This is a genomic window from Lysobacter yananisis, from assembly GCF_031199375.1.
GTDB classification, from domain to species: domain Bacteria; phylum Pseudomonadota; class Gammaproteobacteria; order Xanthomonadales; family Xanthomonadaceae; genus Lysobacter; species Lysobacter yananisis.
The window spans coordinates 5,034,020-5,091,690 of sequence record NZ_CP133568.1 but is presented as its reverse complement, the minus strand read 5'-3'; the positions used below and the strand labels follow the sequence as shown (position 1 = coordinate 5,091,690).

Annotated in this window: 34 protein-coding genes (1 of these 34 cut by a window edge); 26 read left to right on the top strand and 8 right to left on the bottom strand. The window is 70.2% G+C overall.

Annotated elements, in window-relative coordinates:
- From wecC to RDV84_RS20910, 5 genes are all read right to left on the bottom strand, one after another.
- Window positions 1–380: the beginning of a UDP-N-acetyl-D-mannosamine dehydrogenase gene (wecC, locus tag RDV84_RS20935; protein ID WP_309151467.1), read on the bottom strand. 877 nt of this gene lie to the left of the window's left edge; only the first 380 of its 1,257 coding nucleotides appear in the window; it begins with the start codon at window positions 378–380; its stop codon lies beyond the left edge, outside the window.
- A gap of 114 nt (window positions 381–494) precedes the next feature.
- The gene (gene wecB / locus RDV84_RS25535; RefSeq protein ID WP_345784454.1) at window positions 495–2,879 is read right to left on the bottom strand and encodes a non-hydrolyzing UDP-N-acetylglucosamine 2-epimerase; all 2,385 of its coding nucleotides are present in this window, start codon (window positions 2,877–2,879) and stop codon (window positions 495–497) included.
- Between the two features lie 133 nt (window positions 2,880–3,012).
- Window positions 3,013–3,420 carry a hypothetical protein gene (locus RDV84_RS20920; RefSeq protein ID WP_309151466.1) on the bottom strand — a complete coding sequence of 136 codons (408 nt, stop codon included), beginning with the start codon at window positions 3,418–3,420 and terminating at the stop codon, window positions 3,013–3,015.
- A 106-nt stretch (window positions 3,421–3,526) separates the two neighbouring features.
- A complete protein-coding gene (locus tag RDV84_RS20915; RefSeq protein WP_057947405.1) occupies window positions 3,527–5,749 on the bottom strand; it encodes a polysaccharide biosynthesis tyrosine autokinase in 2,223 nt (740 codons plus the stop codon).
- Window positions 5,750–6,009: 260 nt separating this feature from the next.
- A complete protein-coding gene (locus RDV84_RS20910) occupies window positions 6,010–6,441 on the bottom strand; it encodes a low molecular weight protein-tyrosine-phosphatase (protein WP_057950078.1) in 432 nt (143 codons plus the stop codon).
- A 168-nt stretch (window positions 6,442–6,609) separates the two neighbouring features.
- On the opposite strand from RDV84_RS20910, the gene RDV84_RS20905 reads away from it, so the two are divergent.
- The 20 genes from RDV84_RS20905 (at window position 6,610) to RDV84_RS20820 (ending at window position 42,416) form a co-directional block, all read left to right on the top strand.
- A complete protein-coding gene (locus RDV84_RS20905; RefSeq protein ID WP_309151465.1) occupies window positions 6,610–6,756 on the top strand; it encodes a hypothetical protein in 147 nt (48 codons plus the stop codon).
- A 307-nt stretch (window positions 6,757–7,063) separates the two neighbouring features.
- Window positions 7,064–8,161, top strand: a complete 1,098-nt coding sequence (locus RDV84_RS20900) for a polysaccharide biosynthesis/export family protein (protein WP_057947406.1) — start codon at window positions 7,064–7,066, stop codon at window positions 8,159–8,161.
- 144 nt (window positions 8,162–8,305) lie between these two features.
- Complete coding sequence (locus RDV84_RS20895) at window positions 8,306–10,177, top strand: ATP-binding protein (RefSeq protein ID WP_309151464.1); 1,872 nt, start codon at window positions 8,306–8,308, stop codon at window positions 10,175–10,177.
- A gap of 101 nt (window positions 10,178–10,278) precedes the next feature.
- Complete coding sequence (locus RDV84_RS20890; RefSeq protein ID WP_250442731.1) at window positions 10,279–12,573, top strand: tetratricopeptide repeat protein; 2,295 nt, start codon at window positions 10,279–10,281, stop codon at window positions 12,571–12,573.
- Between the two features lie 37 nt (window positions 12,574–12,610).
- Window positions 12,611–12,823 (top strand): DUF6053 domain-containing protein, encoded by a 213-nt coding sequence (locus RDV84_RS26940; RefSeq protein WP_425606212.1) that lies wholly within the window; start codon window positions 12,611–12,613, stop codon window positions 12,821–12,823.
- A gap of 44 nt (window positions 12,824–12,867) precedes the next feature.
- On the top strand, window positions 12,868–13,890 hold the full coding sequence (locus RDV84_RS20885) for a glycosylasparaginase (protein ID WP_250442729.1): 1,023 nt from the start codon (window positions 12,868–12,870) through the stop codon (window positions 13,888–13,890).
- Between the two features lie 81 nt (window positions 13,891–13,971).
- Complete coding sequence (locus tag RDV84_RS20880) at window positions 13,972–14,709, top strand: copper homeostasis protein CutC (protein ID WP_309151463.1); 738 nt, start codon at window positions 13,972–13,974, stop codon at window positions 14,707–14,709.
- 4 nt (window positions 14,710–14,713) lie between these two features.
- A complete protein-coding gene (locus RDV84_RS20875) occupies window positions 14,714–15,025 on the top strand; it encodes a hypothetical protein (RefSeq protein ID WP_250442727.1) in 312 nt (103 codons plus the stop codon).
- Window positions 15,026–15,594: 569 nt separating this feature from the next.
- On the top strand, window positions 15,595–17,442 hold the full coding sequence (locus RDV84_RS20870) for a cholesterol oxidase substrate-binding domain-containing protein (RefSeq protein ID WP_309151462.1): 1,848 nt from the start codon (window positions 15,595–15,597) through the stop codon (window positions 17,440–17,442).
- Between the two features lie 531 nt (window positions 17,443–17,973).
- Complete coding sequence (locus RDV84_RS20865; RefSeq protein WP_309151461.1) at window positions 17,974–20,907, top strand: TonB-dependent receptor plug domain-containing protein; 2,934 nt, start codon at window positions 17,974–17,976, stop codon at window positions 20,905–20,907.
- 162 nt (window positions 20,908–21,069) lie between these two features.
- Window positions 21,070–23,454 carry a GH92 family glycosyl hydrolase gene (locus RDV84_RS20860; RefSeq protein ID WP_425606213.1) on the top strand — a complete coding sequence of 795 codons (2,385 nt, stop codon included), beginning with the start codon at window positions 21,070–21,072 and terminating at the stop codon, window positions 23,452–23,454.
- Between the two features lie 101 nt (window positions 23,455–23,555).
- A complete protein-coding gene (locus tag RDV84_RS26935) occupies window positions 23,556–23,669 on the top strand; it encodes a DUF6053 domain-containing protein (RefSeq protein WP_425606214.1) in 114 nt (37 codons plus the stop codon).
- Window positions 23,666–26,089 (top strand): family 20 glycosylhydrolase, encoded by a 2,424-nt coding sequence (locus tag RDV84_RS20855; protein ID WP_309151459.1) that lies wholly within the window; start codon window positions 23,666–23,668, stop codon window positions 26,087–26,089. Before RDV84_RS26935 ends, RDV84_RS20855 begins: the two co-directional genes overlap by 4 nt.
- 218 nt (window positions 26,090–26,307) lie before the next feature.
- The gene (locus RDV84_RS20850) at window positions 26,308–29,190 is read left to right on the top strand and encodes a TonB-dependent receptor plug domain-containing protein (RefSeq protein WP_309151458.1); all 2,883 of its coding nucleotides are present in this window, start codon (window positions 26,308–26,310) and stop codon (window positions 29,188–29,190) included.
- A 318-nt stretch (window positions 29,191–29,508) separates the two neighbouring features.
- On the top strand, window positions 29,509–32,154 hold the full coding sequence (locus tag RDV84_RS20845) for a beta-mannosidase (RefSeq protein ID WP_309151457.1): 2,646 nt from the start codon (window positions 29,509–29,511) through the stop codon (window positions 32,152–32,154).
- 246 nt (window positions 32,155–32,400) lie between these two features.
- Window positions 32,401–35,463 carry a VIT domain-containing protein gene (locus RDV84_RS20840; protein ID WP_425606364.1) on the top strand — a complete coding sequence of 1,021 codons (3,063 nt, stop codon included), beginning with the start codon at window positions 32,401–32,403 and terminating at the stop codon, window positions 35,461–35,463.
- A 264-nt stretch (window positions 35,464–35,727) separates the two neighbouring features.
- Window positions 35,728–36,856, top strand: a protein-coding gene (prfB, locus tag RDV84_RS20835) for a peptide chain release factor 2 (RefSeq protein ID WP_101943990.1) whose coding sequence is annotated in 2 segments (ribosomal slippage) — window positions 35,728–35,802 and window positions 35,804–36,856 — 1,128 coding nt in all. Because the reading frame shifts where the segments join, the coding sequence is not laid out codon by codon here.
- 321 nt (window positions 36,857–37,177) lie between these two features.
- A complete protein-coding gene (gene lysS, locus RDV84_RS20830; RefSeq protein WP_078998623.1) occupies window positions 37,178–38,695 on the top strand; it encodes a lysine--tRNA ligase in 1,518 nt (505 codons plus the stop codon).
- A 454-nt stretch (window positions 38,696–39,149) separates the two neighbouring features.
- Window positions 39,150–40,208, top strand: coding sequence for a cyclic di-GMP phosphodiesterase response regulator RpfG (rpfG, locus tag RDV84_RS20825; RefSeq protein ID WP_057947418.1), 1,059 nt, complete (start codon window positions 39,150–39,152; stop codon window positions 40,206–40,208).
- Between the two features lie 15 nt (window positions 40,209–40,223).
- Window positions 40,224–42,416: an ATP-binding protein gene (locus RDV84_RS20820; RefSeq protein WP_309151455.1), complete on the top strand. Its 2,193-nt coding sequence runs from the start codon at window positions 40,224–40,226 to the stop codon at window positions 42,414–42,416.
- Window positions 42,417–42,441: 25 nt separating this feature from the next.
- On the opposite strand, the gene RDV84_RS20815 is transcribed toward RDV84_RS20820, so the two are convergent.
- On the bottom strand, window positions 42,442–43,302 hold the full coding sequence (locus RDV84_RS20815) for a crotonase/enoyl-CoA hydratase family protein (protein ID WP_057947420.1): 861 nt from the start codon (window positions 43,300–43,302) through the stop codon (window positions 42,442–42,444).
- A gap of 221 nt (window positions 43,303–43,523) precedes the next feature.
- Complete coding sequence (locus RDV84_RS20810; RefSeq protein WP_057947421.1) at window positions 43,524–45,200, bottom strand: long-chain fatty acid--CoA ligase; 1,677 nt, start codon at window positions 45,198–45,200, stop codon at window positions 43,524–43,526.
- 268 nt (window positions 45,201–45,468) lie between these two features.
- Here RDV84_RS20810 and RDV84_RS20805 point away from each other — a divergent pair, with 268 nt between their 5' ends.
- The 6 genes from RDV84_RS20805 (at window position 45,469) to RDV84_RS20780 (ending at window position 53,772) form a co-directional block, all read left to right on the top strand.
- A complete protein-coding gene (locus tag RDV84_RS20805) occupies window positions 45,469–45,951 on the top strand; it encodes a DUF4440 domain-containing protein (protein ID WP_309151454.1) in 483 nt (160 codons plus the stop codon).
- A 155-nt stretch (window positions 45,952–46,106) separates the two neighbouring features.
- The gene (locus RDV84_RS20800; protein WP_250442709.1) at window positions 46,107–47,447 is read left to right on the top strand and encodes an SWIM zinc finger family protein; all 1,341 of its coding nucleotides are present in this window, start codon (window positions 46,107–46,109) and stop codon (window positions 47,445–47,447) included.
- Window positions 47,444–48,997, top strand: a complete 1,554-nt coding sequence (locus RDV84_RS20795) for a DUF5691 domain-containing protein (RefSeq protein WP_309151453.1) — start codon at window positions 47,444–47,446, stop codon at window positions 48,995–48,997. Before RDV84_RS20800 ends, RDV84_RS20795 begins: the two co-directional genes overlap by 4 nt.
- Window positions 48,998–49,056: 59 nt before the next feature.
- On the top strand, window positions 49,057–50,136 hold the full coding sequence (locus RDV84_RS20790) for an ATP-binding protein (RefSeq protein WP_078998638.1): 1,080 nt from the start codon (window positions 49,057–49,059) through the stop codon (window positions 50,134–50,136).
- A gap of 7 nt (window positions 50,137–50,143) precedes the next feature.
- A complete protein-coding gene (locus RDV84_RS20785) occupies window positions 50,144–52,561 on the top strand; it encodes a DUF5682 family protein (protein WP_309151452.1) in 2,418 nt (805 codons plus the stop codon).
- The gene (locus RDV84_RS20780; RefSeq protein WP_309151451.1) at window positions 52,558–53,772 is read left to right on the top strand and encodes a VWA domain-containing protein; all 1,215 of its coding nucleotides are present in this window, start codon (window positions 52,558–52,560) and stop codon (window positions 53,770–53,772) included. The genes RDV84_RS20785 and RDV84_RS20780 overlap by 4 nt, the downstream gene beginning before the upstream one ends.
- Before the next feature lie 476 nt (window positions 53,773–54,248).
- Here the strand turns inward: RDV84_RS20780 and acnA are convergent, their stop codons facing one another.
- Window positions 54,249–57,017 (bottom strand): aconitate hydratase AcnA, encoded by a 2,769-nt coding sequence (acnA, locus tag RDV84_RS20775; protein ID WP_309151450.1) that lies wholly within the window; start codon window positions 57,015–57,017, stop codon window positions 54,249–54,251.
- Window positions 57,018–57,671 lie beyond the last annotated feature (654 nt).

Below are 57,671 nucleotides of genomic sequence, written 5' to 3'. Positions count from 1 at the left end.
TCGGTGGCGCCGACCGGCGAGGTGGATTCCAGCACCACCAGATCGCCTTTCTGCAGTACCGGCGCGAGCGCCTTGGCCGCGGCTTCGATGTAGGCCAGGTCGGGCTGGTGATCGCCCTTGAACGGCGTCGGCACCGCGATCAGATACGCGTCGGCGTGCTCGGGCTTCAGGCTGGCGCGCAGGAAGCCGCCGGCGACCGCGTCGCGCACGGCCACGTCGAGGTCGGGCTCGACGATGTGGATCTCGCCGCGGTTGATCGTGTCCACGATCGAGGCGGTCACGTCCACGCCGATCACGCGCTTGCGCGCCGCGGCGAACGCGGCGGCGGTGGGGAGGCCGATGTAACCCAGGCCGATGACCGAGACGGTGTCGAAACTCATAAAGGCTCCAGTGATCCTCCGTGGGGGAGGCGTTGCTCAGGGATGCGCGGATGGGCGAAGGCGGAAACCCGCGCCGCCGCGCCCGTTCGGGCGCGGGCGGCGCGGGCGGGGGAGTCAGGCGGCCAGCAGCGAGTCTTCGCGGCGGAACTGCGCCAACGCGGCGACGATGCGCTGGCAGGCCAGGCCGTCGCCGTAAGGGTTGTGGGCGAAGCTCATCGCCTCGTAGGCGGCGCGGTCGCTCAGCAGTTCGCTGATGCCGGCGCAGATCAGCTCGCGATCTGTGCCGACCAGCCGGACCGTGCCGGCGGCGACCGCTTCCGGCCGCTCGGTGGTGTCGCGCATCACCAGCACCGGCTTGCCGAGCGACGGCGCTTCTTCCTGGATGCCGCCGGAGTCGGTCAGGATGATGTGGGCGCGGTTCATCAGGTAGACGAACGGCAGGTAGTCCAGCGGCTCGATCAGGTGCACGTTGGCGATCCCGCGCAGCACCCGGTTGACCGGCTCGCGCACCTGCGGATTGAGGTGCACCGGATAGACGATGTCGATCTCCGGATGGCGCAGCGCGGTGTCGCGCAGCGCCTCGCAGATGCGCTCGAAGCCGCCGCCGAAGCTCTCGCGGCGATGGCCGGTGACCAGCACCACCTTGCGCTCGTCGCGCAGGAACTCGAGCTTGGCCGCGATCTCGCGGCGCAGCTGCGGCGTGCGCTCGATCCGCACCAGCACGTCCTTGAGCGCGTCGATCACGGTGTTGCCGGTGATGGCGATGCGCTCGTCGGGGATGCCTTCCTCGCGCAGGTTGCCGCGCGAGAGCTCGGTCGGGGCGAAGTGGATCGCCGCCAGCGCGCCGGTGAGCTTGCGGTTGGCCTCTTCCGGCCACGGCGAGTACAGGTTGCCGGTGCGCAGGCCGGCTTCGACGTGGGCGACCGGAATCTGCTGGTAGTACGCGGCCAGGGTCGCGGCCATCGTGGTCGAGGTGTCGCCGTGGACCAGCACCACGTCGGGCTTGAGCTCGGCCAGCACCGCCTTCATCCCGGTCAGGATCGCGGTGGTGACGTCGGTGAGGTCCTGCTTGGGCTTCATGATGTTGAGGTCGAAGTCGGGTTCGATCTCGAACAACTGCAGCACCTGGTCGAGCATCTGCCGGTGCTGGCCGGTCACGCACACGCGCGCGTCGAAGCGCGGGTCCTGCGCCAGCATCTTGGCCAGCGGCGCCATCTTGATCGCTTCGGGACGGGTGCCGAACACGCACAGGGTCTTGATCGCCGGACCGAGCTGGGCGGAGGCGGCCGCGGCCGGCGCCAGCGGGGCGAACGCGCCCGCGCCCGCGGGTTCGCTCAGGGCGCCGCGCGCATAGGCGGTGGCGCCCGCGGCGGCGGTCGATGCGGGCGCGGACTGGCGCGCGGGCTCGCGGCCCGGCGGACCCTGTTGCGCGAACGCGAGCTGGCGCGGCGGACGCGGCAGCCAGTCCGGCAGCTTGTTGCGGTCGCCGCTGCTCAGGGTCAGCGAGTACAGGCCGAGCATGGCGAAGAACGCGAGCAGGCCGACCATCACCGGCAGGTTGCGCAGCGCGTAGCCGAAGGCGACCAGCGCGCAGGCCAGGCCGACGATGGTCAGCAGCGCGGTCTTGGGCGAGCGCTCGCGGTCGATCAGCAGGTAGTGCAGGTGCTGGCGGTCGGGCTTGAACGGCGACAGGCCGCGGCGCGCGCGCCGGTACATCAGGTTCAAGGTCTCCAGCAGCGGCAGCGCGATGCACCACAGCGCCTCGGCCGCGTCGATGCGGGCCGGGCCGCGCTGGCTCAGGTAGATCAGGCTCCAGGCCATGACATAGCCGATCAGCATGCTGCCGGCGTCGCCCATGAACACCTTGCGTCCGCTGATGCCGCCGAGATTGACGAACAGGAACGGCAGCAGCGCGACGAACAGCAGCGCCAGGGTCGGCAGCGCGCCCTCGTCGAGCACGTTGCCGCGGTCGAACAGGAAGATCGCGCCGATGCAGACCAGGGCGAGGCTGGCGGCGAGCCCGTCGATGCCGTCGAGCATGTTGAAGGCGTTGATGGTGCCGACCACGGCGATGACCGTCACCGGCACGCCGAGCCAGCCCAGATGGATCGGCCCGGTGCCGAACAGATCGCCCAGGTCGTCGAGCCACACGCCGCTGCCGGTGATCATCAATCCCACCGCGATCGACTGGATCAGCAGGCGCGTGCGTACGCTCAGGTCGCGCGCGTCGTCGAGCGCGCCGAGCATCACCACCAATCCGGCGGTGGCCAGCAGGCTCATGCTGTAGCGGTCGCCGAGCTGCAGGTACAGCGCACCGGCGAGCAAGCCGAGGAAGAAGCTGATGCCGCCGATTACGGGGATCTCGCCCTTATGTTGCTTGCGCGCATCGGGGCGGTCGACCAGCCCGAGCCGGGCGGCGCCGGAATGCAGCGCGAACATCGACAACGCAGTGATCGCGACGCTGAGCGCGCCCGCAATGACGAATTGTTCTTTCATCATGACCATCGATTCCAAGGTAAGTCTTCGGTAGACCCATCCGACGACCGCCCCCTTCGGTCAACGCTGTGTATTGCCGTGCCGCCGTGCCGCCGAGCTGCGCGTCCGCCGCGACGGCCGGACAGTTGTCGCGGCGTCAGCCGGCGCTTCGCGCCTGCCTTCGCCTGTCGCTTGCGGACGCGGAAAGAAACTTTCGCGTTTGCTGGCCCGGAATGTGCGTCTTGCGCGTGCATTCTCGGCGGACGGCATCGTGCCACTCTTGGATTGCGAAATACTGTGCGCCCGTAAGTCGTTTGCCGATGGGATTCAGGAAACGTGAGTGGTTTCGCGTCTGCAACGAATCGGAAATTTTTGTTCGCCAAGTCGAGTGCTTGACATCGCATTGCGCATTCGACGCATAAGGCAAAAAACCCGAGAAAAGCGGTGATTTTGCGTGGTCTGTCGATTCGGCGCGGCGGCGCGGGCGCGACGATGCGCGACGCGCGGGCGATCCGCGCGCCGGGCGTGCGGCGCGCGCGGAAACGGTTGCGATGGAAATCATCATCGGCTTTCCTCTCGCGAAAGCGAAACCCGCTTTCGCTATTGGTTGGCGCGATCCTTGCGTGGCTGTTGCGTCGCGTGTCGTGGCGTCGTCGTTGCGCAACGCGCGCTCACGCGCCGGAGCGGTACTCGTAGCCGTAGGCGTAGTGGGTGTCGTGGCGGCGCTCGACCGCGTTGAACACCGCGCCTTTGAGGTCGATGCCGTTCTGCTCGAAGCGCTGCACGGCCAGCGCGAGCTCCTTGGCGGGGTTGAGGCCGAAGCGCACCACCATCAGGCAGGTGCCGGCGTGGCGGCCGATCAGGGCCGCGTCGGTCACCGCCAGGATCGGCGGCGTGTCGACGATGACCAGGTCGTACTGCAGCGCCGCGGTCTTGAGCACGGCGCCGAGTTCCGGCCGCATCAACAGTTCGGACGGATTGGGCGGCGCTTCGCCGCGCGGGATGAAGGACAGATTGTCGATCGGCGTGCGCCGGGTCGCCGCGGGGATGTCGATGCGCCCGGCGAGCAGGTCCGACAGGCCGTTGCGCGGGTCCTGGCCGAGCACCTTGTGCAGGCTGCTGCGGCGCAGGTCGCCGTCGATCAGCAGCACGCGCTGGCCGCCCTGGGCGATGGTCGCGGCCAGGTTGGTGGAGACGAAGGTCTTGCCGGCGCCGGGGCTGGAGCCGCAGATCATCAGGATGTTGTTGCCGGCGTCGAGGCGGGCGAAGTGCAGGGCGGTGCGCAGACTGCGCATGGCCTCGATCGCCAGATCGTTGGGCGCGTCGATGGCCAGCAGATGCGGCTTGCCGTTGTGCCCGCCGGCGGCGCGCAGCTTGCGCCCGGCCTTCTCGTGGTCGCGCTGGAACGCGCTCATCGGGATCGAGGCCAGCACCGGCAGGCCGATCTGCTCGATCTCGGCCACCTGCTCGACGCCGCGGTTGAGCATCTGCCGCAGGAACACGTAGGCCACCGCCAGGAAACCGGCGAGGAAGGTGCCGATGGCGACCACCAGCGCGCGCTTGGGCTTGACCGGCTGGCTGGTGTCGACCACCGCGCGGTCGACGATGCGGGCGTTGCCGACGGTGCCGGCGCGGGCGATGTCGAGCTGCTGGGCCTGATTGAGCAGGTTGGTGTAGGTCAGGGTGCTGACCTGCACTTCGCGGGTCAGGCCGATCAGTTCCTGCTGGGTCTGCGGCAGGGTGCCGATGCGGTCGTTGATCTTCTGCTTGCTCGCTTCGAGCTCGCCGATCTGCGCCATCAGCGCCTTGTAGGCCGGATGCGCGGGCGTGTAGCGGCGGGTCACCTCGGCCTGCTGCAGGCGCAGCTGCGAGATGCTGGTGTCGAGCGAGACGATCTGGTCGAGCAGCGACTTGGCGTCGAGGGTGATGTCGACGGTGTGCGCCTGCGACTGGTACTGGGCCAGGGCGTGCTCGGCCTTCTCCAGGTCGCGGCGCACGTTGGGCAGTTGCTTGTTGACGAACTGCAGGCTGTTGGCGGCCTCGGCCGAGTTGCGCTCGATGTTCTGGCGGATGTACTGGCGGGTGATCGCCTCCAGCGTGGCCTGGGCCAGGACCGGATCGCCGAGCTCGTAGCTGAGCTGGATGATGCCCGAGTCCTTGGCCTTCTCGCTCGCGGTCAGGTTGTTCTGCAGCGAGGCGATGATGCCCAGGCGCGCGAGTTGGGTCACTTCGAAGCGCATGCCGGGGTTCGCCAGCAGGCGTTCGACCTTGAGCTTGGCGCCGCCGCCGACCGCGAGCTGGCCGGCGTCGCCGCCGAGCAGGCGCTGGTCCTGGTCGTCGAACAGTTCGAAGCTGCCGTTGGCGCCGGCGATCAGGGTCAGCGGCTTGCCGACCAGGTCCAGCGGCACGTCGAGTTCGGCGATGTCGAGCGTTTCGCCGCCCCAGCCGTAGCGGTTCAGGCCGAACCACGGCGCGGCGACTTCGTTGCCGGTGGACGGCTGGAAGCGGCGCGCGATCGCCGCGCCGATCAGCGGGAAGCGCGCGGGCTCGACCTGCAGGTCGAGCTTGAGATCGTCCACCGCCTTGCCCAGCGTGGTGCGCGAAGTCAGCAGCGACACTTCGGTCATCGCCTGCGGCGCCGAATCGGTCAGCGCCTGCGAGACCGCGGTCAGGCCGGGCAGGGTGGGGGTCTTGGACTCCACCTGCACCATCGCATTGGCCTGGTACACCGGCGCGGCGAGCAGCGCATAGGCCACGCTCAGCGCGAAGCCGAGCGCGACGGCCGCGCCGATCAGCCACTTGTGATCGAACAGGGTGCCCAGCAGCGCGGCCAGGTCGATTTCGTCGTTGCCGGCGTCCTGACGCGGGCCGGACGTGGTGGAAACTGCCGCCATTGGGGGGAAGGCCTTGAATGGTAGGTGGAGCGACGCGCCCGCGGGCGCGCTTGCGGATCGGGCTCAGCGGCAGTGCGTCCGTGCATCGCCTAGCGGATGCGGCGCCGCGCGCGAAAACGTCGCGACCGCGCGCACCGCGCTGCGCAACTTCGGCACTTCAGGGCATCGCGTTCGCGGCATCGCGGCGCAGCGTTGCGGCGCGTGCGGCGACGAGGCCCGCGCGCTTCGCGCTCAGCGCCGCGATGCGCGCCGCGCCGCGCTCAGAAATGCGCGGCCCAGCGCTGCACGCCCGCGTCGATCAATTGATACGCGCGTTCGAACGCCTGCTGCGATTGCCGGTAGGGGTCCGGGATGCTGGTGCTGTCCAGCCATTTGCCTAGCAAGTAGGTTTTTCCTCTCGCGTGTGGGGAGATGCGGAGCACGGCCTCGCTGTGCCATGGCTCCATGGTCAAGACCAGATCGGCCGCGTCGATCATCGAGCGGTCTATCTGGCGTGCGACATGGGATTGCCCACTCAATCCATGCCCGGACAGCACGGCCTGTGCTGTGGCGTCGATCGGATGGCCGGCCAGGGCCTTGAGGCCCGCGGACGCGACCTGTACGTCGTTCTTCAACGCGTGGCGCAGCAACGTTTCCGCGGTTGGACTGCGGCAGATGTTGCCGACGCATACGACCAGAACATTTCGGAACACACGCAAAACCTATCGTTTGAGCCGTCATGCGCAAAGTCGCGCGGCAGTGTTCGCCCGCATCGCGCGCCGTGTTGCGAGCCCGCCCCCCGACCGGCCCGTAACGAGGCGGGAATGTATAGACGAGGTCATGACGCGGTCAACACGAACTCCACACGCATCGAGCAAGTCGTGACGCAGTTCACCCCGATGCTTTTCTTTTCGTTCAAGCGCACCGCGCGAATCCGCGCATTCCGCTTAGCCGGCGTTAAACATTCGTTTTTATCGGCGATCGCGCGATCCGCGTTGCGCGGGCTCTGCGCGCGCCGGTTTTTCTAACCCCACCTGTACGCGGCGCGCGCCATCGGCGAAACGTGATGCGATTCCAACGCGGGTGAGTGACAGCGATGCGCGCGCGGTGGCTATACTGCGCGCCACGGGGGCCTCACCAACTTTGTGCGCGACGCTTACAGCCCCATGTCCCAACCCAGCATCCATTCCCCGCACCGCGCCGCCTCGCCGGCGCAACTGCGCCGGCGCCGCGCCGGGCAAGCGGTTTCGCACGAAACTTCCCCTGCGCCGACGGCCCGCCCTTGCGCGCCGCGGCGCGCCCCCTTCGTGTTTCCGCTCTAGAGACTCTTTCCGCATGATCAAGATTTCGGGCGTCGCGGCCGTGGCCGCCATCGTCGGACTCGGCGGCTGCGCGTTCGCGCCGGGCCAGTACATCTCGCCCGCGCAGTTCGCGCGCAGCGACCTGGCGAAGGACGGCCACATCCAGATGGTGGCGATCACGCCCGATTACCTGTCGGCGCAACAGCGGGTCGAGACCTCGATTCCGATCGAGCTGATGGCGTACCAGCCCGAGGCCTACCGCATCGGCCGCGGCGACACCTTGTACATCACCATCTGGGACCATCCCGAACTCACCTCGCCGGCCGGCACCCAGCAGCAGACCGCGGCCAACGGCCGCCTGGTGCGCCCGGACGGGACCTTGTTCTATCCCTATGTCGGCATGATCCGCGCCGAGGGCCTGACCATCGAGGAACTGCGCTCGCAGATCACCTCGCGCATCTCGCATTACGTGCAAAGCCCGCAGGTCGACGTCAGCATCATCGACTACGGCAGCCAGCGGGTGACTCTGCAGGGCGCGTTCGTCAAGACCGAGCGCCAGCCGATCACCGCCACGCCGCTGACCCTGGCCCAGGCGATCGGCGCGGCCACGGTCGATCCGATCCGCGCCGACCTCGCCGGCTTCGTGCTGACTCGCGAGGGCCGCCAGTACCACCTCGACCTGGACGAACTCAACCGCGGCGGCTCGGTCGCCAAGGACATCTACCTCAAGGCCGGCGACCACCTGTACATGCCCTACAACGACCGCAAGGAGGTCTATGTGGTCGGCGAGGTGGTGCGGCCGCAGGCGATGACCTTCAAGACCACCGACCTGACCCTGACCCAGGCACTGGGCCGCGCCGGCGGGCTCAATCCGCTGACCGCCAAGGGCGATTCGGTATACGTCATACGCGGCGTGGAGACCCAGGACAAGCAGCCGGCGACGATCTTCCACCTCAGCGCCAAGTCGCCGGCCGCGTTCGCGCTCGGCAGCCGCTTCCACGTGCGCGCCGGCGACGTGGTCTTCGTCGGCCCGGCCGGGGTGACCCGCTGGAACCGCTTCGTCAACCAGTTGCTGCCGCTGTCGAACATCGTCAACAACGCCGCCAACACCCAGGACCTGCTCGAACGCTGAGCGGCGCTTTGCGGTTCCTGTCGGTACGCGCGCGCGCCGCCGGCGCGCCGCCGGGCGGCGCCGCGCGCGCTGCCGCGGCCGGCGCTTGTCTGCTAACTTTGCGGTCTTGCGCACGAACTGCGCGCACGTAGGGAGCGGCGGGACTTGGAAGGCGATCACGCACAGCTGCGCACGGCGGGGGTCGACCTGGGCGGCCTGATGACCGTGCTGGGCCAACACCTGTATTCGACCCCGTTGGTGGCGCTGCGCGAGCTGGTGCAGAACGCCCATGACTCGATCGTCCGCCGCCGCCTGGAAGACCCGCAACCGCCGGTTGCGCCGCGCATCGTCGTCAGCGGCGACATCGGCGCGCGCACGGTGCGGGTGACCGACACCGGCACCGGCCTGACCGACGCGGAAATCCATCAATACCTGGCCACGGTCGGGGTCGGCTACACCCGCGGCCTGCGCCAGGCCGGCGCCGGCAGCGACGAATTGATCGGCATGTTCGGCCTGGGGTTCCTGTCGGCGTTCGTGATCGCCGAGCGGGTGACCGTGCACACCACGTCCTACCAGCAGCCCGGGCGCGGCTGGCGTTACCAGTCCAGCAACGGCGAGCAGTACTCGCTGAGTCCGGCGCCGGCGCGCGAGGTCGGCACCGTGGTCGAGCTGCTGCTGCGCCCGGAACACGCGCGGCTGGCCGGCGAGGACTACCTGGCGCGCGTGCTCGGCCGCTATTGCACGCTGCTGCGGGTGCCGATCTTCATCGGCGCGGCCGCCGAGCCGGTCAATCCCGAGCCGCCGCCGTGGCGCGATCCCGACGCCGGCAACGAACACCCGGTGCAGGCGCGCAAGCGCCAGCTGCGTTTCGCCAGCCGCTTCGAATCCCAGTTCGAACCGATCTGCGCGCTGCCGGTGTCCGCGCCCGAGCACGACCTCAAGGGCCTGCTGTGGGTGCAGGACGGCGGCACCTACGGCAACAGCGACAACCGCAACCTGTCGGTGTTCGTGCGCGGCATGCTGCTCGACGACGACGCGCGCGAACTGCTGCCCAGCTGGGCCGGCTTCGCCGGCGGGGTGATCGAATCCAGCCGGCTGATGCCGACCGCGAGCCGCGAGGACCTGCAGCGCAACGACGCCTACCGCAGCGCCCAGCACGCGATTTCCGAAGCGCTGATCGTCGGCCTGGCCGCGCTCGCGCGCGAGCAGCCCGAGGCCTGGCGGCGGATCCTGGCGCGCCACAACGAGGCGCTGCTGGGCGCGGCGCTGGGCGATGCGCGGCTGTTCGAACTGCTGGCCGGCGAGGTGCGCATTCCCAGTTCGCACGGCGAACTGCGCGCCGGCGCGCTGCGCCGCGACGGCGCGATCCACGTCGGCCTCGGCGGCGGCGGCTTCGAGGACATGCTGTTCCGCATGCTCGGCGTGCCGGTCGCGCGCGGCGACCGCTACGCGGTGCTGCCGTTCCTGCGTCAGTGGGTGCAGCGCCACGGCGGCCGGCTGATCGAGATCGGCACCGAGCAGGGCAACCGCCAGCTGTTCACCGAACAATCGTTGCCGCAGGCGGAGCTGGACTGGCTGCGCGAGGTCCTGGCCGACGGCGAGAAGCTGGTGCCGGCGCGCTTCGCCCCGGCCGAGTTGCCGCTGATGGCGGTGCCCGACCGCGAGGCCGAGCTCAAGCGCCGGCTGGAAAGCGACGAGGCCGACAAGCGCATCTCGATGACCGCGTTGCGCTTGGTGCGCGGCTTCACCGCCGGCATCGACGGCTCGGCGCAGGCGCGGCTGTACGTCAATCTCGACAATCCCGCGATCCAGGCGCTGCTGGACACCGCCCGCCGCGACCCGGCCGCGGCCGCGCCGGCGGCGCGCCTGCTCAAGGCGATCAAGCAATTGATGGACAGCCACAGCGAGGCCGACGGCCAGGGCCCGCGCCTCAACGGCGCGCTCGCCGCGATCGGCGACAGCGCGTTGCGGCTGCTGCCGTCCGGGCCCGCGCCGGTAGCCGAAACTCAGGCGCAGGACGAGCGGCCCACCGCCTGATCCGCGCGACCGCGCCGCGTTCGCCGCCGCTTCGCGCAGCGGCGGCGCGGCGCCCTCCACCCATTCGCCAAAGCGCCATAGCCAAACGGGGAGCAACCGATATGGACATCTTCCAATGGATCGAAGACCTCAGCGATGAACTGCGCGAGGCCGGCCAGTACCGCCTGGTCGAGCTGATCAACCGCATCCCGCACGAACTGCACGAGAACCATCCCGAGCGGGTCGAGGCGATGCTGCCCGAGGCGCTGGCCGCCGCGCGCGCGATGCAGCATCCGTGGCTGGAAGTGTTCTTCCGCCACTGGGGCCTGCAGAACCGCATGCGCAACCTCGCCGAGGGCGACAAGGCGCTGCCCGAGGCGGTGTCGCTGCTGGAGTTCGCCCACCGCGACCAGACCCAGCAGTGCCCGCAGTCGGTGTGCGTGACCCAGGACATCGCGATCTGCTACGGCAACGTCGACGGCCCGGGCTGGGTGCCCGAGCGGCTGGCGGTGAGCGAGGAGACGCTGGCGCGGATCGAGCCCAGCCGCGCCTGTTACGACTGCATCAGCCGCGAATACGCGCTGGCGCTGATGGACGACGGCCGCGCCGCCGACGCGGTCGAGTACCTGCAGCGGCAGGCGCAGAACATGCTGCGCGACGGCGCCGAGCCGGGCGTGGCCTACCGCGAGACCCAGGCCGGCGCGCTGTTCCGCGCCGGCCGCTTCGACGAGGCGCTGTCCGAGCTGGCGGCGATCGACGAAGACGACATGGTCGACGACGACGACGGCGACCGGCTCAGCCGACAGACCTTCCGTGCGCTGGTGCTGGCCCACCAGGGCCGCATCGACGAGGCCTGGGACGCGCTGCCCGAATACGGCCCGCTGATCGTGCCGCTGCTGTATCCGCGCTGGTCCGAGGCGATGGCGCTGATCGCGCAGGCCAAGCCCGAGTACAACCACTGGCGCCTGGGCCGGCTGCTGATGTCGATGGCCACGCACATGGATCAGGTCGGTGCGCACCGCCGCTGCATCGAGCAAGCGCTGCGCCACGGCGAACTGGCGCTGCTGCGCAACGCGCCGTGGAGCGCGCGCCGCGCGCTGGAACTGGCGCGCCGGCATCAGCCGCTGCTGCGCGCCGACCTCGGCGCGGCGCAGCAGATCGACGCCTTCGCCGCGCGCCTGGACGCCGCCGGCGGCGGCGAATTCGCGCTGCCGATGCCGGCCGAGCAGGTCTACGAGCACGTGCGCGGCAGCGAGGGCTCCGATCCCGAGCAAGACATGGAGCTGCTGCTCGCCGCCTACGCCCAACGCCGCGACGACGGCCCGCTGGCCGGCCTGCTGGCCTCGGCGATGCTGGCCTGCGGCGCGCGCGAGGAAGCGCTGGCGCACTTGTGGGACTTCGTCGGCCGCCATCCCGGTTCGGAGGAATCGCCGGCGGGGCAATTGCTGGACCAACTGCTCGACGATGCCGACGCCGGCGCGCAGATCGAGCGCCTGGCCGCGCTGCTGCAGCCCGTGCGCGAACCGTTCGCGCATTGGTGCCGCGCGCAGCTGGCGTTCCGCCAGTCGCGCTGGCGCGAAGTCGGCGGACATGTGCAGCGCCTGCTCGCGGCCGATCCCGACGCGCGCGGCGCCAACCGCCTGTGGGCGCGCGCGGCCATGGAAGAACAGGACTTCGCCCAGGCCGTGCAGTTGTACGCGGCGCTGGCCGAGCAGGCCGAACAGCCCGGCGGCGACGACTGGGACCTGATGTCGGCCGCCAGCGCCGCCGGCGACTGGGACGCGGTGCGTCGCAGCGCCGCGCGCCTGGGCATGGAACTGAGCGATAGCGAAGGCCCGGTGCGCGAGTCCTGGGGCTGGGTGCGGGTGCGTTACGAGCGCGACGGCGAGAGCTACGACTGCCTGGCCCGGCGCACCGGCCCGGTCACCGCGCAAGTGACCACGGTGGCGCCGCCGGGCCGTCCCCAGCACGTGCGCGACGAAGTCGTGTTCGACGCCGCGCCGCTGGAACCGGCGCCGGAAGACGAGACCGAGCGCGAGCGCTGGCTGGCGCCGTTCCGGGTGGTCCACACCGCCCATCGCGCCGATTACCGCAGCTGGTTCGTCGACGGCGCGCATCCCGGCGACGCCGCGTTCGAAGCGCTGTGCGAAGCGGTCGAAGCGCAGGAATGGTCGTTGTGGGTGCGCAGCAGCGACGACTATCGCGTGCGCGATCCCAACACCGAGGAAGACGAGGCGCTGCCCGGCGTGTACTTCTTCCTGGCCACGCCGCCGCACTCGTCGCCGGCGGACGTGGACCGGCGCCTGCACGAACTCACCGCCGGCTGGGAGCACCCGTTGAGTTGGCCGCAACTGGCCGAACAGGCCGGCGCGGACGTGTCGCGGCACGAGGCGGTGATCGAGGCGTACGGGCTTTGAAGCCGCGCGCGATCGGCGAGTAACGACAAGCCAGTGGATGCCGGGGCCCGAGCGGGCCCGGTTCCACCAGCGCCTCGCTGTTGCTGTGGTGGGAGGGACTTCAGTCCCGATGCCTTTCGCTCAGATCGCGGCGATCCGGCCGAAAAGCATCGGGACTGAAGTCCCTCCCACACCAGCCGCGCGCCGTCGAAAACCGGCGAAACATTTCCAAAACCGCCGCGCGGTTGCGCCCGCGCGGCGCGGCCGCTAGCGTGTGGGCGGTCCGTTTCGCCTCCCATCCGCCGGGCCTTCGCCATGACCACTCGCCGTTCGTTCCTGCACAGCTCGCTGCTCGCCGCGGGCGCCGCCGCGCTGCCCGCGTTCGCCGCCGACAAGCCGCCGGCGCCCAAGGCCATCGACGGCGCGCGCGTGGTCTCGACCTGGGACTTCGGCGTCGGCGCCAATCAGGCCGCGTGGAAGGTGCTGGGCGAGGGCGGCGCGGCGCTGGACGCGGTCGAGGCCGGCGCGCGCTGGGCCGAAGCGGATCTTTGCAACAGCACCGTCGGACGCTGCGGCAACCCCGACCGCGACGGCGTGCTGACGCTCGACGCCAGCATCATGGACGGCGACGGCCGCTGCGGCGCGGTCGCCGCGCTGGAGGACATCGCCCACCCGGTCAGCGTCGCGCGCCGGGTCATGGAGCGCACGCCGCACGTATTGCTGGCCGGCGCGGGCGCGCAGCAGTTCGCGATCGAGCAGGGCTTCCCGAAGCAAGCGCTGCTGACCGACAAGGCGCGCGCGGCCTGGAACGAGTGGCGCAAGACCGCGAAGTACCAGCCGGCGATCAACGCCGAGCGCCTGGACAACGCCAAGCCCGGCGACAAGCACAATCACGACACCCTCGGCATCCTCGCCATCGACCGCAGCGGCAAGCTGGCCGGCGCCTGCACCACCAGCGGCATGGCCTGGAAACTGCACGGACGCGTCGGCGACAGCCCCATCGTCGGCGCCGGTTTGTACGTCGACAACGACGTCGGCGCGGCCACCGCCTCGGGCGTGGGCGAGGAAATGCTGCGCAACGCCGCGAGCTTCCTGGTGGTCGAGCTGATGCGCCAGGGCCGCAGCCCCGACGAAGCCTGCCGCGAGGCGATCGAACGCGTCGTGCGCAAGCGCCCGCAGGCGAGCAAGACCTTGCAGGTGTGTTTCCTGGCGATCGACAAGCACGGCGAAGTCGGCGCGCACGCGCTGCACCGCGGCTTCGTCTACGCGGTGTGCGATGCCGGCAAGCGCGACGCGCTGCTGGATGCGCGCTCGGTGTATGCGACCGAGCAGACTTGAGTCGATGACGGTGGATTGAGATGGATACGCGCGGTTCGATGCGGGTGTCAGGCGACAGCGGATTGACCGGAGGTAAAGTCCATGAACGCGACCGATCGACCGTTGCTTGAGATTTCCGCAGGCTCTTTGGCGTCCGCGCTGGCCGCGCAGGAAGGCGGCGCAGACCGGGTCGAGCTGTGCGACAACCTCGCCGAGGGCGGCACCACGCCGTCCTACGGCGCGCTAGCGGTCGCCCGCGACCGGTTGCGCATCCCGCTGTACGTGCTGATCCGCCCGCGCGGCGGCGACTTTCTTTACGACCCGGCCGAACGCGCGGCGATGCTCGCCGACGTCGAGGCCTGCGTGCGGCTGGGCTGCGACGGCGTGGTGATCGGCGCGCTCGACGCCGACGGCGAGGTCGATGCGGCGGTGTGCGGCGAACTGATCGCGGCGGCCGGTCCGCTCGGCGTCACCTTCCATCGCGCCTTCGACGCCGTGCGCGATGCGCAGCGGGCGTTGGAAGCGGTCATCGCGCTCGGCTGCGAACGCGTCCTCACGTCCGGCGGCGCCGCAGACGCGGACACGGGCGCGGCGCGCATCGCGCAGTGGGGCGCGCAATCGGCGGGACGCATCGCGTTGATGGCCGGCGCGGGCGTCACTCCTGAAAACATCGCGGACGTCGCGCGTCGCGCCGGCGTTCGCGAATTGCATGCCTCGGCCAAGGCGCCGCAGCGTTCGGCGATGCGCTACCGCAACGACGCCCTGGCCGGGCTGTCGCCGGACTGGAGCCAGAGCGACGCACAGCGCGTGCGCGCGCTGGTGCGAGCGCTGCGCGGCTGAGCGCATGGGCTACGAATACGACCTTGTGCCCGACGATCCCGACGATTACCTGCGGCGGCGCGCGGCGCTGATCGACGCGGCCACGGCCTTGCCGAGTTTCAGCCGCCGCGCCGGCGCCTGGGAACTGTGGTTGAGCGATCCCGCGCGTCCAGCGGACGGATGGGAGCAAGCGCAGTTGGTGTTCGGCGAGCGCGACGTGCGCGTGACCTGCATGACCCCGTTGAGCGCGATGGTGCGCGCGGACTTGCGCGCGCTGCCCGGCTTGTTCGGCGGGGCGCGTTATGTCGACGACGACGGCGGCCCGACCGCGTTCTGATGGCGGCGTCGCGTTGGGAGGTTTGCGGTCGGCGTTGGCGCAGGCTCGTTGTGGCTGAAAGAAAAGCGTCGGGCCTGAAGGCCCTCCCACAGGTGTTACCGCAGCCTCAGCGGGGCGGTGCTGTTGTGGGAGGGGCTTCAGCCCCGATGCCTTCCGATCCGCCGCGATGAATCTTCGCCGCGACTGAAACAAAAGCGTCGGGCCTGAAGGCCCTCCCACGTCACGATTGCGGAGTGTGACTGCGGCTTGCGCGCATTTCGCCGTCGGTCACGCCACTTCATCTTCTTCCGCATCCGCGGGGCGAACGGTTTTTCCCGGGCGCGGCGACGGCATCGCCGTCTCTCGCGCAGCGCGCGTCGCGCGAGCGGAACCGGATCACGGCGACACCCGGCACGCACTCGCGCAAACGCGTTTCCGCGATTGCCGCGCGCGGGCCGCGCTGCTAGTCGTTGGGGCATCCACCGTGCATGTGCGCCGCTGCAGCGGCGCGGTCTTCGCGCCCGCAACGCGGCGCGAAGACGCCGCCACGGTCCAGGTCACATTCCCCAACCGTGCAGCGGAGCACTGCCATGTCCACCCCCAACCATCCCGACCGGCCGCGCGACGGCCGAGAACTCGCGCGAGCCCAACATCCCGAACGGGCCGAACCCGCCGAGCAAGCCGAACCCACCGAATCGCCCGAAGCCGGCCGCCGCCGCTTCATCGCCCAGGCGCTCGCCGCCGGTGCCGTTGCGGCGTGGTGGCCGGCGTTTCGGATCGAAGCCGCTCGCATCGAAGCCGCCGTCCGCGCCGGCGAATGCGCCGCGCCACCAGGCTTCCCCACGCACATCGCGCTGTTCCGGCAGGCCTACGAAAGCTGGTCTGGCGAGATCCGGATCGATGCGATGTGGACCTGCTCGCCGCGCGACCCGGCCGAAGTCGTCGAAGTGGTGAACTGGGCCGCGCGCAACGGCTACCGGGTGCGGCCGCGCGGCATGAACCACAACTGGTCGCCGCTCAACCTCGCGCCGACGCAGGGCTGCGGCGACAAGGTCGTGCTGCTCGACACCGCCACCCACCTCAAGCGCGTGCGCATCGAACGCGATGCACAGCCGGCGCGGGTGGTGGCCCAGGCCGGCGTGCTGATGCAGGACTTGCTCGCGCAGATGAAGCAGGCCGGGCTCGGCTTCGCCCACGTACCGGCGCCGGGCGACCTGACCCTCGGCGGCGTGCTGGCGATCGACGGCCACGGCACCGCGGTGCCGGCGCAGGGCGAAACCCGCCGCAGCGGCCACAGCTACGGTTCGCTGAGCAACCTGGTGCTGGCGCTGACCGCGGTGGTGTGGGACGCGGGGCAGGGCGCCTACGCGCTGCGCACGTTCCGTCGCGACGAAGCCGATTGCGCGGCGTTCCTGGTACATCTGGGCCGCGCGCTGATCGTCGAGGCTACTTTGCAGGCCGGCGCCGATCAGCGCCTGCGCTGCCAAAGCTACGTCAACATCGCCGCCAGCGAGCTGTTCGCGGCGCCGGGCTCGGCGGGACGCACGTTCGCCAGTTTCCTCGACCGTTCCGGGCGGGTCGAGACCATCCACTTTCCGTTTACCGGCAATCCATGGCTCAAGGTGTGGACGCCGACGCCGAGCCTGCCGCCGCTGGTGCGCGAAGCCGTCGCGCCGTTCAACTATCCGTTCTCCGACAGCATCTCGCCGGAGTTGGCCGCGCTGATCCGCGACGTCAACCTGGGCGACGTCAGCCGCACGCCGGCGCTGGGCGCCTTGCAGTACACCTTGGTCGCCGCCGGGCTGGTGTTCACCGCCGGCTTCGACCTGTGGGGCTGGTCCAGCGATCTGTTGCTGTACGTGAAGCCGACCACGCTGCGGGTCACCGCGAACGGCTATGCGGTGATCACCTCGCGCGCGAACGTGCAGCGGGTCGTGCACGAGTTCGTCGGCTATTACCAGGCGCGCGCCGAAGCGTATCGGGCGCAGGGCCTGTTCCCGGTCAACGGCCCGGTCGAGATCCGCGTGACCGGCCTGGACCGCGCCGGCGAGGTCGGCATGGCCGGCGCGGTCGAACCGCTGCTGTCGGCGGCGCGGCCGGTGCGCGAGCGGCCGGAATGGGACTGCGCGGTGTGGCTGGACCTGCTGACCCTGCCGGGCACGCCGCAGATGCAGGCGTTCTACCGCGAAGTCGAGCAGTGGGTGTTCGCGCGTTTCTCCGGCGTGGATGCGCTGGCGCGGGTGGAGTGGAGCAAGGGCTGGGGCTACGGCGCCGACGGCGCGTGGAGCGATGCGGCGGTGATCGGGCAGGGCATTCCGCAATCGCTGCGCTACGGCCAATCGGTCGGGGCGGACTGGGACGCGGCGCGGGCGATCCTCAATCGTTACGACCCGGCGCGGGTTTACGCCTCGCCGTTGCTGGACCGGCTGCTGCCCTAAATCCGACGGTGGCACGGCTTTCGGGCCCAGCGCTTTTCTTTCGGATCGGGGAGGCTGGCCGGAAGGCTTCGGGCCTGAAGGCCCTCCCACAACAGCAGGGGCTGGGCTCGCTCATGCCGCAGGCGCGGCTGCGGCGGGCCGTTCCAGCGCAGAGCCCGCGCCGGCCGCGCCGGCCGCGCCGGCCCCGCGGGCGCCGCTGCTGCGCAACATTCCGGCCGCTCCGCGAGCGGCCGTCTCGCCCGCGCGTTCGCGGCAAGCCAACCTCGGCAAAACAAACACTTAGCTTCGGCACATCGCCTCGGCTGCGCCGGGAGCGTGCCTAACACAGCCATGTTGCTGCGCCGCGTCATGCAACCGGCGGCGAGGTCGTGCTTAATTTAGATCGATCCAATGTGGGGATTGGATGCACTGGGACCTTCCTGGGGAAGGTCCTGAGCCGTGGTCTTAGATCGATAGAAAAGTTCGCAACACGGGTTTCGGGGCCAGGGACGGGCCGTCATTGCAGCCAATTCCATGGGGAGCACCGCCACGATGAATCATTCCAACCTCAGACGCAGCGCACTGGCCTGCGCCCTGCTGTCGGTCCTGTGCGCGCCGGTCGCCGCGCAGGCCCAATCCGCCGCCGCCGCGCCCGACGGGGCCGATGCGGCGCAGGCCGAGGCCGTCCAGGCCGGCGGCGCCGACGCCGCCCAGGCGAGCGCCGGGCGCAAGCCCACCGAGATCGACAAGGTCACCGTCACCGGTTCGCGCATCAAGCGCGCCGAGATCGAAGGCCCGGCGCCGGTGTTCACCATCACCGCCGCGCAGATCGAGAAGGAAGGCTTCAACACCGTCTACGACGCGCTGACCACGCTGACCGAGGCGATGGGCACGGTCGAATCCGACATCGCCTGGGGCCAGCACACCGTCAACGCCAGCCCGCTGAACCTGCGCAACATGGGGCCGGGCCGCAGCCTGCTGTTGATCAACGGCCGCCGCGTGGTCGATTACCCGCTGCCGTACCAGGGCAAGAGCAACTTCGCCAACTACAACAACATCCCCACCGCGATCGTCGAGCGGATCGAAGTGCTGGCCAGCGGCGCGTCGGCGATCTACGGCTCCGACGCGGTGGCCGGCGTGATCAACGTCATCCTCAAGAAGGAATACCAGGGCGACCAGGTCAAGGTCCGCGGCGGCACCTCCACCCGCGGCGGGCGCGATGCGCTCGACCTGTCCTGGGCCGGCGGCCGCAGCGGCGACAACTGGAGCGTCACTTACGCCCTGCAGTACTTCAAGCGCGAAGCGTTGCCGGCCGGCCAGCGCGAATTCATGGACTCCGACTTCGACGCGCCGCCGCTGGCGCTCAATCCGCAGGACCGCGCGGTCGGCATCCTGCCCTCGGTCGGCATCCGCATGTTCAACGCCGGCACCGGCCAGCGCATGATGCCGCCGGCCGGCGCCTGCGATCAGTACAACGGCGAGTTCTTCCTGCAGAACCGCCGCACCTTCAACCGCAACACCGGCGCGATCGGCGACACCGGCTGGCAGTGCGGCCAGAGCGCGGTGTTCCAGCACTGGACCCTGCGCAACGGCAGCGAGGACCGCTCCGGCTACGTGTACGGCAACTACGACTTCGACAACGGCATGAAGGGCTGGGCCAGCGTCGGCGTGTGGTCCTCGCGCGGCGAGAACATGACCTTCATGCCGGGCTGGAGCTCGAACGGCACCTACCGCGACAACGGCCTCAACGCCGATCTCGACCTGGTCAAGAGTTTCACCCCGCAGGAAATCGGCGGCGCCAAGAGCGGCTATACCTATTCCGACGAACTGTCGTGGGACGTCGCGGTCGGCCTGAGCGGCAAGTTCGGCGAACGCTTCGACTGGGACTTCAGCGTCGGTCGCGCCGAGTATCGGGTCGACGAGAAGTTCCCGGCGATCCTGATCGCCGAAGGCGACCGCTTCTTCCTCGGCCCGAACCGCGACCGGCTCGACCAGAACCGCTTCTGGAACCCGATCTCGCCGCAGGACTACGCCTCGATCAGCACCCGCGGCAAGAACCGCGCCGAGTCGTGGCTGAGCTCGGCCAACTTCATCGTCAGCGGCGACCTGTTCGAAGGCTGGGCCGGGCCGATCGGCTTCGCCGGCCAGTTGGAAGCGGCCAAGCAGGGCTATCGCCTGGCGCCGGACCCCAACACCATCGGCGACGACCGCCTGTACGACCAGACCGCCAACCTCGACCGCGGCTCGGGCTCGCGCAATCATTACGCCGCCGGCGTCGAGTTCAAGATCCCGCTGCACCGCACCCTGACCGCGTCGATCGCCGGCCGCTACGACAAGTACGACGCGGTCTCCGGCGACGCCGCCAGCACCTACAACGCCGGCCTGGAATGGCGGCCGTTCTCCAACCTGCTGCTGCGCGGCACCTACGCCACCAGCTTCCGCGCGCCGGACATGCACTTCGTCTACGCGACCCCGAGCACTTCGGTGTCCGACCAGACCGACTACCTGGGCTGCCTGACCGCGGGCCAGCAGGGCAACTGCACCTGGGACGCCGGCTTCAAGGTCGAGGACGCCGACATCGCCCGCGAAGGCACGCCGGACCTCAAGTACGAAACCGGCAAGTCGTGGACGGTCGGCTTCGTCTGGGACATCGCCGACGGCCTGTCGGTGTCGACCGACTACTGGCGGATCGAGCTGGAGGACGAGATCGACGACATCGGCGCCAACGACGTGCTGCTCGACGAGGCCTATTGCCTGACCGGCAAGACCCCGACCGGCGAGCCGCGCATCGGCGCGCCGAGCGCCGACCGCTGCCGCTTGCAGATCGGCCGGGTCACCCGCGGTCCCGATCCGGACGGCGCCGGCCCCTTGCTCGGCCCGGTCACCGACATCCGCACCGGCCCGATCAACCGCGCCGCGCGCAACGTCGAAGGCCTCGACGCCTCGCTCAAGTACCGCCTCAACACGGAGCGCTGGGGCGATTTCAGTTTCGGCCTGAACTACACCAACCTGCTGAAGCTCGAAACCCGCACCGACAGCAGCGAGGAAATGCAGGACAAGCGCACCGACGAGCCGCGCAGCAAGTTCCGCGGCAGCGTCAACTGGCAGAAGGACCGCTGGAACGCCACCGTCTACGCCGACCGCGTCGGCAGCGTGCCGAGCGTGCGTTTCCGCGGCTGCCGCGGCTTCGCCGACGGCTATGCGCCCAGCTCCGACGATTGCATGGACACCGATCCGGCCAGCCCGACCTACGGTCAGAAGACCGAGAAGTACTGGGGCCGGGTCGGACCGGCGATCACCTGGAACGTCAGCGCCGGCTACCGCATCACCGACAACGCCAAGGTCAACGTCTACGTCAGCAACCTGTTCGACGAGGTCAACGAAGACAAGGACCCGTACAAGCGCGACTTCGCCTTCATCGCCGACCGCATCTTCAGCCCGGTCGGCCGCGAGATCGCGGTGGAGTACGTGCTCGACTTCAAGTAAGGCAAACCGCGGCCGCGGCGGCGTCTTGCCGCCGCGGCGACATCACCACTCACGAGGGACGCATCCACGATGGCTCGCACACCGGTTCGGCACAGGCGCTTTTCGGTTTTCCCGGCGGCAGCTACGCTGCGGCCCCTGGCCGCCGCGGTATGCCTGACCTTGATGGCGTTCGCCGCCGGCGCGACCGCGCCGGCGGCGAACGATCCGGTGCGCGAGGTCAACACCTTCATCGGCAGCAAGGACGACGGCAATACCTTCCCCGGCGCCTCGGCGCCGTTCGGCCTGATCCAGGTCAGCCCGATCGGCGAGCACTACACCGGCTGGCGCTACGACGATCCCAAGATCCGCGGCTTCGGCCATTCCTTCATTTCCGGCGCCGGCTGCTGGGAGCAGGGCGGGCAGTTGTCGGTGCTGCCGACCACCGGCGCGATCGGCCCGGGCCAGCGCTTCGACACCAAGGCGTCCAAGTCCTTCGACCACAAGGCCTACGGCTCGGCCTACAGCCACGACGGCGAAGTCGGCGAAGCCGGCTACTACAAGGTGCGGCTGACCGGCGAAGCCGCCGGCCCGATCGACGCCGAAGCCACCGCGCTCACGCGCGCGGCGGCCGAGCGCTACACCTTCCCGGCCGGAGCGAAGCAGGGCACGATCCTGGTCAACACCGGACAGGCGAACGAGCGCCATCTCGTCGTCGGCAGCACCGTGGACGTGGTCGGCGATCGCGCGGTCGAAGGCCGCATCACCACCAAGAGCTTCTGCGGCGGCCAGCAGTACACCACCTGGTTCCGCATGGAGTTCGACCGTCCCTTCGCCAGCCACGGCACCTGGGACGAGACCGGCGGCCATCCCGGCGGCAAGTCCAGCATGCAGGGCGACACCCGCCCGCACGGCGCCTGGTTCACCTTCGATACCGGCAAGGACCGCGCGGTGACCGCGATCAGCGCGATCTCGCACGTCGACATCGAAGGCGCGCGCCGCAACCTGCGCGAGGAAGGCAGCCGCGGCGGCAAGCCGCTGGCGTTCGATGCGATGCGCAAGCAGGCCCAGGACGCCTGGCGCAAGGAACTCAATTCGGTGCGCGTGACCGGCGGCAGCGACGACGACCGCACCGTGTTCTACACCGCGCTCTACCACTCGCTGCTGCAGCCGCTGACCGGCAGCGACAGCGACGGCCGCTACCGCGGCTACGACACCCGGATCCACAAGGCCGAGGGTTGGACCTACTACGAGTATTTCTCGCTGTGGGACACCTACCGCTCGCAGAACCAGCTGCTGGCGATGCTGCGGCCGCAGCGCGCGCGCGACATCGGCCAGTCGCTGCTGAAGATCCACGAGCAGAACGGCTGGCTGCCGCGCTGGGGCTACGCCAACTTCGACAGCAACGTGATGACCGGCGATCCGGTCACCCCGTTCATGGTCGACCTGTGGCGCTTCGGCGCGCTCGACGGCCGCGAACAGCAGGCCTACGCCGCGCTGCGCGAGAACGCGTACGGCCTTCCGCCGGCGTTGGTGCGCAGCCAGGGCCGCGCCGGCAATCCGAGCTATCTGAAGGACGGTTTCGTCCAGTACGACCGCGCGTTCCCGGCCAAGAGCATGGACGTGGACCCGCACCACGGCGGTTCGTCCACGCTGGAATACGCGCTCGGCGATTGCGCGCTGTCGCAGATGGCGCAGGCGCTGGGCAAGAGCGATGACGCGGCTACGCTGCGCGAGCGCGGCCGCAACTGGACCAAGGTGTGGGACCAGAACGCGACCGATCCCGAACTGGGCTTCCGCGGCTTCCCGCGTCCGCGCATCGACGGCGGCGCGTTCTATGCCGAAACCGACGGCAGCTACAACCCGCGCTCGCAGCACGGTTTCCACGAAGGCACCGCCTGGCAGTATCAGTGGCTGACCCAGCAGGACGTGCCCGGCGTGGTCGCGGCGATGGGCGGCGCCGAGCAGGCCGGCAAGCGCCTCGACGCGTTCTTCGCTTACGACGCGCTGCTGGCCGATCCGGCCGGCGCGGCGCGCAAGCAATGGGTGGTCGGGCCGTACAGCTACTACAACCAGTACCGCTACAACCCCAACAACGAGCCCGACCTGCACAGCCCGTGGATGTACACGCTGATCGGCCAGCCGTGGAAGACCGCGACCGTGCTGCGCGCGGCGCAGACGCTGTTCACCAACGCGCCCAACGGCGTCACCGGCAACGACGACCTCGGCACCATGTCGGCCTGGTACCTGTTCAGCGCGATCGGCCTGTACCCGGCGGTGCCGGGCACCGGCGAACTGCTGCTGCACGCGCCGCGCTTCGAGCAGGTCGAGATGGATCTGGGCAACGGCAAGACCCTGCGCATCCAGGCGCCGGGCGCGAGCGGGCAGGGCGTGCAGTACGTGCAAGGCGCGAGCTTCGACGGCAAGGCCCAGGACAAGGTCTGGCTGGACTGGAGCGCGCTGCGCGGCGGCGGAACGCTGCGCTTCGAGCTGGGCGCGCAGCCGGCCGCGAACGGCTGGGGCACGCAGGCCGCGGCCTTGCCGGTGTCTGCCTGCGCGGCGCCGAAGTGAGATGAGCCGATGAATCCCTGGACTGCCGACGCTGCGTCCCACCGTCATTCCCGCGAAAGCGGGAATCCAGGGCTTCATCCCGACACCGCCGCACCGCTGTCGTGGGAGGGACTTCAGTCCCGACGCTTTTGTTCCAGCGCCGATCGAACAGCGTCGGGACTGAAGTCCCTCCCACAAGAAACCGCCGAAGCCGTCGAAGGTTGAGCGCACGATGAATCGTCTTTTCGCCAACAGCCGCACCCTCGCCAGGCTAACCCGCGCGCGCCTGCCGCTGGCCTTGTTCGGCCTGGTCGGCGCGGCGATCGGCCTGGGGCCGGCCGCCAACGCGGCCGAGCCCGTGCCGGCGGCGCAGACCGCCGCGCCCGAACTGGTCCCGCTGCCCGCGAATGTGCAGTGGGGCGAGGGCGCGTTCGCGCTCGATGCGGCCACCACGATCTACGCCAACAACGCCGAGGCCCGCGCCGTCGCCCAGCTGCTGCGCGACGAGCTCGCCGCCACCCAGGGCCTGCAATTGGCCTTGCGCAGCGGCGCGCCGAAGCCGCGCAAGCACGAGGACGAACCGGCGCAGTACGTGCAGTTCGTCGCCGAGCCCGCCGGCCGCGACGCCCGGGCCAACGAGCGCTACCGGCTCGACATCGGTCCGCGCGGCATCCGCGTGGCCGGCGCGCCGGCCGGCCTGTTCTACGGCTACCAGACCCTGCGCCAGCTGCTGCCGGCCGTGCGCGGCGGCGCGCCGTTGCGGCTGCGCGCGCTCAGCGTCGAGGACGCGCCGCGCTTCGCTTATCGCGGCATGCACCTGGACGTCGGCCGGCACCTGTTCCCGCTGGACTTCATCAAGCGCTATCTCGACCAGATGGCGCGCTACAAGCTCAACACCTTCCACTGGCATCTCACCGACGACCAGGGCTGGCGCCTGGAGATCAAGCGCTATCCCAAGCTCGTCGGCGTGGGTTCCAAGCGCAAGCAGACGGTGGTCGGCCGCAACATCGATCCCTTCGTCGGCGACGGCACGCCTTACGGCGGCTTCTACACCCAGGAGCAGGCGCGCGAGATCGTGGCCTATGCGCGCGCGCGCCACATCACGGTGATCCCGGAAATCGAGATGCCCGGCCACGCCCTGGCCGCGCTGGCCGCGTATCCGGAACTCGCGTGCACGCCGGGCCCGTTCGAGGTCGGCGCCAACTGGGGCGTGTACGACGACATCTTCTGCCCGAAAGAAGCGACCTTCAAATTCCTGGAGAACGTGCTCGACGAAGTGGTCGCGATCTTCCCCGCGCCGTACGTGCACATCGGCGGCGACGAAGCGCCGAAGACGCGCTGGACGGCCAGCGCCGACGCGCAGGCGGTGATCCGCCGCGAAGGATTGAAGGACGAACACGAACTGCAGAGCTACTTCATCCGCCGGATCGAGAAGTTCCTGCACACCCGCGGCAAGCGCATCATCGGCTGGGACGAGATCCTCGAAGGCGGGCTGGCGCCGGACGCAACGGTGATGTCCTGGCGCGGCGAGGCCGGCGGCATCGCGGCCGCGCAACAAGGCCACGACGTGGTCATGACCCCGACCCAGTGCTGCTATTTCGACTACGGCCAGGGCCCGGCCGCGCAGGAGCAGTGGGGCCTGGGCGGCGAGCTGAGCATGGACAAGGTCTACGCCTACGACCCGGTGCCGGCGGCGCTGACCGCGGCGCAGGCGCGGCATGTGCTCGGCGTGCAGGGCAACGTCTGGACCGAACACCTCAAGACCCCGGCGATGGTCGAGTACATGGCGTTCCCGCGCCTGCTCGCGCTGGCCGAGGTGGCGTGGACGCCGCAGGCGCAGCGCGCCTGGCCGGACTTCCAGCGCCGCCTGCGCGGCCAGTTCGCCCACCTGGACCGCGACCGCGTCGGCTACCGCATTCCCGCGCCGCAGGGGCTGGAGGATGTCCTGCTGATCCAGCAAGGCCGCGAGCGCCGCCGCAGCCACACCGTGACGCTGGCGCCGGCGGTGCCGGGCGCGGCGATCCGCTACACCCTCGACGGCCGCGATCCGGACGACGCTTCGCCGCTGTATTCGGCGCCGATCGAGTTGGTGCTGGAGCTGGACAAGCCGGTGCAGCTGCGCACCGTCAGCGTGCTCGCCGACGGCCGCCGCAGTGGGGTGCAGGCCGCCACCCTGCGTTATCGCAGTTATCTGCCGGCGACCGCCAAGCCGGCGCGCACCGCCGCCGGCTGGAGCTACCGCGTGTACGAAGGCCTGTTCGCCAACCTCGACGAGTTCGCCGCCGCCGCCAGGCAGCGTCCGGCGGCGCAGGGCGCGGCCGACACGCTGGCGCTGGAGCGCTTCGGCCGCCGCAGCCGCTTCGGCGTGCGCTTCGACGGCTATGTGCGGGTGCCGGCCGACGGCGCCTACCGGTTCGCGCTGCAGGGCGACGACCGCTCGGCGCTGTACGTCGACGGCGAGGCGGTCGTCCGCAACGACACCCACGACCGCACCCTCGAGACCTCGGTGCCGCTGCGCGCCGGCTGGCACCGCCTGCGCCTGGACTGGTACCAGCGCGAGGGCGGCATGAGCCTGGGCCTGCGCATGGCCGCGCCGGACGCGCAGGGCCAGCCCGGCGAATGGAAGACGCTCGACGCCGGCGCGGTGGCGCATTGAACGCCGCCGCCGTCCGCCGCCGCGCCCGCGCGCTGCGACGATGTCGTCGCGCTATTTTTTTGTTGCGGGTTTAGATCGATCCAAAATATAAAGCACGCCAACGCACGCCGAAGTACGCACAGCCAGCAATAGAACCCGCAGCGCCGCACGAACGGCTTGCGACCACCACAAGAACGAAACCTTGGCCGTCGATCCGGCCGCGATTGGGAGGGGTAGCCATGACTCAACGACACGACCGCACGCCGCAGGGCCTCGCACCGCAAGCCGCCGCCGCGCGCGCGCGCCGCAACGCGCTCAGCGCGGCCCTGCTGGCGGCGCTGTACCTGCCGCTGGCCGCGCAGGCGCAGGACGCCGCGCCGGCCGGCGAGGCCAAGACCATCGACAAGGTCACCGTGACCGGCTCGCGCATCAAGCGCGCCGAGATCGAAGGCCCGGCGCCGGTCACGGTGATCACCACCGAGCAGATCAAGCGCGAAGGCTTCGCCAACGTGTACGAGGCGCTGAGCTCGCTGACCGAGGTCACCGGCTCGGTCCAGGCCGACGTCAACAAGGGCCCCACGCCGAACGCCAGCCCGCTGAACCTGCGCAACCTCGGTCCCGGCCGCACCCTGCTGCTGATCGACGGCCGCCGCGTCGCCGATTACCCGCTGCCCTACGAGGGCCGCGGCAACTTCGCCAACTTCAACAACATCCCGATGTCGGCGGTGGAGCGGATCGAAGTGCTGGCCAGCGGCGGCTCGGCGATCTACGGCTCCGACGCGATGGCCGGCGTGATCAACATCATCATGAAGAAGAACTTCAACGGCGATGAGGTGCGGATCAAGGGCGGCACCACCACCCGCGGCGGCGGCGATTCCTACGACCTGTCGTGGACCGGCGGACGCACCGGCGAGAAGTGGAGCGCGACCTACGGCGTGCAGCTCAGCGGCCGCGAGACCATCTTCGCCGGCCAGCGCGGCTTCCTCGCTTCCGACCTGGAACCGGCGGCGACGGTCAAGCCGCTGGTCAACGACCCGTGGCCGTGGGTGTGGGGCGTGGAGCTGATCGACACCGCCGCCAAGCGCCGCGTCACCCCGCCGGCCGGCGCCTGCGACCGCTTCCAGGACCTGCCGCTGCACAACTTCCTCGGCAACGACGGCAACGCGCCCGAGTTCCCCGGCTACAGCTGCTCGCAGTCGCGCGGCAATTCGTTGTGGAGCCTGCGCAACGGCTCCGACAACCGTTCCGGTTTCGGCAACTTCAGCTACGACTTCGACAACGGCATGCAGGCCTGGGTCAGCGCGTCGGTGTGGGACAGCGACGGCGAGTCGCGCCAGGACGAGGCGCTGCGCTTCGAACTCAACCGCGGCGGCGCGTTCTACGACCAGAACACCGGCCGCAGCTTCCAGGCGCGGCGCGCGTTCACCGTGCCCGAGGCCGGCAGCCGCGATCCGTTCCTGTTCAACACCAGCGAACGCTCCTGGGACCTCGCCGCCGGCCTGCGCGGCCGCTTCGGCGAGCGCTTCAACTGGGACGCCACCGTCGGCCGCACCGAGTACAAGGTCGACTTCAGCTTCCCGGGCATGCTGCAGGGCGCGGTCGACAGCTACTTCCTCGGCCCGCAGTTGGGCACCAACAACGGCCTGCCGGTGTATGCGCTGGACCAGGGCAAGTTCTGGTCGCCGATGACGCCGGAGACCTTCCGCCAGCTGACCACCCGCGGCAAGAGCAGCGCCGAGTCGTGGATGAACCAGGCCCAGTTCTCGGTCAACGGCGACCTGTTCGAACTGCCGGCCGGCCCGGTCGGCTTCGCCGGCGTGATCGAGGCCGGTTCGCAGGGCTACCGGCTCAAGCCCGATCCGCTGACCTTCGGCCCGAACAAGCTCTACGACCAGCCCGGCGGCACCAACCAGGGCGGCGGCGACCGCAAGCGCTACGCGGTCGGCGTCGAGTTCAAGGTGCCGGTGTTCAAGACCCTCGACGTGACCACCGCCGGCCGCTTCGACCGCTACGACGACGACGCGCGCAAGGAAAGCAACTTCACCTGGAACGCCGGTATCGAGTGGCGTCCGATCGAAAGCCTGCTGGTGCGCGGCGCCTACAACACCACGTTCCGCGCGCCGGACATGCATTACCTGTTCGCCACCAGCGGCACCGGCACCCAGGAAGACACCGACGTGTCCACCTGCGTGAGCCGCGGCCTCGGCCCGGATTGCAGCACGCAGGCGCTGTACTACCGCCACAACATCGCCCGTACCGGCAACCTCAAGCTGGAAAGCGAGACCGGCAAGTCGTGGAGCGCCGGCCTGGTGTGGGACGCGGCCGAGAACCTGTCGTTCAGCGCCGACTACTGGCGCATGACCATCGACAACCAGGTCCGCGATTTCGACATCGCCGACATCCTCGACCTCGAAAGCCAGTGCCGCAACGGCCGCACCCGCCGCGCCAGCGACCGCATGCAGGTCACGCCGGGCTCCTCGACCTGTTCGGACATCGTCTCGCGCGTGACCCGCAGCGCGCCGGGCACCAATTCGTTCGGCGTCGCCGACCCGAACTATCCGATCGGGCAGGTGGTGTCGGTGTTCAGCGGCCCGATCAATATCGCCTACCGCGAAGTGGCCGGCGTCGACTTCACCGCCCGCTACAAGATCCCGGCGACCCGCTTCGGCGATTTCAGCTTCCAGTTCAACTACACCAACCAGCTCAAGAACAACGAGCAGCGCGACCCGGGTTCGCCGATGCAGGAGAACCGCGACAAGGAAGTGCGCACCTTCGCCCGCGCCAGCGCCAGCTGGAGCCGCGGCCCGTGGAACGCGACCTTGTTCGCCAACCGCATCGGCCACGTCAACGGCGACGGCTACAACGAGTGCGCGCCGATCCTGCCGGGCCAGACCGACACCTCCTGCCGCATGGTCGGCAAGCTCAAGGCGCCGGTGTACTTCAACCTGACCGCGGGCTATCAGCTGACCGAGCAGGCGCGGGTCAACCTGTACGTCGACAACCTGTTCGACGAAGCCGACTACAAGGACCCCTACAAGAAGTTCTTCGCCTACGCCAACGAACGCGTGTTCACCCGCGTGGGTCGTGAAATCTCGGCCGAATTCGTTTACAAGTTCGACTGATCGCGTCGCGTACCGAATCGGACGCGCGGGCCGCCCGGGCCCGCGCGGACGGCAGCACCCCGCGGCCGGGCCGGCGCGCATCTCCTCCAGTGATGCGCGCCGGCGTGGCGGCGGAACCTCCCGGGCAAGGCGGTGTAAACCCTCGCGGCCACCCTCGGAATGCGTGCCGCGAGGTCTTGTCCGGACCTCGGAACGGGAGCGCGGGAAGCGCGCTCCCGTTTTTTTCCGCCGCCGCATGCGGCCGGACTCCGCCGCCGCCGACTTCCTATCGGGCCGCGCTCGCGCCGCGCCCGCGTCCCGACTCCGACAGGTGACCCCATGCCTCAGACCGCACGGCCTCCGTCCTCCTGGCGCCTGTTCGCCGCCTTCGCCGCGCTGCTGTTCGCCGCCGCCGCGCAGGCCGCGCCGCTGTCCAGCCGCGAGCTGCACCAGGGCTGGCAGTTCCGCCTGCAGCCCGGCGATCCCGAGGCCGCCGCGCACCGCGCGGCGACCCAATGGCGCGGCGCGCAGGTGCCCGGCCACGTCCACACCGACCTGCTCGCGGCGGGCCTGATCGCCGATCCCTACGTCGGCGCGCCGGAAGCGCAGCTGCAATGGATCGGCCTGGCCGGTTGGGAGTACCGCACCACCTTCGATCTCGACGCCGCGACCTTGAAGCGCGCGCGCAACGAACTGGTGTTCGACGGCCTCGACACCTTCGCCACCGTGACCCTCAACGGCCGCGAACTGCTGCGCGCCGACAACAGCTTCCGCACCTGGCGGGTGCCGGTCGACGGCCGCCTGCGCGCACGCGGCAACGAGTTGCGGGTGACGTTCGAGTCGCCGATCCGCAAGCTGCTGCCGCGGGTGCAGGCGATGCCGAACAAGATCGCCGGCAACTATCCCTCGCCCTACGGCGACGAGCCCAAGGACGCGATGACCGGCAACTTCGCGCGCAAGCCGGGCTACCACTACGGCTGGGACTGGGGCCCGCGCTACGTCAGCGCCGGCATCTGGCGCGGCGTGCGCCTGGAAAGCTGGGACCGCCTGCGCATCGTCGACCTGCACGTGCGGCCGCACGCGGTGAGCCGCGAACGCGCGCAGGGCGAGGTGGTGCTGGAGATCGACAGCGTCGATGCCGGCAGCGCCGCGATCGACATCGAATACGCCGGCCCCGACGGCGCGCCGACGACGCTGCGCCAGCCGGCGCGGCTGCGCGCCGGCCGCAACACGGTGTCGGTGCCGCTCGCGATCGAACGTCCGCGGCTGTGGTATCCGGTCGGCTACGGCGAGCAGGCGCTGTACACCTTCAAGGCCCGCATCGACGACGCCGACGGCGTGCAGGCCCAGGCCCAGCGCCGCACCGGCCTGCGCCGGGTCGAGCTCAAGCGCGAGAAGGACGCCGGCGGGCAGGGCTTCGCCTTCGTCGTCAACGGCATCGAGGTGTTCGCCAAGGGCGCCAACGCGATCCCGTTCGACGCGTTCCCGGCGCGGGTCACCCGCGAGCGCCTGCGCCGCGATCTGCAGTCCGCGCGCGACGCCAACATGAACATGATCCGCAACTGGGGCGGCGGTTATTACGAGTCCGACGATTTCTTCGAACTCGCCGACGAACTCGGGCTGATGGTGTGGCAGGACTTCATGTTCGGCGGCGGCATGCCGCCGGGGTTCGATCCGGCCTTCCGCGCCAACGTCGTCGCCGAGGCCCGCGACAACGTGCGCCGGCTGCGCAACCACCCCAGCATCGTGCTGTGGTGCGGCAACAACGAGGAAGAGACCGCCTGGAAGGACTGGGGCCACGGCAGCAAGCTCAGGGACGCCGATCCGAAGTTCGCCGAGGAGGTCTGGAACGGCTATGTCGCGCTGTTCGGCAAGGACCTGCGCGAAGTGGTCGCGCAGGACGGCGCCGGCGTGCCGTATTGGTCTAGCTCGCCGAGCAACGACCTGGCCGAGAAGGCCAACGACTCCAACAACGGCGACAAGCACTACTGGGACGTGTGGGGCGGCCCGGCGCTGCCGGCCACGGCCTACCTCGACGAGACCCCGCGCTTCATGTCCGAGTACGGCCTGCAGGGCTGGCCGTCGCTGCGCACGATCGGCGCGTTCGCCAAACCCGAGGAGCAGGGCATCGACACGCCGGTGATCCGCGCCCACCAGAAGTTCCTCGCCGGCGACGGCAACACCCGCCTGCTCAAGTACGTGCGCGGCGAGTACGGCGAGCCGCGCGATTTCGCCGACTTTGTCTATCTCAGCCAGCAGGTCCAGGCCGAGGGCATCGAACTGGCCGCGCTGCACCACCGCGCCTCGCGTCCGCGCACGATGGGCTCGCTGTACTGGCAATTGAACGATGTCTGGCCGGGCGCGTCCTGGGCCAGCCTGGACTACTTCGGCCGCTGGAAGCCGCTGCATTTCCACGCCAAGCGCTTCTTCGCCGAACTGGCGATCGCGCCGCTGCGGCGGCCGGCCAAGGGCGAGACCGAGCTAAGCCTGATCTCCGACCGGCAGCAGCCGGTGCGCGGCGAATGGCGGCTGCGGGTGATCGACTTCGACGGCAGCGTTCGCCACGAGCAGCGCGAGCCAGCGACGCTGGCGCCGCTGAGCGCGACCCGCGCCGGCCGCTGGAGCGATGCCGAACTGCTGCGCGGCGCCGATCCCAAGCGCACTGCGGCGGTGTTCGAGTTGTGGGTGGACGGGCGCGCGGTGTCGCGCAACGTGGTGTATTTCAGCGAGTCCCGCAATCTGGCCTGGCAAGACCCGAAGCTGCGCGCGACGCTGCGCCGCGACGGCGGCGGCTACGTGCTTGAACTGCACGCCGACGCCTTGGCGCGCGCGGTGTGGATCGACTTCGGCGACCGCGATGTCGCGTTGGACGACAACGCGTTGACGGTGTTGCCGGGCGAGACGGTGCGGATCGCGCTGAAGTCGGCGGCCGATCTCGACGCGCTGGAGCGCGCCTTGACCCTGCGTTCGTTGTACCGCCGCTGAGGCGGGCGAGGGCGGCGGCGCACCGGCGCCGCCGCGGCGCGAAGGCGAGGGCGCAAGGCCGTCGACTTCGCGCCGTGGCCGCTCCCGCCGGCCCGGCGCGGGGATTGCGCCGCGCCCGGGTTCGCGCCGATGCTGGACGAAGGACCGGCTGACCCCATCGCGCCACGCCGCGCGTTGACAGCCCCATCGCCCACTACAAGGACGCACCCGGTGAGTTCCCGTCTTCCCGTCGCCCTGGCCGGCTTGATGCTGGCCCTGCCCATCGGCCTGGCCGCGTTCGGCCAGCCTTCGTCCCGCCCAACCCCGATCCGCGGCGACGTCACCGCGCCGCCGCCGCCGGCGCCGCTGCTGGTGGCGCGCGAGGCCGAAACCCCGATCCGGCTCGAATCGGCGCGCATCGACGCCGAGCTCAGCGGCGGCCTGGCCCACACCGCGATCGAGCTGGTGTTCCGCAATCCCAACAACCGCGTGCTCGAAGGCGAACTGCAGTTCCCGCTGAGCGAGGGCCAGCAGATCGACGGCTTCGCCCTGGACATCGACGGCCGCCTGCGCCCGGCGGTGCCGGTGCCCAAGGACAAGGGCCGCGAAGTGTTCGAGGCGATCGAGCGCCGCGGCGCCGACCCGGCCTTGCTGGAGCAGACCGCCGGCAACCAGTTCAAGCTGCGCATCTATCCGATCCCGGCCCAGGGCACGCGCCGGGTCCGGCTGGAACTGCGCGAGGCGCTGCGCCGCCACGACGGCCAGTGGCGCTTCGAGCTGCCGCTGGCGTTCGCCGCCGGCGCGCAAGCTTTCGACCTGCAACTGCGCAGCGCGGCCAAGCCGCAGGTGGACGGTCCCGGCGGCGAGGCGCGGGTGAGTTCGCGCGGCGGCGGTTACACCCTGGCCCTGGCGCGCGCGCCGGCCGGCGGCCGGCTGGCGGTCAGCGTGGCCGCCGCGACCGGGCCACGGGCCTATGTCCAGGAGCACGACGGCGAGCGCTACTTCCTCGCCGAAGTGCCGCTGCAGGGCGCGAGCGCGCCGCGCGTGCTGCCGGCGTCGGTGGCGGTGGTCTGGGACAGCTCGGCCTCCGGCCGCAAGCGCGACCACGCCAGCGAGCTGGCCTTGCTGGATCGTTACTTCCGCCGCGCCGGCCGCATCGAGGCGAGCCTGATCCGGCTGCGCGACCGCGCCGAACCGGCGCGCGTGTTCCAGGTCGAGAACGGCGACTGGGCGGCGCTGCGGCGCGAACTGGAAAGCACGGTCTACGACGGCGCCACTGCCGCCGACAGTTGGCAGGCGCGGCCGCAGGTCGGCGAGTACCTGTTGTTCGGCGACGGTTTGTTCAACTACGGCGCCGGCGGCCTGCCGCAGTTCGCGCCCGGCCAGCGCCTGTACGCGCTCAACTCGGCCGACGCCGACGCCGCGCGCCTGGGCGCGCTGGCCCAGGCCCACGGCGGCCGCTTGCTGAGCTGGCAGCGCGCCGGCGAACTCGACCGCGTCGCCGCCGGACTGCTCGAAGAAGGCCCGCGCCTGCTCGGCGCGGACGCGCTCGGCGCCGACCGGATCGAAGTGCAGTCCGCGTTTCCCGACGACGGCCTGCTGCGCATTGCCGGCCGCCTGCGCGACGCCCGCGCCGAGTTGAACCTGCGCGTGGCCGACGGCCAGGGCGAGCGCCGCCAGAGCGTGAAGATCGGCGCCGACGCCCCGGCCTCGGCGTTCCCCGCGCGGCTGTGGGCGCGTTACGCCATCGCCCGGCTCGAAGCCGACCCGGAGACCAACCGCGCCGCGATCGCGCGCCTGGGCCAGGGCTTCGGCGTGGTCACCGGCGAAACCTCGCTGATCGTGCTCGACGACATCGCCGATTACGTGCGCTACGACATCGCGCCGCCGGATCGCCGCGACGAGTTCCAGCGCCTCAAGGCGGCCCAGGCGAGCGAGCGCGACAGCACCCGCAAGGCCAGCCTGGACCGCGTCGCCGAGCTGTACGCGCGGCGCATCGAGTGGTGGCAGCGCGACTGGCCGAAGAACCCGCCGAAGGGGCTGGTGGCGCGGGTCAACCGTGCGGTCGAAGGCGGCTACGACCCGGAAGACGAGAACGGCGACGGCAGCGTGCATTACGCGCCGCCGTTGCCGATCGCCGATGCCGCGCCCGTTGCCGCGCCCATTGCCGCCGCCGCCGATGCGGCCGCGAGCGAGGCCGACACGCTGCGCCGCCGGTCCGAGTCGCGGGCCGTGCGCGAGGAGGCCGTGTCGATACCCGAGTTGCCGGCGGCGATGGCGCCGCCCGCGCAACCGATGCCGATGCCGGTCGCCGCGGCGCCGGCCGCGCGAGCCTCCTCGCTGGACGCGATCACGGTGACCGGCAGCCGCATCGCTTCCCCGGAGGAAGCCAAGGCCGACGTCGCCGGCCCGGACGGCCGCGCGGCGAGCATCGCCCTGCAGCCCTGGCAGCCCGATTCGCCCTACGCCCGCCGCCTGCGCGCCGCGCCGGCCGCGCAGGTCTACCGCCTGTACCTGGACGAGCGCGATTCGCACGCCGCCAGCACCGCGTTCTACCTCGACGTCGCCGACGTGCTCGAATCCAAGGGTCAACGCGACCTCGCCTTGCGGGTGCTGTCGAACCTGGCCGAGCTGGACCTGGAGAACCGCCACGTCCTGCGCGTGCTCGGCTACCGCCTGCTGCAGATCGGCGAACCGAAGCTGGCGGTGCCGGTGTTCGAGCGGGTGCTGCGCCTGGCCGAGGAAGAGCCGCAGAGCTTCCGCGATCTCGGCCTGGCCTACGCCGCCGCCGGCCAGCCGCAGCGCGCGGTCGACAACCTCTACGAAGTCGTCGTGCGCGACTGGGACGACCGGTTCCCCGGAATCGAGGAGATCGCCCTGGCCGAGCTCAACGCGATCGCCGCGGCGCATCCGGGCGAGACCGATCTGGCCCAGGTCGATCCGCGCCTGCGCCGCAACCTGCCGCTGGGCTTGCGCGCGGTGTTGAGCTGGGACAGCGACAACTCCGACATGGACCTGTGGGTCACCGACCCGAATGGCGAGAAGTGCTTCTACGGCCACAAGCAGACCTTCCAGGGCGGCCGCATCACCGAGGATTTCACCGGCGGCTACGGGCCCGAGGAGTTTTCGCTGCGCAAGCCCAAGCCGGGCAAGTACAAGGTCGAGGCCAATTTCTTCGGCAGCCGCCAGCAGTTGGTGACCGGCGCGACCACCTTGCAGCTGTGGCTGAGCACCGGGTTCGGCGGTGCGGGGCAGGTCGACCGCAAGGTCACCCTGCGGCTCAAGGATTCGCGCGACACCGTCCTGGTCGGCGAATTCGAAGTGAAGTGACCGCCGCGACGCGGCGGCGGTGGCTGCCTGCAGGAGCGGCGCAAGCCGCGACCGCGCCACCGCCCGCCGCGTCGAACCCCGGGGTCCGATCCTCCCGCGCCGCTGCGGCCCGTCGCCGTGCCGCCGCGCGGGCCGCGGTCGGTTGCGCCGCGGCGGGCGAGGGCGCGGTTGCGGCTCGCGCCGCTCCTACAAGGGCGGCGGGCCGCGCGGGGCCTCATGGCCTGCTAGAATCGCCGGTTCATCCGCACACGCACAAACCCGGACATGATCGAACTCAATCCCGTCCGCCAGCGAATCGCCGACCTCAAGGGCCGGCTGGATTCGCTCAGGGGGTATCTTTGACTACGACGCCAAAGTCGAGCGCCTGGAAGAAGTAAACCGCGAGCTGGAAAGCCCCGACGTCTGGAACGACGCCGAACGGGCGCAGAACCTCGGCCGCGAGCGCGCCGCGCTGGAAAAGGTCGTCAACGGCATCCACACCCTCACCGAGGGCCTGGTCGGCGGCCTGGAGCTGCTGGAACTGGCCGAGATGGAGGACGACGAGTCCACCGCGCTGGCGGTGGTCGAGGACGTCGAGCGCTACGCCAAGGAAGTCGAGAAACTCGAGTTCCGCCGCATGTTCTCCGGGCAGATGGACAGCGCCTCGGCGTTCGTCGACATCCAGGCCGGCGCCGGCGGCACCGAGGCCCAGGACTGGGCCGAAATCCTGCTGCGCATGTACCTGCGCTGGGCCGAATCGCGCGGCTGGAAGGCCGAGCTGATGGAAGTCAGCGGCGGCGACGTCGCCGGCATCAAGTCGGCCACGTTCCGGGTGGAAGGCGACTTCGCCTACGGCTGGCTCAAGACCGAGACCGGCGTGCACCGGCTGGTGCGCAAGTCGCCGTTCGACTCCGACAACCGCCGCCACACGAGCTTCACCTCGGTGTTCGTGTCGCCGGAAGTCGACGACAAGATCGACATCGAGATCAATCCGGCCGACTTGAAGACCGACGTCTACCGCTCCTCGGGCGCCGGCGGCCAGCACGTCAACAAGACCGAATCGGCGGTGCGCATCACCCACGTCCCCAGCGGCATCGTGGTGGCGTGCCAGACCGAGCGCAGCCAGCACGCCAACCGCGACCGCGCGATGAAGATGCTGGCGGCGAAGTTGTACGAGCTGGAAATCCAGAAGCGCAACGCCGAGCGCGACGCGGTCGAGGCGACCAAGTCGGACATCGGCTGGGGCAGCCAGATCCGCAACTACGTGCTCGACCAGAGCCGGATCAAGGACCTGCGCACCGGCATCGAGCGCAGCGATACCCAGAAGGTGCTCGACGGCGATCTCGACGAATTCGTCGAGGCCAGCCTCAAGGCCGGCCTGGAAGTGGGCTCGAAACGCAGCGACGCGGTGTAAGCCGCGCGCCGGAGGCGGCGATGCCGTCTCCGGCCCGGCCCCGGGCGCCATCGCGCGCCCGCGGCGCCCTCCGGCTTGCCGCGTCGGCCCCGTTCCTCCCGTCCGTTCCGTTCGCTCGCGCTATCCGGCGCAACGCGTATCCCTCCCGCCGTCGTTCCCGCGAACGCGGGAATCCAGGGCTTCATCGCGACGCTCTTTCGCCGCAGATTCCCGCCCGGCCCCGCCGCATCGCCGGCCGACCGCGGCCGGCGTTTCGCGCACGCGCCGCGGGACTTCAGTAATCTGCCCCCTCACGCATCCCCCATCCGCATCGCCAAGACCATGACCGACGAAACCCAGCAGCCGCCCATCGACGAGAACCACCTGATCGCCGAGCGCCGGGCGAAACTCACGGCGTTGCGCGGGGAGGGCATCGCGTTCCCGAACGATTTCCGTCGCGGCGACTACGCCGGCGACCTGCACGCGCTCTACGCCGATGCCGACCTGTGGACCCAGGAGGCGCTCGACGCCAAGGCGCATCGCGTCGCGGTGGCCGGCCGCATCCTGCTCAAGCGGGTCATGGGCAAGGCCAGCTTCGTCCAGATCCAGGACGAGTCCGGCCGCCTGCAGCTGTTCCTGCAGGCCAACGCGCTCGGCGACACCTACGACAAGTTCAAGGGCTGGGACGTGGGCGACATCGTCGCCGCCGAAGGCGCGCTGACCCGGACCAAGACCGGCGAACTGTCGGTCAAGGCCGAATCGCTGCGCCTGCTGACCAAGGCGCTGCGCCCGCTGCCGGACAAGTTCCACGGCCTGGCCGACGTCGAGCAGCGCTACCGCCAGCGCTACGTCGACCTGATCGTCTCGCCCGATTCGCGCGAGGTGTTCGTCAAGCGCTCCAAGATCATCCGCGCGATGCGCGCCTGGCTCGACGCGCGCCGCTTCCTGGAAGTGGAAACGCCGATGATGCATTACATCCCCGGCGGCGCCACGGCCAAGCCGTTCACGACCCACCACAACGCGCTCGACCTGCAGCTGTACCTGCGCGTGGCGCCGGAGCTGTACCTCAAGCGCCTGACCGTCGGCGGCCTGGAGCGGGTCTACGAGATCAACCGCAACTTCCGCAACGAGGGCGTGTCGACCCGGCACAACCCCGAATTCACCATGCTCGAGCTGTACGAGGCCTACGCCACCTACACCGAGATCATGGACCTGACCGAGGCGGTGATCCGCCACGCGGCGAACGACGTGCTGCGCACGACCCAGGTCGAGTGGGACGGCAACGCCATCGACCTGGGCCCGGCGTTCCGCCGCTGGTCGATGACCGACGCGGTGCTGGAGCACAACCCGCAGATCAAGCGCGAGGAACTGCGCGACCTGGCCGCCATGCGCGCCCACTGCGCGCGCCTGAAGGTCGCGGTCAAGCCGTCCTACGGCTGGGGCAAGCTGCTGCTGGAGATCTTCGAGAAGACCGTCGAGCACACCCTGATCCAGCCGACTTTCATCACCGACCACCCGGTGGAAGTCAGCCCGCTGGCGCGCGCCAACGACCTGGACCCGGAACTGACCGACCGCTTCGAACTGTTCGTCGGCGGCAAGGAACTGGCGAACGGCTTCTCCGAGCTCAACGACCCCGAGGACCAGGCCGCGCGCTTCCAGGCGCAGGTGGCGCAGAAGGACGGCGGCGACGACGAGGCCATGCACTTCGACGCCGACTACATTCGGGCGCTCGAGGTGGGGTTGCCGCCGACCGGCGGCCTCGGCATCGGCATCGACCGGCTGGTGATGCTGCTGACCGGTTCGTCCTCGATCCGCGACGTGCTGCTGTTCCCGTACATGCGTCCCGAAGCCGGCGCCTGAGCCGGCCGCGGCGGTCCGCGCGCCGCCGCGCGCGTGTCGTCGGCGTCGGTTGTTCCTGTGCTGGCGGCATCGCCTGGAACCATCCTGGCGCGAACCGCGCAGCGTCAGCGGCCGCCGCGCCAGGGCAGACAGGCCCGCGCCGACCGCGCGCGGGTCGCAGCGCGCGCGACCGGATCGGGGCATACTGCGGCGGTCCGCGCACTGGAGCCGAGCGGCCCAGGGCGCCCGGCCGCCACGTCGTGCACCATCGACAACGGCCAGCCCCCGCTGGCCGTTGGCTTATCGGGTTTGCGTACAAAGCGTGATGAATGCCGCGCAATCGCTCATGGCTTCAGGTGAATGCCGGCCCACGCAGGGTGTGCCGGGACTTTCGGCGGCTGCCTCGGCACGGCGCGGCGGAGTATGCTCGCAGACCGGCAGCCGCAGGGGGCGGCCTCACTACGGGTACCGTTGAGTGAACGTCGTTATCGTCGATGACCAAGCGTCCGCCAGGACGATGCTGCGCCACATCATCGAGGACATTGCGTCCGAACTGCAGGTGCACGACTTCGGCGAGCCCGAAGCCGCGCTGGCGTGGTGCGAGAGCCACCAGCCCGACCTGTTGCTGCTCGACTACCGCATGCCCGGCATCGACGGCCTGGAATTCGCCCGCCGTTTCCGCCGCCTGCCGATGCACCGCGACATCCCGATCATCCTGGTGACCGTGGTCGGCGACGAGCCGGTGCGCCAGGCCGCGCTGGAGGCCGGGGTCATCGACTTCCTGGTCAAGCCGGTGCGTCCGCGCGAACTGCGCGCGCGTTGCCGCAACCTGCTGGCGTTGCGCCAGCAGTCCGAGAACGTCAAGCAGCGCGCGCTGTCGCTGGAGCAGCGGCTGCTGTCGAGCATGCACGAGGTCGAGGAGCGCGAACGCGAGACCCTGTCGCGGCTGGCGCGGGCGATCGAGTTCCGCGACGCCGGCACCAGCGCGTACCTGGAGCGCATGGCCCACATCGCCGGGCTCATCGCCGAACAGCTGGGCATGTTCGAGGACGAGATCCGGGTCATCGAGATGGCCGCGCCGCTGCACGACATCGGCAAGATCGCCATTCCCGACGCGGTGCTGATGAAACCCGGTCCGCTGACCGAGGAAGAGACGGCGATCATGCGCCGCCATCCCAAGATCGGCTACGAGCTGCTCAGCGGCAGCCAGAACCGTTTCATCCAGGCCGGCGCGCTGATCGCGCTGCGCCATCACGAGCGCTACGACGGCTCGGGCTATCCCGACGGGCTGGTCGGCGAGGAAATTCCGCTGGAAGCGCGTATCGTGGCGGTGGCCGACGTGTTCGACGCGCTGATCTCGCCGCGTCCGTACAAGAAGGCCTGGGACGTGGACGCGGCGCTGGGTTACCTGTACGCCCAGCGCGGCCGCCTGTTCGACCCGCGCTGCGTCGATGCCTTGATCCGCAGCCGTACCCGCCTGGACGAACTGTGCGCGCGTTTTTCCACGGTACCCAGCAGGCCCGGCCTGGAGTAAACCTGGAGCAACCCGATGATCCGCCTGCTGAACTGGTTCCGGTCCACGCTGTCCCAACGCGCGGACAGCGAGCACGGCCAGGCCTTCGTCCGCATCGCCGTGCTGTTCGTGGTGCTGGCCTACATGCTGGCGCGCGGCAGCGGCGGCGGCATGCCGGTGGTCCAGTACAACAACGTGCTGCTGATGGTGGTCACCGGTTTCAGCGTCGGCGTGGTGCTGATCGGCTGGATCCTGGCCGCGCCCGGCCGCTCGCACCTGCGCCGGATCATCGGCATGTGCTCGGACTACGGGCTGATGGCCGCGGCGATGATCCACATCGGCGAGCCGCTGGCCTGGGTCTACGTGATCCTGATGTGGGTGACCATCGGCAACGGCCTACGCTTCGGTACCGGCTATCTGTTCGGCGCGGTCGCCATGGCCCTGGCCAGCTTCGGCTCGGTGCTGTGGTTCAGCGACTACTGGCGCGGCAACCCGGTGCTCGGCATCGGCCTGGAGTTGGGCCTGGCGGCGATCCCGCTGTACCTGACCGGCCTGCTGCGCCAACTGGTGCGCGCCACCGACGAGGCCAAGCGCGCCAACGAGGCCAAGAGCCGGTTCCTGGCCAACATGAGCCATGAGTTCCGCACCCCGCTCAACGGTTTGGCCGGCATGTCCGAACTGCTGGCGACCACGCGCCTGGACGCCGAACAGCGCGAATGCCTCAACACCATCCAGGCCTCGACCCGCAGCCTGCTGGCGCTGGTCGAGGACGTGCTCGACATCTCCGCGATCGAGGCCGGCAAGCTCAAGCTGAATCTCGCCGAGTTCTCGCCGCGCGAACTGATCGAGGGCATCGGCCTGATCCTGCAGCCGCAGGCGCGGGCCAAGCAACTGCGCTACGAGACCCATATCGCCGCCGAGGTGCCTGCGCTGCTGCGCGGCGATGTCGGCCATCTGCGCCAGGTGCTGCTGAATCTCACCGGCAACGCGGTCAAGTTCACCGACCACGGCAGCGTGCGGCTGGAACTGGGCGTGGTCGGCCAGGCCGACAGCGGCGGCGTGCGCCTGCGTTTCACCGTGACCGATACCGGCATCGGCATTCCGCTGGCGATGCGCCAGCGCCTGTTCGAGGCGTTCGAGCAGGCCGACGTCAGCCTGGCGCGCCGCTACGGCGGCACCGGCCTGGGCACCACCATCGCCAAGGGCCTGACCGAAGCCATGGGCGGCAGCATCGGCTTCGAGAGCACCGAGCAGCGCGGCAGCCGGTTCTGGGTGGAGCTGCCGTTCCAGCGCGTGGCGCCGGTGCCGGAGCCGGCCCTGGCCGAGGCCGACGCGGTCGAGCCGACCCCGCGCAACGATCCGGAAAACGTCATCGCCTTTTCCGACCCGTTCCTGCGCCACCGCGCGCGGGTGCGCAGCCTGCAGGTGCTGGTCGCCGACGACCACGCCGCCAACCGCATGGTGCTGCAGCGGCTGTTGCAGAAGGCCGGCCATCGCGCGGTCTGCGTCGAAGGCGGCGAGGAAGTGTTGAACGCGCTGGCGGTGAGCGACTACGACGCGGTGGTCGCCGACCTGCACATGCCCGGCATCAGCGGCCTGGACCTGCTGCGCGAGCTGCGGGTGATGGAAGCCGGCGGCGGCCGGCGCACGCCGGTGGTGGTGCTCAGCGCCGACGTCACGCCCGATTCGATCCAGGCCTGCCAGCAGGCCGGGGCGCGCGCGTTCCTGGCTAAACCGGTATCGACCGTGCGCCTGCTCGACACGCTGGCCGAGATCGCGGCCGCCGGCCGCATCGCCGCCGCCGCGCCGATGCCGGTGCGCACGGAGGCCGCGTCGTCCGGCGCTCAGCAGGACAACGGTTTCGATCCTTCGGTGCTCGACGAACTCGGCAGCCTCGGCATGGGCGAGGGCTTCGAGCGCGAATTCGTCGCCCAGTGCCTGCGCGACGCCGACGGCTGCATCGTCGCCCTGGCCGACGCGGGCGAGCGCGGCCAGTGGGAACGCGTGCGCGAACACGGCCACGCGCTCAAGGGCGTGGCGAGCAATCTGGGGTTGGTCAGGCTCGCGGCCGCGGCCGGCGATCTGATGCGGCTGCCGGATTGGCAGGTCGCTGCCGAGTGGCGATCCCGGCAGGGTGCGTTGAACGAGCGTCTGGCCCAGGGCCGGGAAGCGCTCGAAGCACGCGAGCGGCAACGCCACGCGCGTGACGGCGACGAGCGCTCCCCCTGAAACGCCGTCGAGGGGAACATGGCGGTTACGCGGCCACGGCCCGACGCTCCTGCGCGCGCACGATCCGGTCCATGGTCCGCAGCGCCTTGTCCGGCAGCGCCAGCGCGGTGTCGACCCACAGCTCGGTGATCGCCATCAGTTCCTGGTAGCTGGTCGGCTGGGCGATCTGGCGCATCTTGTTCATCGCCAGCTGCGAGTGCGGCGAACGCTGCTGGCGGCGGATCAGGTCGGCCACCGCCGCCTCGCCCTGGCCGCGCGGCACCAGCACGTCGACCACGCCCAGCCGGTGCATCTCCTCGCTGCTGAGCAGCGCGCCGTCCATGATCAGTTTCTCGGCCACGCGCGGGCTGACCCGCTTGCACAGGTACGAGTACGCGCCCATGCCCGGGAACAGGTCGAACACCACCTCCGGCAGGCCCATGTCGACGCCTTCCTCGGCGACGATGGTGTGGCACGACAGCGCCAGTTCCAGCCCGCCGCCGAGCGCGTCGCCCTGGACCAGGGCGATGGTGTGCACGTCGCCGCCGAGTCCGCCGTGGATGTGGTGGACGCCGTCGACGCAGCGCTGCGCATAGGAAAGCAGGCGCTCGCGGTCCTGGCTGCGGATCAGGCGCGAGAACAGTTCCAGGTCGCCGCCGAGGTTGAACGCCGGCGCCGACGAGGCCAGCACCACGTGGCGCAATTCGCTCGGCGCCTGGCCTTCGCGCAGGCTGATCGAGGACAGGAACGCCCACATGTCTTCCATCAGCGGGGTGCGGAAGCACGGCCGCACGCCGAGGCCGACGTCCTCGTGCATGTACAGCCAGTGCGCCAGTCCGTCGGGGGCGGACTCGATGCGCAGGGTGGGGTAGGCGCGTACGCGGTGCAGCTTTTCGATGGTGCTCATGGATGCGGTCCTCGGCGATGGCCGCCCGCAGGGCAGGGTGCGGTGGGCCGCGAGCGGCGATGGTTGGAGCCCACGCATCGATGCTACACCCCGATTCCGCCGCAAAAACAAAAGCCCCTCCGGAGAGGGGCTTGCGCGGGTTCTTGCTTGTTTCTCCGCAGGACCGGGGCGTTGCGCGGGCTATTTTACCCGCACCGCGTCCCACCCATGCTCACGCGTCTTCACGCCGCCGGCGGCGGGTCGCGCAGCTCGCGGCGCAGGATCTTGCCGACGTTGGTCTTGGGCAGCTCCTTGCGGAACTCGACGAACTTGGGGTGCTTGTAGCCGGTGAGGTTGGCGCGCGCGTGCGCCTTGACGTCCTCGGCGGTCAGCGCCGGATCCTTCTTGACGATCACCACCTTGACCGCCTCGCCCGACTTCTCGTCGGGAACGCCGACCGCGGCCACTTCCAGCACGCCGGGCATGAGCGCGATCACGTCCTCGATCTCGTTCGGATACACATTGAAGCCCGAGACCAGGATCATGTCCTTCTTGCGATCGACGATGTAGAAGAAGCCTTGCTCGTCCATCTTGGCCATGTCGCCGGTATGCAGCCAGCCGTCGTCGTCGATGACCTTGGCGGTTTCCTCGGGTTTCTGCCAATAGCCCTTCATCACCTGCGGGCCCTTGATGCACAGCTCGCCGACTTCGCCCATCGCCAGGATGTTGCCGTCTTCGTCCTTGAGGCAGGCGTCGGTGGAAGAGATCGGCAGGCCGATCGCGCCGTTGTATTCGGCCAGGTCCATCGGGTTGATGCACGCCGCCGGCGAGGTCTCGGTCAGGCCGTAGGCCTCGACCAGGGTCACGCCGGTGACCTGCTTCCAGCGCTCGGCGACCGAGCGCTGCACGGCCATGCCGCCGCCCAGGGTCAGGTGCAGGCCGGAGAAATCGACCTTGTCGAAGCCGGGCGTGTTGAGCAGGCCGTTGAACAACGTGTTGACGCCGGTGATCGCGGTGAAGCGGTTTTCCTGCAACTCCTTCACGAACGCCGGCATGTCGCGCGGGTTGGTGATCATGTGGTTGAGGCCGCCGAACTTCATGAACACCAGGCCGTTCGCGGTCAGCGCGAAGATGTGGTACAGCGGCAGCGCGGTGATGATGATCTCTTCGCCCATGCGCGCGTTGGTGCCGATCCACGCCGCGGCCTGCTGCATGTTCGCGACCAGGTTGCGGTGGGTCAGCATGGCGCCCTTGGCCACGCCGGTGGTGCCGCCGGTGTATTGCAGGAACGCGATGTCGTCGTGCGAAATGTCGACCTGCGGCAGCTTGTGCATCTGCCCAAGGGTCAGCGTGTCGCGGAAGCGCACCGCGCCGGGGATGTCGTAGTCGGGCACCATCTTCTTGACGTACTTCAGCACGAAGTTCATCACCGGGCCCTTGAGCCCGCCGACCATGTCGCCCAGTCCGGTGCCGATCACCTGCACCGAGCTGCCGGCGACCACGTCCTGCACGGTCTTGCCGAAGTTGTCGAGCACGAAGATGACTTTCGCGCCGGAGTCGTCGAGCTGGTGCTTGAGCTCGCGCGGGGTGTACATCGGATTGGTGTTGACCACGGTCAGGCCGGCGCGCAGCACGCCGAAGGTCGCGATCGGGTACTGCAGGCAGTTGGGCATCATGATCGCGACGCGATCGCCCTTCTTGAGCTTGAGCTCGCCGAGCAGGTAGGCGGCGAACTGCGCGCTGAGCCGGTCGATGTCGCCGTAGGTCAGTGTCTTGCCGAAGTTGCGGAAGGCGGGGCGGTCGCGGAATTTCTCGATCGCGTTCTCCAGCACCGAGACCACGGAGGGAAATTCCTCCACGTCGATCTGGGCCGGCACGCCCTGCGGATAGTGGGCAAGCCACGGACGGTTCAAACTCATCGCGATCCCCTCTTTAATCGCTCGTCGATTTTCTGTCCGCTTGCCGCGAAGTGCGCCGGCGTACGGTGTGTTTTCTCGATTGGAGCATAGGCTCTAGCGGGTGGCAAGGCGGTGCCCGGCGGCGTTGTGGCGAGCGCCGCGGACCTGTCAGGATCGGCGGCGGCCGGGCTTGGCTCCGGCACGGACCGCGCGGCGCCGCGCCGCCGGCCGAGTGGGCGAACGGTCGTGCGAATACGTCCGTTGCAGCGTTCAGAAGGGGAAATCCGCCATGTTCACACTGTTCGCGATCGACCGGACGCAGCCGCTACGGAGCGCCGCCCGCGCGGGCGCGCGCATGGGCTGGCTGGCGACCGCGCTGCTGGCCCTGGCCGCCTGCGGCGGCGGCTCGCCGGAGCAGCGCCTGCGCGCGTCGATGACCCAGTTGCAGGACGCGATCCAGGCGCGCGACGCCAAGGCGGTGCGGGCGCAACTGGCCGATGACTTCGTCGGCCCGCAGGGCCTGGACCGCGAAGGCGCGCGCCGGCTGGCCGCGGCCAGCTTCCTGCGCTATCGCGACGTATGGGTGCGCGTGGCCGCGCCGCGCTTCGAGGTCAAGGGCGACCGCGCCACGGTCGAGTTCGAAGCCGCGCTCGGCGGCGGCGCCGGCAACGCCTTGCCCGAGGCCGCGCAGCTCTACCAGGTGCGAACGGGCTGGCGCGAGCGCGACGGCGAATGGCGGATGATCTCGGCCGAGTGGACGCCGAGGCTTTAGCGCGAGAAGCGAGCGTGGAGGAGTGAGGAGTGAGCGAAAGCAGGAGCCCTTCGGGCTTCGCTGTCGCTCACTCCTCACTCCTCCACGCTCACTCCTCGCTCCTCAGTTATGCTGACGTCCATCACAAGGACGCCGCCGGTGGGGACCGGTTCGCAATGGAATCTGCCCTGACCGCCGAACAGGCGCTTGCGTTGGCGCCCGACGGCGCTTCGGCCAAGGCCGCCACCGGCTTGGCCTCCGACCGACATTGGGTGAGCCTGGGCGGCGACGCCGAGGCCTTGTGGGGCGAATGCAAGGGCAGCGGCGCCAAGCCCTACCAGGCTCAGGTCGATCTGGGCGCGCTGGTCACCCGCTGCTCCTGTCCCAGCCGCAAGTTCCCGTGCAAGCACGCGCTGGCGCTGCTGTTGATGCATGCGCGCGGCGGCATCGCCGCGGACGCGCGGCCGGCCTGGGTCGAGGAATGGCTGAACTCGCGCCGCGACCGCGCCGAAAAGAAGGAACAGGCCGCGGCCAAGGCGGTCGCCGCGCAGGCGGCCGATCCCGAAGCCGCCGCCGCCGCGGCCGCGAAGCGCGAGGCCGCGCGCTGGAAGCGCATCGACCAGGGCACCGCCGAACTGCAGCGCTGGATCGGCGATCAGTTGCGCCGCGGGCTGGCTTCGTTCGGCGCGCAGCAACGCGCCGAGTGGACGGCGATGGCGGCGCGCATGGTCGACGCGCAGGCGCCGGCGCTGTCGGCGCAGTTGCTGGCCGCGACCGACGCCATGGCCGCCGGCATCGCCGGCGCGCCGGCGGTGATCGAGCGCTTCGGCCTGATCTGGCTGCTGCGCGAAGCGGTGGTCCGGCGCGCGACGCTGTCGCCGCAACGCCTGGCCGACGTGCGCACCGCGCTGGGCTGGGTCTACGACAAGGACGATTTGTCCACGCTCGGCGAAAGCGTGAGCGATCGCTGGATCGTCCAGGGCCAGCGCATCGACGAACGCGACGACCGCCTGTTCGAACGCCGGGTGTGGCTGCGCGGGCAGGCCAGCGGCCGCGACGCGCTGCTGCACGACTACGCCTACGGCGGCCGCGGCTGGGAGCAGCAATGGCTGGACGGGCGCGCGGTCGAGGCGACCCTGCGCTTCTTCCCCGGCAGCGCGCCGCTGCGCGCGCTGGCGCTGGAGCAGGGCGCGGCGCAGCCGGCGCCGCGCTGGTCGCAGCCGGCCGCCGACGCCATCGAAGCCGCCTCGCTCGCGTTCGCCGCGAACCCGTGGCTGCAATGGTGGCCGCTGGCGCTGGCCGATGCGATACCGCTGTACGAGAACGAACGCTGGTGGCTGCACACCCCGGCCGGGCGCCTGCCGCTGGCGCTGGGCGACGCGGCCGGCTGGAATCTGCTCGCGCGCAGCGGCGGCCGCGCACTGCAGGTGATGGGCGAATGGGACGGCCGCGAACTGCGGCCGCTGAGCGCCTGGCGCGGCGAAGACGCGGCGCACAACTGGAGCCTGGCGGCATGAGCGCGAACCTTGCGGACGCCGGCGGCGATTGGATCAAGCCGGCGTTGGTCGGCATCGACGGCGCGCGCGCGCCGGCGTTTCCCGCGCCGGTCGGCGAGTTGCTGGAGCAGATCGACGGCGACGACGCGCTGGCGCGCTACGCCCGCGGCGCCGCGGCGATGGCGGCGTGCCGGCTGGCCGCGGTGGAGCTCGCGCCGGCCGCGGCCGAGCCGCCGCCGGCCGCGCCCGACGACGCGCGCATGATCGGCGAAGGCGAGCCGCTGGCGCCGGCGCTGGCCGCGATCTTCCGCGGCGACAGCGAACGCCTGCACCACGAAGCCTGCCAGCGCCTGGCCGCGCTCGGCCGCGCGCTGCCGGCCGCGGCGCTGGCGTCCGCGCTCGATGCCGGCCGCCAGCGCGCGCGGCTGCGCCCGGCGCTGCTGCCGGTGCTCGGCGAACGCGGGCTGTGGCTGGCCCGGCTCAATCCGGATTGGCGCTACGCCGATCGCGGCGCGGCCGGCGCGGGCGAGAACATCGTGGGCGAGGACGAGCCCACCGATTCGGCGGCCGAGGTCGCGCGCCTGTGGCAGGAAGGCAGTTTCGAACAGCGCCTGGCCCTGTTCGCGCGGGTCCGCGCGGCCGAGCCCGCGCGCGCGAGAGAGATGTTGCAGGCACAACTCGGCGAGTTGCCGGCGAAGGAACGCGCCGCGTTCGTCGCCGAGTTCGACGCCGGGCTCGACGCGGACGACGAGGCGCTGCTGGCCGGCCTGCTCAAGGACCGCGGCCGCGAAGTGCGCCGGCTCGCCGCGAGCCTGCTCGCGCGCCTGCCGCAGTCCGCGCATGCGCAGCGATTGGCCGCGTGGCTGGCGCCGCTGCTGACCCAGGAGCGCGTGCTGCTGGTCAAGCGCTGGACGCTCGACGCGCCGCAGGCCGCCGATCCCGAGTGGGCCGCCGCGGCCATCGACGCCGCGCGGCCGCAGAACGACGCGCTCGGCGAGCGCGCGTGGTGGCTGTACCAGCTGGCGCGGCAGATGCCGCTGCGCTGGTGGTGCGAGCGCACCGGCATGGACCCCGCCGCGCTGCTGGCCTGGGCCGGCAAGAGCGACTGGAAGCAGGCGCTGTACCGCGGCTGGATCGAACGCATCCACCGCGACGACGGCGACTGGGTGCAGGCCATGCTCGACGCGCCCGGCCGCGCCTTCGGCGAGCACCATGGCGAACTGCTGGCGCTGCTGCCGCCGGCGCAGCGCGTGCGCCATTGGCCGCGCAGTTTCGCCGAGCTGTGCCGCAGCGGCCGCCTGGACGAGGTGCTCGGCTCCTGCGCGCCGGGGCAGTGGCTGCCGCTGGATTACTCGCGCCTGGTCGGCGAAGGCCTGCAGCAGGCCGGCGACACCCTGCGCCAGGACTGGAGCCTGCGCCAGAACGCCCAGACGCTGCTGGAAGCGCTGCACCCGCAGGCGCTGCACGGCTGGCAGGCGCCGCCGCGCGCACCCGACGACACCCCGGCCCTGGCCGACTGCCTCGCCGGCCTGGAGCGCACCGCGCAGCTGCGCCGGCTGCTGCACGCCTGAGCCGCCCGGCCCCCGAATCTTCGAATCTTCGAATCAAACCTCATCCACACGGAGTTCCGATGACCGCCGTCCTGCGCCAACACGCTGAAATCCAGTTCGCCGAAGAGCTCGAACAACTGGCCAAGGCCGACGACCGCCAGCGTCCCGCCAACTGGAAGCTGTCGCCGTGGGCGGTGGTGACCTACCTGATCGGCGGCAAGCTCGACAACGGCTTCGAGGTCAGCGCCAAGTACATCGGCAACCGCCGCTTGATGGAGATCGCCGTCGCCACCGTCGCCACCGACCGCGCGCTGCTGCTGTTCGGCGTGCCGGGCACGGCCAAGTCGTGGGTGTCCGAGCACCTGAGCGCGGCGATCAGCGGCGACTCCACCATGCTGATCCAGGGCACCGCCGGCACCAGCGAAGAGCAGATCCGCTACGGCTGGAACTACGCGCAACTGCTGGCCCACGGCCCCAGCGAGAACGCGCTGGTGCCGAGCCCGATGATGAACGCGATGAAGCTCGGCAAGATCGCCCGGGTCGAAGAACTGACCCGCATCCCCGCCGACGTCCAGGACACCTTGATCACGGTGCTGTCGGAGAAGACCCTGCCGGTGCCGGAACTCGGCAGCGAAGTGCAGGCCGCGCGCGGCTTCAGCGTGATCGCCACCGCCAACAACCGCGACAAGGGCGTCAACGAGTTGTCGAGCGCGCTCAAGCGCCGCTTCAACACGGTGATCCTGCCGGTGCCGTCGAGCGAGGAAGAGGAAGTCTCGATCGTGGTCAAGCGCGTGCACGAACTTGGCCGCGCGCTGGAGTTGCCGGCCGAACCGCCGGCGCTGAAGGAAGTCGCGCGGATCGTGCGCATCTTCCGCGAACTGCGCAACGGCCAGACCGAGGACGGCAAGTCCAAGCTCAAGACGCCGAGCTCGACCCTGTCCACCGCCGAGGCGATCTCGGTGATCAACAACGGCATGGCCCTGGCCGGGCACTTCGGCGACGGCGTGCTGCGTCCGGCCGACATGGCCGCGGGCATGATCGGCGCGGTGGTCAAGGACCCGGTGCAGGACCAGGTGGTGTGGACGGAGTACCTGGAGACCGTGGTCAAGGAACGCGCCGAGTGGAAGGACCTTTACCGCGCCTTCCGCGAGCAGCTGTGATCCGCGCATGAGCGCCACGCTCAGTTATTTCGGCATCCGCCACCACGGCCCGGGCTGCGCGCGCAGCCTGCGCAAGGCGCTGGACGCGTTGCGGCCGGACTGCTTGCTGATCGAGGGCCCGGCCGGCGCGGAGGCCATGGTCGAGCACCTGCGCGACGCGCAACTGCAGCCGCCGGTGGCGCTGCTGTCCTACGGCGTCGACGATCCGCAGCTGGCCGTGTTCCATCCCTACGCCGAGTTCTCGCCGGAATGGCAGGCGATGCGCTGGGCGGTGGAGCAGGGCGCGACGGTGCGCTTCATCGACGTGCCGGCCGGGGCCAGCCTGGCCTGGCAGCGGGCGCGGCGCGAGCGCTTCGCCGGCGAGGCGCAGGCGCAGCCGGCGGGCGAGGTCGCTGGCGAAGGCGAGGCGCAGTCGCCGCAGGAACTCGCCGACGACGCGGCGCGGATCGAGGCCGCGCCCGCGGCGTCGGAAACGCGCGCCGAGGGCGCAGCTCCCGTGTCCGCGTCCGAACCCCAGGCCGAGGACGCCGCCGAACCGACCGCGGACGGCCACGGCCAGCGCGATCCGCTCGACTGGCTCGCCCACGCCGCCGGCTACGCCGACGGCGAGAGCTGGTGGAACCACATGGTCGAAGAGCGCGGCGACGGCGAAGGCCTGTTCGAGGCGATCGCCGCGGCCATGGCCGAACTGCGCGACCACGCCGAGCTGGGCAACGGCCTGGACCCGCGCGAGGAAGCGCTGCGCGAGGCGCACATGCGCAGCGGCATCCGCGAGGCGGTCAAGCAGGGCTTCGAGCGCATCGCCGTGGTCTGCGGCGCCTGGCACGTGCCGGCGCTGGCCGGCAAGGCCACCGCCGCGGCCGACAAGGCCCTGCTCAAGGACCTGCCCAAGCTCAAGGCCGCCGCGACCTGGGTGCCGTGGACCTACCGCCACCTCAGCAGCGCCAGCGGTTACGGCGCCGGCATCGATTCGCCGGGCTGGTACGAACACCTGTGGCGGCACGGCGGCAGCCAGGGCCGCACCGTCGGCTGGTTCGCGCGGGTCGCGCGGGTGCTGCGCGAACACGCGCTGGACTGCTCGTCCGCGCACCTGATCGAGGCCGCGCGTCTGGCCGACACGTTGGCCGCGTTGCGCCAGCGTCCGGCGCCGAGCCTGGTCGAACTCAACGAAGCCACCCTGAGCATCCTGTGCAACGGCGACGACGCGCCGATGCGGCTGATCGAGCAGGCGCTGATGATCGGCGAGCGGATCGGCTCGGTGCCCGAGGCGGTTCCGACCGTGCCGCTGCAGCGCGATCTGGAGGCCCAGCGCAAGCGCCTGCGGCTCAAGGCCGAAGCCTTGAGCAAGCCGCTGGAACTGGACCTGCGCAACGACACCGACCTGCAGCGCAGCGAACTGCTGCACCGGTTGCTGCTGCTGGACATCGGCTGGGGCCGCCTCGGCGGCGCCGGGCGTTCGCGCGGCAGCTTCCGCGAAGTGTGGGAACTGGCCTGGCAGCCGGGGTTCGAGATCGAGCTGATCGTCGCCAGTCGCTACGGCCAGACCGTGGCGCAGGCCGCGACCGCGCGCGCGATCGAATCCGCGCGCCAGGCCGAGCGCCTGCCGGATCTCTCGCGCCTGATCGACCGGGTGCTGCTGGCGAACCTGCCCGATGCGGTGCAAGCGGTGGCGGCCGAACTGCAGGCGCGCGCCGCGGTGGACGCCGATCCGCTGTCGCTGCTGGCGGCGCTGCCGGCGCTGGCCAACGTGCAGCGCTACGGCAACGTGCGCAACACCGACGCGGCGCAGGTGCGGCATCTGTTCGACGGCATGCTCGCGCGCGCCTGCATCGGCCTGACCATCGCGCTGGGCGGGCTCGACGAAGAAGCCGCGGGCGACGCGCGCGAAACCCTGCTCGCCGCCGACCGCGCGGTCGCGCTGCGCGAGGACGAGGCCCAGACCGCGACCTGGCGCGGCGCCCTGCGCCAGCTCGCGCTGGCGCTGAGCGCCACCCCGCTGCTGCGCGGCGTGGCCACGCGCCTGCTGTTCGACGCCGGCGCCTTCGACGGCGAAGCGGTCGCGCGCGAACTGGGGCTCAACCTCTCGCTCGGCGCCGAGCCGCTGGACGCGGCGCACTGGCTGGACGGCTTCCTCAACCGCAACGCCGCGGTGCTGCTGCACGACGACGCGGTGTGGGGCCTGATCGACGGCTGGGTCTCGAACCTGGGCCACGAGCATTTCCTGCGCGTGGTGCCGTTGTTGCGGCGCAGCTTCGCCGAGTTCGAGGCCGCCGACCGGCGCGACCTCGGCCAGCGGGTCAAGCGCCCGCTGGGCGCCGCGCCGGCCGCGGCGGCGCGATCGTCGTGGGACGCCGCCCGCGCGGCGCGCGCGCTGCCGTTGCTGCGCGAATTGTTCGGCCTCGAGCCGGTAGGAGATGCGCGATGAGCGCGGCAACCGATAGCGCCGACACCGACCTGCCCGCCGACGCGGCGACGCCGAGCACGCGCGAGGAGCGCTGGCGCATGGTCCTGGGCAGCGAGGCCCAGGACAGTTGCGGCGGCCTCGGCGCCGGCCTGTCGCCGATGGACGCGGCCCTGGCCGCGCTGTACGAACCCAGCGGCCCCGGCGGCCTGTCGCGGCGCGGCGGCCGCGGCGGCTCGGCGCCGAACGTGGCGCGCTGGCTCGGCGACATCCGCAAGTATTTCCCGACCAGCGTGGTCCAGGTGATGCAGCGCGACGCCCTGCAGCGCCTGGACCTGCGCCAGATGCTGCTGGAAAAGGAGATGCTCGAAGGCATCCAGCCCGACGTGCACATGGTCGCCAACCTGGTGTCGCTGTCGGGCGTTATTCCGGCCGAGACCAAGCAGACCGCGCGCATGGTGGTGCGGCGCGTGGTCGAGGAACTGATGCGCAAGCTCGAAGAGCCGATGCGCTCGGCGGTGACCGGCGCGCTCGACCGCGCCCGCCGCACCCGCCGGCCGCGCCACGCCGAGATCGACTGGAACCGCACCATCCGCGCCAACCTCAAGCATTGGCAGCCCGAGTACAACACCGTGATTCCGCAACAGCTGATCGGCTTCGGCCGCAAGTCGCGGCGGCCGCAGCGCGAGATCACCCTGTGCATCGACCAGAGCGGCTCGATGGCGGCGTCGGTGGTGTATTCGAGCATCTTCGGCGGGGTGATGGCTTCGCTGCCGGCGGTATCGACCCGGCTGGTGGTGTTCGACACCGCGGTGGTCGACATGACCGAACAGCTCGACGACCCGGTCGACCTGCTGTTCGGCGTGCAGCTCGGCGGCGGCACCGACATCCACGGCGCGGTCGCCTATTGCCAAGGTCTGATCCGCGAGCCGCGCAACAGCATCCTGGTGCTGATCTCGGATTTGTACGAAGGCGGGGTCGAGGCCAAGCTGCTGGCGCGCGCGCAGGAACTGGTCGAGGCCGGCGTGCAGTTCATCGTGTTGCTGGCGCTGAGCGACGAGGGCCGGCCGGCGTACGACCAGGCGCTGGCGGCGAAACTGGCCGCGCTGGGCGTGCCGTCGTTCGCGTGTACGCCGGATGCGTTTCCAGGATTGATGGCTGCGGCGATCCGGCGCGACGACGTCAATCAGTGGGCGGCGGGGAATGGGTTGGTGCCGACGCGGGCGGAAGGTTAGGGCGCGCCACAAAGCCGACGCACGTCATTCCGGCGAAAGCCGGAATCCATTTGATGTGTTGCTTGCGCTCTTATTGATGTTTCATGTGACGACAAGCGGCAATCAAAAGCTTTCGTCCGCAAGCGGCCGAGCAACTTTCTTTTGTCAGCGCGACAAAAGAAAGTAGCCAAAGAAAAACGCTTGTTTAAGGTCACAAGCCACTAAGTCCAGCACCTTGCGCGGGGCTGCGCCATAAGGGACATCCATGTCCCATGGCGCACGCGCGCATCCATGCGCGCGCCCTCCGGGGCTGCGGAGCGCGGGCCTCGGGTGCGGTTGCGTCCAAGCTAAAAGCAACGGCAACGACAAGATAAGAATGGAGTCCGGCTTTCGCCGGAATTACGGCGAAAGAGAATCGCGGCAACGCTCTGAGTTCGGACGCGCCAAAACGCAAAAGGCCCGGGCGAACGCCCAGGCCTTTCGCAAGACGCCTGGACTCAGGCCGCCTTCTTCGCCGCCAACTGCCGCAGCACGTAATGCAGGATCCCGCCGTGGCGGAAGTACTCCACTTCCTTCGGTGTCAACAACAACACCTTCGCCTCGAACTTGATCTCGCTGCCGTCGGCTTTCTTCGCCGTCACCGTCGCGGTCTTGGCCTTGCCGTCGTCCAGGCCGGTCACGCTGACCACCTCGGAGCCGTCCAGCCCCAGGCTCTGTGCGTTCTCGCCGTCCTTGAACTGCAGCGGCAGCACGCCCATGCCGACCAGGTTGGAGCGGTGGATGCGCTCGAAGCTCTCGGCGATCACCGCCTTGACTCCGAGCAGGTTGGTGCCCTTGGCCGCCCAGTCGCGCGAGGAGCCGGTGCCGTATTCCTTGCCGGCGAACACCACCAGCGGCACCCCGTCGGCCTTGTACTTCATCGCCGCGTCGAAGATCGCCAGCTTCTCCGGCTCGGCGCCGTCCTTGCCGTAGTACAGCGTGTTGCCGCCTTCCTCGCCGCCGAACATCAGGTTCTTGATGCGGATGTTGGCGAAGGTGCCGCGCACCATCACGTCGTCGTTGCCGCGGCGCGAGCCGTAGCTGTTGAAGTCCGCCGGCTGCACGCCGCGCGAGACCAGGAAGCGGCCCGCCGGCGAGTCCTTCTTGATGTTGCCGGCCGGCGAGATGTGGTCGGTGGTGATCGAATCGCCGAACAGGCCCATGACCCGCGCATCGTGCACGTCGTCGATGCTGCCTACGTCCATCGTCATGCCGTCGAAGTAGGGCGGGTTCTTGATGTAGGTCGAGGCCTCGTCCCACTGGAACGACTCGCCGTCCGGCGAGGCGATCTGGTTCCAGCGGGTGTCGCCCTTGAACACGTCGGCGTAGTTCTGCGCGAAAAGTTCCGGGCCCACCGTCGCGGCGATGGTGTCGCCGATTTCCTTGTTCGACGGCCAGATGTCGCGCAGGAACACGTCCTTGCCGTCGCTGCTCTTGCCGATCGGCTCCTGGGTCAGGTCGATGTTGACCGTGCCGGCGATCGCGTACGCCACCACCAGCGGCGGCGAGGCCAGGTAGTTGGCCTTCACTTCCGGATGCACGCGGCCTTCGAAATTGCGGTTGCCCGACAGCACCGAGGCCACCACCAACTCGTTCTCGGCGATGCCCTTGGAGACTTCGTCCGGCAGCGGGCCGGAATTGCCGATGCAGGTGGTGCAGCCGTAGCCGACCACGTAGAAGCCGAGCTTCTCCAGATCGTCGAGCACGCCGGCCTTCTTGAGGTAGTCGGTCACCACCAGCGAGCCCGGCCCGAGCGAGGTCTTGACCCACGGCTTGGACTTTAGGCCCAGCTTGGCGGCGTTGCGCGCGAGCAGGCCGGCGCCGAGCATCACCGCCGGATTGGAGGTGTTGGTGCAGGAGGTGATCGCGGCGATCACCACCGAGCCGTCGGACAGTTCGGCGTCCTGGTCCTGGATGCGGATCTTCGATACCGGCTTGGCCGCGAGCTCACTGGCCTGCGGCTGGTCGCCGCCTTCGCCGTTGAGCTCCTCGATCGCGCAGCCCACGCCGCGGGGCTTGCGGTTGGCGACCAGCGGGCCGAGGTTTTCCTGGAAGTTGCCGTGCACGTTCTCCAGCAGCACGCGGTCCTGCGGACGCTTCGGGCCGGCCAGCGACGGCTTGACGTCGCCGAGGTCGAGCGCGAGCGTGGCCGAGTATTCGGCGTGCGGCTGGCCCGGCTCGTGCCACAGGCCCTGGGCCTTGGCGTAGGCCTCGACCAGGGCGATCTGCTCGTCGCTGCGGCCGGACAGGCGCAGGTAGTTCAGCGATTCGGCGTCGATCGGGAAGATGCCGCAGGTCGCGCCGTACTCGGGCGCCATGTTGGCGATGGTCGCGCGGTCGGCCAGCGGCAGGTGCTGCAGGCCGTCGCCGTAGAACTCGACGAACTTGCCGACCACGCCGTGCTTGCGCAGCATCTGGGTCACGGTCAGGACCAGGTCGGTCGCGGTGCTGCCCTCGGGCAGCTTGCCGGTCAGCTTGAAGCCGACCACCTGCGGAATCAGCATCGAGGAAGGCTGGCCGAGCATCGCCGCCTCGGCTTCGATGCCGCCCACGCCCCAGCCGAGCACGCCGATGCCGTTGATCATCGTGGTGTGGCTGTCGGTGCCGAACACGGTGTCGGGGAAGGCCTGCAACTGGCCGTCCACTTCGCGGCCCATGACCACGCGGGCCAGGTTTTCCAGGTTCACCTGATGGACGATGCCGGTGTTCGGCGGCACCACCTTGAAGTTCTCGAACGACTTCTGGCCCCAGCGCAGGAAGCTGTAGCGCTCCTTGTTGCGGTCGAACTCGATCTTGCCGTTGAGGTCGAGCGCGTCGGGGCGGCCGAACACGTCGACCTGCACGGAGTGGTCGATCACCAGCTCGGAGGGGATCAGCGGATTGATCTGCTTGGCGTTGCCGCCGAGCTTGCCGACCGCATCGCGCATCGCCGCGAGGTCGACCACGCAGGGCACGCCGGTGAAGTCCTGCAGGACCACGCGCGCCGGCATGAAGGCGATCTCGGTGTCGGGCTCCTTCTTGGCCTCCCAGTGCGCGACCGCCTCGATGTGCTCCTTGCCGACCGTGGCGCCGCCGTCTTCATGGCGCAGCAGGTTCTCCAGCAGGATCTTCATCGAATAGGGCAGGCGGGCGATGTCGAAGCGCTCGCCCAGCGCCGGCAGGCTGAAGTAGGTGTAGTCGCGGCCGTTGACGGACAACTGGCGGCGGGTCGAAAACGAGTCGCTCATGCGGTGAACTCCTGTGGAGGTGCTGGCTCGCGCCTCGCGCCGGGCGAGGATCTGCTTGCGGTGGACCGGGCGGCGCAAGGCGTGGCGGGGTCTGTGCGGCGATTATCCACCAGTTGCCGATGGCCGGATGTGCACGGGGTGTCGAGGCGATTCGATCGCGACGGCGGTCGCGGTCGCGCGATGCAGCTCGGTCCTCGGGCTTTTGCAGCGCATTTCGTCGGCCTCGGGTTTTTCTTGCGCGCCGATCCGGCATCACGGACAACACAGCGTTGCGTGGGCGCGGCGTCGCGGTCGGCGACCGGCCGCGGTTTCGCGCCGCGTCGTCGCGCTCGCAACGAGGATGCCCGCGCTTTGTTGCGCTTCGGCAAAGGACGCGGACGCAGACCGGGCCGGACGCCGGCGGTGTTCGAGGCGGGTCGGTCGCGCTTGGGTATCGCGCTCGCGGCGGTCGCGTCGCGCGAAGCGGATCGGTCGCCGATCCGCTGCACGGCTGGCGGCGCCGGCGCGTTACGCGCCCGGCTCCGGGGCGAGGACCGCCGGCGCTCGTCCGGCCGCAGCCGTGGCCGTGTCGGCCGTGCCGCGGGGGCGGCGCCGGTCCTGTGGGCGACGACGCGGGGCAGGGCGCTGCGTACCGACCACGGCAGAACGCGCCCG

Coding starts and splice junctions, on each gene's coding strand:
- wecB (WP_345784454.1), bottom strand. CDS start 2,879: ATGATGAAAGAACAATTCGTCATTGCGGGCGCGCTCAGCGTCGCGATC.
- RDV84_RS20920 (WP_309151466.1), bottom strand. CDS start 3,420: ATGATGATTTCCATCGCAACCGTTTCCGCGCGCGCCGCACGCCCGGCG.
- RDV84_RS20915 (WP_057947405.1), bottom strand. CDS start 5,749: ATGGCGGCAGTTTCCACCACGTCCGGCCCGCGTCAGGACGCCGGCAAC.
- RDV84_RS20900 (WP_057947406.1), top strand. CDS start 7,064: ATGATCAAGATTTCGGGCGTCGCGGCCGTGGCCGCCATCGTCGGACTC.
- RDV84_RS20890 (WP_250442731.1), top strand. CDS start 10,279: ATGGACATCTTCCAATGGATCGAAGACCTCAGCGATGAACTGCGCGAG.
- RDV84_RS26940 (WP_425606212.1), top strand. CDS start 12,611: ATGCCGGGGCCCGAGCGGGCCCGGTTCCACCAGCGCCTCGCTGTTGCT.
- RDV84_RS20885 (WP_250442729.1), top strand. CDS start 12,868: ATGACCACTCGCCGTTCGTTCCTGCACAGCTCGCTGCTCGCCGCGGGC.
- RDV84_RS20880 (WP_309151463.1), top strand. CDS start 13,972: ATGAACGCGACCGATCGACCGTTGCTTGAGATTTCCGCAGGCTCTTTG.
- RDV84_RS20875 (WP_250442727.1), top strand. CDS start 14,714: ATGGGCTACGAATACGACCTTGTGCCCGACGATCCCGACGATTACCTG.
- RDV84_RS20870 (WP_309151462.1), top strand. CDS start 15,595: ATGTCCACCCCCAACCATCCCGACCGGCCGCGCGACGGCCGAGAACTC.
- RDV84_RS20865 (WP_309151461.1), top strand. CDS start 17,974: ATGAATCATTCCAACCTCAGACGCAGCGCACTGGCCTGCGCCCTGCTG.
- RDV84_RS20860 (WP_425606213.1), top strand. CDS start 21,070: ATGGCGTTCGCCGCCGGCGCGACCGCGCCGGCGGCGAACGATCCGGTG.
- RDV84_RS20855 (WP_309151459.1), top strand. CDS start 23,666: ATGAATCGTCTTTTCGCCAACAGCCGCACCCTCGCCAGGCTAACCCGC.
- RDV84_RS20850 (WP_309151458.1), top strand. CDS start 26,308: ATGACTCAACGACACGACCGCACGCCGCAGGGCCTCGCACCGCAAGCC.
- RDV84_RS20845 (WP_309151457.1), top strand. CDS start 29,509: ATGCCTCAGACCGCACGGCCTCCGTCCTCCTGGCGCCTGTTCGCCGCC.
- RDV84_RS20840 (WP_425606364.1), top strand. CDS start 32,401: ATGCTGGCCCTGCCCATCGGCCTGGCCGCGTTCGGCCAGCCTTCGTCC.
- lysS (WP_078998623.1), top strand. CDS start 37,178: ATGACCGACGAAACCCAGCAGCCGCCCATCGACGAGAACCACCTGATC.
- RDV84_RS20820 (WP_309151455.1), top strand. CDS start 40,224: ATGATCCGCCTGCTGAACTGGTTCCGGTCCACGCTGTCCCAACGCGCG.
- RDV84_RS20815 (WP_057947420.1), bottom strand. CDS start 43,302: ATGAGCACCATCGAAAAGCTGCACCGCGTACGCGCCTACCCCACCCTG.
- RDV84_RS20810 (WP_057947421.1), bottom strand. CDS start 45,200: ATGAGTTTGAACCGTCCGTGGCTTGCCCACTATCCGCAGGGCGTGCCG.
- RDV84_RS20805 (WP_309151454.1), top strand. CDS start 45,469: ATGTTCACACTGTTCGCGATCGACCGGACGCAGCCGCTACGGAGCGCC.
- RDV84_RS20800 (WP_250442709.1), top strand. CDS start 46,107: ATGGAATCTGCCCTGACCGCCGAACAGGCGCTTGCGTTGGCGCCCGAC.
- RDV84_RS20795 (WP_309151453.1), top strand. CDS start 47,444: ATGAGCGCGAACCTTGCGGACGCCGGCGGCGATTGGATCAAGCCGGCG.
- RDV84_RS20790 (WP_078998638.1), top strand. CDS start 49,057: ATGACCGCCGTCCTGCGCCAACACGCTGAAATCCAGTTCGCCGAAGAG.
- RDV84_RS20785 (WP_309151452.1), top strand. CDS start 50,144: ATGAGCGCCACGCTCAGTTATTTCGGCATCCGCCACCACGGCCCGGGC.
- RDV84_RS20780 (WP_309151451.1), top strand. CDS start 52,558: ATGAGCGCGGCAACCGATAGCGCCGACACCGACCTGCCCGCCGACGCG.
- acnA (WP_309151450.1), bottom strand. CDS start 57,017: ATGAGCGACTCGTTTTCGACCCGCCGCCAGTTGTCCGTCAACGGCCGC.